Origin of the sequence: Nonomuraea sp. NPDC050394 (genome assembly GCF_044459065.1) — a bacterium.
Lineage (GTDB): Bacteria > Actinomycetota > Actinomycetes > Streptosporangiales > Streptosporangiaceae > Nonomuraea.
Window position 1 is genome coordinate 54,884 of sequence record NZ_JBITIO010000004.1, and the last position, 55,865, is coordinate 110,748.

52 protein-coding genes (2 of these 52 running past the window's edge) are annotated in these 55,865 nt (G+C 72.2%); 21 read left to right on the forward strand and 31 right to left on the reverse strand.

Annotated features, from left to right (window positions below; genetic code table 11):
- The 4 genes in view from ACIBKY_RS17815 to ACIBKY_RS17830 are tightly spaced (at most 6 nt apart) and all read left to right on the forward strand, a layout consistent with a single transcriptional unit that may run on beyond the window.
- Nucleotides 1–761: the 3' portion of an extracellular solute-binding protein gene (locus ACIBKY_RS17815; protein ID WP_397097746.1), read on the forward strand. The gene continues 547 nt to the left of window position 1, outside the view; only the last 761 of its 1,308 coding nucleotides appear in the window; its start codon lies beyond the left edge, outside the window; its stop codon occupies nt 759–761.
- Complete coding sequence (locus tag ACIBKY_RS17820; protein ID WP_397097747.1) at nt 758–1,699, forward strand: carbohydrate ABC transporter permease; 942 nt, start codon at nt 758–760, stop codon at nt 1,697–1,699. The genes ACIBKY_RS17815 and ACIBKY_RS17820 overlap by 4 nt, the downstream gene beginning before the upstream one ends.
- Nucleotides 1,696–2,553 (forward strand): carbohydrate ABC transporter permease, encoded by an 858-nt coding sequence (locus tag ACIBKY_RS17825; protein WP_184973813.1) that lies wholly within the window; start codon nt 1,696–1,698, stop codon nt 2,551–2,553. Before ACIBKY_RS17820 ends, ACIBKY_RS17825 begins: the two co-directional genes overlap by 4 nt.
- A 6-nt stretch (nt 2,554–2,559) precedes the next feature.
- Nucleotides 2,560–3,792, forward strand: coding sequence for an alpha-L-fucosidase (locus ACIBKY_RS17830; RefSeq protein ID WP_397097748.1), 1,233 nt, complete (start codon nt 2,560–2,562; stop codon nt 3,790–3,792).
- Between the two features lie 4 nt (nt 3,793–3,796).
- Here the strand turns inward: ACIBKY_RS17830 and ACIBKY_RS17835 are convergent, their stop codons facing one another.
- A complete protein-coding gene (locus ACIBKY_RS17835; protein ID WP_397097749.1) occupies nt 3,797–5,230 on the reverse strand; it encodes a polysaccharide lyase 6 family protein in 1,434 nt (477 codons plus the stop codon).
- Nucleotides 5,231–5,462: 232 nt separating this feature from the next.
- Here ACIBKY_RS17835 and ACIBKY_RS17840 point away from each other — a divergent pair, with 232 nt between their 5' ends.
- The 6 genes from ACIBKY_RS17840 (at nt 5,463) to ACIBKY_RS17865 (ending at nt 10,613) form a co-directional block, all read left to right on the forward strand.
- Nucleotides 5,463–6,413 (forward strand): hypothetical protein, encoded by a 951-nt coding sequence (locus tag ACIBKY_RS17840; protein WP_397097750.1) that lies wholly within the window; start codon nt 5,463–5,465, stop codon nt 6,411–6,413.
- Nucleotides 6,414–6,512: 99 nt separating this feature from the next.
- Nucleotides 6,513–6,923 (forward strand): molybdopterin-binding protein, encoded by a 411-nt coding sequence (locus ACIBKY_RS17845; RefSeq protein ID WP_397097751.1) that lies wholly within the window; start codon nt 6,513–6,515, stop codon nt 6,921–6,923.
- A gap of 11 nt (nt 6,924–6,934) precedes the next feature.
- Nucleotides 6,935–7,711 (forward strand): molybdate ABC transporter substrate-binding protein, encoded by a 777-nt coding sequence (gene modA, locus ACIBKY_RS17850; protein WP_397097752.1) that lies wholly within the window; start codon nt 6,935–6,937, stop codon nt 7,709–7,711.
- A 5-nt stretch (nt 7,712–7,716) separates the two neighbouring features.
- The gene (locus ACIBKY_RS17855; protein ID WP_397097753.1) at nt 7,717–8,520 is read left to right on the forward strand and encodes an ABC transporter permease; all 804 of its coding nucleotides are present in this window, start codon (nt 7,717–7,719) and stop codon (nt 8,518–8,520) included.
- Between the two features lie 128 nt (nt 8,521–8,648).
- Nucleotides 8,649–9,683: an ABC transporter ATP-binding protein gene (locus tag ACIBKY_RS17860; RefSeq protein WP_397098404.1), complete on the forward strand. Its 1,035-nt coding sequence runs from the start codon at nt 8,649–8,651 to the stop codon at nt 9,681–9,683.
- A 78-nt stretch (nt 9,684–9,761) separates the two neighbouring features.
- The gene (locus ACIBKY_RS17865; RefSeq protein WP_397097754.1) at nt 9,762–10,613 is read left to right on the forward strand and encodes a universal stress protein; all 852 of its coding nucleotides are present in this window, start codon (nt 9,762–9,764) and stop codon (nt 10,611–10,613) included.
- Here ACIBKY_RS17865 and ACIBKY_RS17870 read toward each other — a convergent pair.
- Nucleotides 10,610–11,677: a serine hydrolase domain-containing protein gene (locus ACIBKY_RS17870; RefSeq protein ID WP_397097755.1), complete on the reverse strand. Its 1,068-nt coding sequence runs from the start codon at nt 11,675–11,677 to the stop codon at nt 10,610–10,612. The genes ACIBKY_RS17865 and ACIBKY_RS17870 overlap by 4 nt on opposite strands.
- Before the next feature lie 93 nt (nt 11,678–11,770).
- Between ACIBKY_RS17870 and ACIBKY_RS17875 the strand changes: the two genes are divergently transcribed.
- Nucleotides 11,771–12,310: a hypothetical protein gene (locus ACIBKY_RS17875; protein WP_397097756.1), complete on the forward strand. Its 540-nt coding sequence runs from the start codon at nt 11,771–11,773 to the stop codon at nt 12,308–12,310.
- On the opposite strand, the gene ACIBKY_RS17880 is transcribed toward ACIBKY_RS17875, so the two are convergent.
- Nucleotides 12,292–13,755: an IclR family transcriptional regulator C-terminal domain-containing protein gene (locus tag ACIBKY_RS17880; protein WP_397097757.1), complete on the reverse strand. Its 1,464-nt coding sequence runs from the start codon at nt 13,753–13,755 to the stop codon at nt 12,292–12,294. The genes ACIBKY_RS17875 and ACIBKY_RS17880 overlap by 19 nt on opposite strands.
- Nucleotides 13,756–13,848: 93 nt before the next feature.
- Between ACIBKY_RS17880 and ACIBKY_RS17885 the strand changes: the two genes are divergently transcribed.
- Genes ACIBKY_RS17885 through pcaC form a run of 7 tightly spaced genes read left to right on the forward strand, consistent with a single transcriptional unit; the run spans nt 13,849 to nt 19,769 of the window.
- Nucleotides 13,849–14,595, forward strand: coding sequence for a CoA transferase subunit A (locus ACIBKY_RS17885; protein ID WP_397097758.1), 747 nt, complete (start codon nt 13,849–13,851; stop codon nt 14,593–14,595).
- Complete coding sequence (locus ACIBKY_RS17890) at nt 14,592–15,218, forward strand: CoA transferase subunit B (protein WP_379619500.1); 627 nt, start codon at nt 14,592–14,594, stop codon at nt 15,216–15,218. Before ACIBKY_RS17885 ends, ACIBKY_RS17890 begins: the two co-directional genes overlap by 4 nt.
- On the forward strand, nt 15,215–16,360 hold the full coding sequence (locus ACIBKY_RS17895) for a thiolase family protein (protein ID WP_397097759.1): 1,146 nt from the start codon (nt 15,215–15,217) through the stop codon (nt 16,358–16,360). Before ACIBKY_RS17890 ends, ACIBKY_RS17895 begins: the two co-directional genes overlap by 4 nt.
- Nucleotides 16,361–16,365: 5 nt before the next feature.
- A complete protein-coding gene (gene pcaH, locus ACIBKY_RS17900) occupies nt 16,366–17,097 on the forward strand; it encodes a protocatechuate 3,4-dioxygenase subunit beta (RefSeq protein WP_397097760.1) in 732 nt (243 codons plus the stop codon).
- Nucleotides 17,094–17,618: a protocatechuate 3,4-dioxygenase subunit alpha gene (locus ACIBKY_RS17905; RefSeq protein WP_397097761.1), complete on the forward strand. Its 525-nt coding sequence runs from the start codon at nt 17,094–17,096 to the stop codon at nt 17,616–17,618. Before pcaH ends, ACIBKY_RS17905 begins: the two co-directional genes overlap by 4 nt.
- Complete coding sequence (locus tag ACIBKY_RS17910) at nt 17,605–18,681, forward strand: lyase family protein (RefSeq protein ID WP_397097762.1); 1,077 nt, start codon at nt 17,605–17,607, stop codon at nt 18,679–18,681. Before ACIBKY_RS17905 ends, ACIBKY_RS17910 begins: the two co-directional genes overlap by 14 nt.
- Nucleotides 18,678–19,769 carry a 4-carboxymuconolactone decarboxylase gene (pcaC, locus tag ACIBKY_RS17915; protein WP_397097763.1) on the forward strand — a complete coding sequence of 364 codons (1,092 nt, stop codon included), beginning with the start codon at nt 18,678–18,680 and terminating at the stop codon, nt 19,767–19,769. The genes ACIBKY_RS17910 and pcaC overlap by 4 nt, the downstream gene beginning before the upstream one ends.
- On the opposite strand, the gene ACIBKY_RS17920 is transcribed toward pcaC, so the two are convergent.
- Nucleotides 19,758–21,476: a serine hydrolase domain-containing protein gene (locus ACIBKY_RS17920; RefSeq protein ID WP_397097764.1), complete on the reverse strand. Its 1,719-nt coding sequence runs from the start codon at nt 21,474–21,476 to the stop codon at nt 19,758–19,760. The genes pcaC and ACIBKY_RS17920 overlap by 12 nt on opposite strands.
- A complete protein-coding gene (locus ACIBKY_RS17925; protein WP_397097765.1) occupies nt 21,455–21,715 on the reverse strand; it encodes a hypothetical protein in 261 nt (86 codons plus the stop codon). The genes ACIBKY_RS17920 and ACIBKY_RS17925 overlap by 22 nt, the downstream gene beginning before the upstream one ends.
- Before the next feature lie 145 nt (nt 21,716–21,860).
- Here ACIBKY_RS17925 and ACIBKY_RS17930 point away from each other — a divergent pair, with 145 nt between their 5' ends.
- A complete protein-coding gene (locus ACIBKY_RS17930; RefSeq protein ID WP_397097766.1) occupies nt 21,861–22,904 on the forward strand; it encodes an exo-alpha-sialidase in 1,044 nt (347 codons plus the stop codon).
- A gap of 16 nt (nt 22,905–22,920) precedes the next feature.
- Here ACIBKY_RS17930 and ACIBKY_RS17935 read toward each other — a convergent pair whose 3' ends face one another.
- The 11 genes from ACIBKY_RS17935 to ACIBKY_RS17985 all read right to left on the reverse strand — a co-directional run bounded on the left by ACIBKY_RS17935 (nt 22,921) and on the right by ACIBKY_RS17985 (nt 37,253).
- Nucleotides 22,921–25,368 carry a GH116 family glycosyl-hydrolase gene (locus tag ACIBKY_RS17935; protein ID WP_397097767.1) on the reverse strand — a complete coding sequence of 816 codons (2,448 nt, stop codon included), beginning with the start codon at nt 25,366–25,368 and terminating at the stop codon, nt 22,921–22,923.
- Entirely contained in the window at nt 25,365–26,174 is an 810-nt protein-coding gene (locus ACIBKY_RS17940; protein ID WP_397097768.1) for a carbohydrate ABC transporter permease, read from the reverse strand. Before ACIBKY_RS17940 ends, ACIBKY_RS17935 begins: the two co-directional genes overlap by 4 nt.
- Nucleotides 26,171–27,055: a carbohydrate ABC transporter permease gene (locus tag ACIBKY_RS17945; protein WP_397097769.1), complete on the reverse strand. Its 885-nt coding sequence runs from the start codon at nt 27,053–27,055 to the stop codon at nt 26,171–26,173. Before ACIBKY_RS17945 ends, ACIBKY_RS17940 begins: the two co-directional genes overlap by 4 nt.
- Nucleotides 27,052–28,362, reverse strand: coding sequence for an ABC transporter substrate-binding protein (locus ACIBKY_RS17950; RefSeq protein WP_397097770.1), 1,311 nt, complete (start codon nt 28,360–28,362; stop codon nt 27,052–27,054). The genes ACIBKY_RS17945 and ACIBKY_RS17950 overlap by 4 nt, the downstream gene beginning before the upstream one ends.
- A gap of 19 nt (nt 28,363–28,381) precedes the next feature.
- Entirely contained in the window at nt 28,382–29,455 is a 1,074-nt protein-coding gene (locus ACIBKY_RS17955) for a glycoside hydrolase family 172 protein (RefSeq protein WP_397097771.1), read from the reverse strand.
- Between the two features lie 123 nt (nt 29,456–29,578).
- Nucleotides 29,579–31,711, reverse strand: a complete 2,133-nt coding sequence (locus ACIBKY_RS17960) for a DUF4185 domain-containing protein (protein WP_397097772.1) — start codon at nt 31,709–31,711, stop codon at nt 29,579–29,581.
- Nucleotides 31,614–32,594 (reverse strand): LacI family DNA-binding transcriptional regulator, encoded by a 981-nt coding sequence (locus ACIBKY_RS17965; protein ID WP_397097773.1) that lies wholly within the window; start codon nt 32,592–32,594, stop codon nt 31,614–31,616. The genes ACIBKY_RS17960 and ACIBKY_RS17965 overlap by 98 nt, the downstream gene beginning before the upstream one ends.
- Nucleotides 32,595–32,869: 275 nt before the next feature.
- Nucleotides 32,870–34,798 (reverse strand): ABC transporter ATP-binding protein, encoded by a 1,929-nt coding sequence (locus ACIBKY_RS17970; RefSeq protein WP_397097774.1) that lies wholly within the window; start codon nt 34,796–34,798, stop codon nt 32,870–32,872.
- Nucleotides 34,795–36,519, reverse strand: coding sequence for an ABC transporter ATP-binding protein (locus tag ACIBKY_RS17975; protein WP_397097775.1), 1,725 nt, complete (start codon nt 36,517–36,519; stop codon nt 34,795–34,797). The genes ACIBKY_RS17970 and ACIBKY_RS17975 overlap by 4 nt, the downstream gene beginning before the upstream one ends.
- Nucleotides 36,520–36,600: 81 nt before the next feature.
- Nucleotides 36,601–36,963 carry an RNHCP domain-containing protein gene (locus tag ACIBKY_RS17980; protein WP_397097776.1) on the reverse strand — a complete coding sequence of 121 codons (363 nt, stop codon included), beginning with the start codon at nt 36,961–36,963 and terminating at the stop codon, nt 36,601–36,603.
- On the reverse strand, nt 36,963–37,253 hold the full coding sequence (locus ACIBKY_RS17985) for an RNHCP domain-containing protein (protein WP_397097777.1): 291 nt from the start codon (nt 37,251–37,253) through the stop codon (nt 36,963–36,965). The genes ACIBKY_RS17980 and ACIBKY_RS17985 overlap by 1 nt, the downstream gene beginning before the upstream one ends.
- A 393-nt stretch (nt 37,254–37,646) precedes the next feature.
- Between ACIBKY_RS17985 and ACIBKY_RS17990 the strand changes: the two genes are divergently transcribed.
- Nucleotides 37,647–37,919 (forward strand): hypothetical protein, encoded by a 273-nt coding sequence (locus tag ACIBKY_RS17990; protein WP_397097778.1) that lies wholly within the window; start codon nt 37,647–37,649, stop codon nt 37,917–37,919.
- On the opposite strand, the gene ACIBKY_RS17995 is transcribed toward ACIBKY_RS17990, so the two are convergent.
- The 8 genes from ACIBKY_RS17995 to ACIBKY_RS18030 are packed head-to-tail and all read right to left on the reverse strand — an operon-like array spanning nt 37,916 to nt 47,438.
- Nucleotides 37,916–38,074, reverse strand: coding sequence for a hypothetical protein (locus ACIBKY_RS17995; protein ID WP_379619543.1), 159 nt, complete (start codon nt 38,072–38,074; stop codon nt 37,916–37,918). The two genes, ACIBKY_RS17990 and ACIBKY_RS17995, sit on opposite strands and share 4 nt — an antisense overlap.
- A gap of 7 nt (nt 38,075–38,081) precedes the next feature.
- A complete protein-coding gene (locus tag ACIBKY_RS18000) occupies nt 38,082–39,695 on the reverse strand; it encodes a GMC family oxidoreductase N-terminal domain-containing protein (RefSeq protein ID WP_397097779.1) in 1,614 nt (537 codons plus the stop codon).
- Complete coding sequence (locus tag ACIBKY_RS18005; RefSeq protein WP_397097780.1) at nt 39,692–40,432, reverse strand: SDR family NAD(P)-dependent oxidoreductase; 741 nt, start codon at nt 40,430–40,432, stop codon at nt 39,692–39,694. The genes ACIBKY_RS18000 and ACIBKY_RS18005 overlap by 4 nt, the downstream gene beginning before the upstream one ends.
- Nucleotides 40,425–41,939, reverse strand: coding sequence for a sugar ABC transporter ATP-binding protein (locus tag ACIBKY_RS18010; RefSeq protein ID WP_397097781.1), 1,515 nt, complete (start codon nt 41,937–41,939; stop codon nt 40,425–40,427). Before ACIBKY_RS18010 ends, ACIBKY_RS18005 begins: the two co-directional genes overlap by 8 nt.
- Nucleotides 41,940–41,942: 3 nt before the next feature.
- Nucleotides 41,943–42,989 carry a sugar ABC transporter substrate-binding protein gene (locus ACIBKY_RS18015; RefSeq protein ID WP_397097782.1) on the reverse strand — a complete coding sequence of 349 codons (1,047 nt, stop codon included), beginning with the start codon at nt 42,987–42,989 and terminating at the stop codon, nt 41,943–41,945.
- On the reverse strand, nt 42,986–43,948 hold the full coding sequence (locus tag ACIBKY_RS18020; protein ID WP_397097783.1) for an ABC transporter permease: 963 nt from the start codon (nt 43,946–43,948) through the stop codon (nt 42,986–42,988). Before ACIBKY_RS18020 ends, ACIBKY_RS18015 begins: the two co-directional genes overlap by 4 nt.
- Before the next feature lie 9 nt (nt 43,949–43,957).
- Nucleotides 43,958–45,403 (reverse strand): benzaldehyde dehydrogenase, encoded by a 1,446-nt coding sequence (locus ACIBKY_RS18025; RefSeq protein WP_397097784.1) that lies wholly within the window; start codon nt 45,401–45,403, stop codon nt 43,958–43,960.
- Nucleotides 45,404–45,446: 43 nt separating this feature from the next.
- Complete coding sequence (locus ACIBKY_RS18030; protein WP_397097785.1) at nt 45,447–47,438, reverse strand: thiamine pyrophosphate-dependent enzyme; 1,992 nt, start codon at nt 47,436–47,438, stop codon at nt 45,447–45,449.
- 142 nt (nt 47,439–47,580) lie between these two features.
- Here ACIBKY_RS18030 and ACIBKY_RS18035 point away from each other — a divergent pair, with 142 nt between their 5' ends.
- Entirely contained in the window at nt 47,581–48,399 is an 819-nt protein-coding gene (locus tag ACIBKY_RS18035) for an IclR family transcriptional regulator (RefSeq protein ID WP_397097786.1), read from the forward strand.
- Between the two features lie 150 nt (nt 48,400–48,549).
- Here ACIBKY_RS18035 and ACIBKY_RS18040 read toward each other — a convergent pair whose 3' ends face one another.
- The 7 genes from ACIBKY_RS18040 to ACIBKY_RS18070 form a co-directional block, all read right to left on the reverse strand.
- Nucleotides 48,550–49,347 (reverse strand): alpha/beta fold hydrolase, encoded by a 798-nt coding sequence (locus ACIBKY_RS18040; protein ID WP_397097787.1) that lies wholly within the window; start codon nt 49,345–49,347, stop codon nt 48,550–48,552.
- 247 nt (nt 49,348–49,594) lie between these two features.
- Complete coding sequence (locus ACIBKY_RS18045) at nt 49,595–50,290, reverse strand: B3/4 domain-containing protein (protein ID WP_397097788.1); 696 nt, start codon at nt 50,288–50,290, stop codon at nt 49,595–49,597.
- 75 nt (nt 50,291–50,365) lie between these two features.
- Nucleotides 50,366–51,271, reverse strand: a complete 906-nt coding sequence (locus ACIBKY_RS18050) for a dihydrodipicolinate synthase family protein (RefSeq protein ID WP_397097789.1) — start codon at nt 51,269–51,271, stop codon at nt 50,366–50,368.
- Complete coding sequence (locus ACIBKY_RS18055; RefSeq protein WP_397097790.1) at nt 51,268–52,284, reverse strand: oligopeptide/dipeptide ABC transporter ATP-binding protein; 1,017 nt, start codon at nt 52,282–52,284, stop codon at nt 51,268–51,270. Before ACIBKY_RS18055 ends, ACIBKY_RS18050 begins: the two co-directional genes overlap by 4 nt.
- Complete coding sequence (locus ACIBKY_RS18060; protein ID WP_397097791.1) at nt 52,277–54,229, reverse strand: dipeptide/oligopeptide/nickel ABC transporter permease/ATP-binding protein; 1,953 nt, start codon at nt 54,227–54,229, stop codon at nt 52,277–52,279. The genes ACIBKY_RS18055 and ACIBKY_RS18060 overlap by 8 nt, the downstream gene beginning before the upstream one ends.
- Nucleotides 54,226–55,185, reverse strand: a complete 960-nt coding sequence (locus ACIBKY_RS18065) for an ABC transporter permease (protein ID WP_397097792.1) — start codon at nt 55,183–55,185, stop codon at nt 54,226–54,228. The genes ACIBKY_RS18060 and ACIBKY_RS18065 overlap by 4 nt, the downstream gene beginning before the upstream one ends.
- On the reverse strand, nt 55,182–55,865 hold the 3' end of the coding sequence (locus ACIBKY_RS18070) for an ABC transporter substrate-binding protein (RefSeq protein WP_397097793.1). Its footprint extends 915 nt past the window's final position; the window shows 684 of its 1,599 coding nt (coding positions 916–1,599); the start codon falls outside the window, past its right edge — the gene reads right to left on this strand; the stop codon is at nt 55,182–55,184. The genes ACIBKY_RS18065 and ACIBKY_RS18070 overlap by 4 nt, the downstream gene beginning before the upstream one ends.

Sequence of the window (55,865 nt, forward strand, 5' to 3'; positions counted from 1 at the left end):
AGGCCGACACCTACGGGCTGGCGGCGCCGCTGTCGACCAAGCGCGGGTACGCGTCCTGGTACTTCTCGAACTTCCTCTGGGCCGCGGGCGGCGACTTCGTGGCCGACGCGGGCGGCGGCAAGTACAAGCCGGCCATGTCCACCGCCGAGTCGGTCGCCGCGATGCAGTGGTTCCGCGACCTGGGCTGCAAGGACAAGGTGATCCAGCCGGGCGCGGTCACGATGGACACGCCGCCGACGAACGAGACGTTCGAGGCGGGCAAGGCCGGTCTCTACGTCGTCGGCCCCTACCTGCTGCCCCGCTTCGACAAGGCACTGGGCAAGGACAAGTACGAGGTCATGGCCATGCCCAAGGGCGCCAAGAGCGCCGAGGTGCTGGCCGAGGGCGGCGCGGTCTACCTGATGGCCGGCTCGCCCAACCAGGCCGCGCAGGACGCCTTCGCCGCCTTCGCCATCTCGGCCGAGGGCCAGAAGATCGGCATGGAGGGCGAAGCGGCGTACATCGTGCAGTTGCCCGTCAACACCACCGTCGACATCGCCCAGGTGCGGCCCGACCCGCGCTGGAAGACCTTCGCCGAGGCCTACCAGACCTCCGGCCGGTACGCGCCGTCGCTGCCGAACTGGACCCCGGTGCGCCAGGCGTCGGCCGAGACCGTCAACGCGCTCGTGGCGGACTGTTCACTCGACCTCAAGGCCGAACTCGGCAAGCTCGACACCAAGCTCGCCGCCATCCTCACCGAACAGGGCATCGCCGCCTCATGAGCGTCGAGCAACTGAGTCCCGTCGCCGCGCGAGCGACGACCGGCGCCCCCGCTCCCCGTTCCAAGAACGGGGGGCGGGACGGCCGCTGGTGGATCCCGTGGCTGTTCCTGGCCCCGGCGATCATCCTGTTCGCGCTCTTCAAGTTCATCCCGATGGGCAACGCGCTGGTCATGTCCTTCCAGGACGTCCAGCCGTTCCTCGGCAACAAGTGGGTCGGGACCGGCAACTACGCCACGATGCTCGCCTCGGAGGGTTTCCATCGGGCGGCGTGGCACACGATCGTGCTGGCCGTGGGGCAGACGGCCGGCTCGATGGCGCTCGGGTTCGCGCTGGCGCTGCTGATGGAGGGGCAGAGCCGCAAGCTCGGCTTCATCAGGTCCGCCGCGTTCCTGCCGGTCGTGGTGCCGATGGCGGTGGTCGCCGAGCTCTGGCGGATCATGTACCACCCGACGGCCGACGGCATGATCAACTCGATCATCGGGCTGGCCGGGCTCGGGCCGTCCGGGTTCATCAACGACCCGGACGCCTCCATGGCTTCGGTGATCATGACCGGGATCTGGCGCGGCGCGCCGTACGACATGATGATCTTCATGGCGGGCCTGGCCGGCGTCAACCGGGACCTCTACGAGGCCGCCACCGTCGACGGCGCCTCCCGGTGGCGGCGGATCCTGCATGTCACACTGCCCGGCCTGCGCTCGGTCTTCACGATCCTGTTCGTGCTGGCCGCCATCCGCGGGCTGCGGGTCTTCACCGAGGTGTTCCTGCTGACGAACGGCGGGCCGAACGGCTCCACCGAGGTGGTCATGACCCTCATCTACAAGCTCGGCCTGGAGCAGAACCGGCTGGGCGTCGGCGCGGCGGGGGCGGTTCTGCTGTTCGTCGCGACACTCGTGCTGACGGTCTTCGTCTACCTGCTCAGAAGGAAGGAGAACCGATGAGCGAGACGGCTCTCGGTCTCAAGGAGAACGCGACCCCCGCGGGCCGCGCGACGAAGCTGGTGATCTATTCGCTGGTGCTGGTCGTGTTCGCGGGGCCGCTGCTGGCCCTGCTGGTCAGCGCCTTCAACCACGTCTCCGACCCGACCCAGCTGAGCCTGGTGCCGACCAGCCCCACGCTGGACAACTTCACGGTCGCCGTCGATCAGGGCGTGCTGAAGTATCTGCTCAACTCCTTCCTCGTCGTGGGCTTCGGGCTGCTGCTCCAGGTGACGGTCTCGGTGCTGGCCTCGTACGCGCTGGCGCGCAAGCGGTTCCGGTTCATGTCGCTGGTGTTCGTGGCCATTCTCGCGACGCTCATGCTGCCCGAGGAGATCCTGGCCATCCCGCTGTCGATCATCCTGGCCGACGTGCCGGTGATCCACGTGAACCTCATCGGGACGCTGGCCGGCATGATCGTGCCGCTCGGCGCCTGGGCGTTCTCCATCCTGGTGATGACCGAGTTCATGAAGGACGTGCCGCGCGAGCTGGAGGAGGCGGCGCGGATCGACGGGGCGGGCGAGCTGCGGATCTTCGCGCAGATCATCCTGCCGATGTGCAAGCCCGCGCTCGGGGTCATCGGCGTGTTCGGCTTCACCATGATCTGGGACCAGTACCTGCTGCCGCTGCTCGTGGCGCAGGACTCCTCGTCCTACACGCTGCCGCTGGCGCTGCGGACCCTGCGCATCGACCCGATCGTGACGCCGGGCGTGGTCATGGCCGCCTCACTGCTGGCCCTGCTGCCTTCGGTGATCGTGTTCCTGTTCTTCCAGCGTTCGTTCGTCCATGGCCTGTCCTCCGGCGCCCTCAAGGGATGATTTTTCATGACGTGGTTCACCCATGACAGATTCGGGATGTTCGTCCACTGGGGCCTGTACGCCCTGCCGGCCCGGCACGAGTGGGTCAAGACCCGGGAGAAGATGACCGACGAGCAGTACCAGGTCTACTTCGACCACTTCTCCCCCGACCGCTACGACCCGGCCGGCTGGGCCCGCGCGGCCAAGGCCGCCGGGATGCGCTACGTGGTGCTGACGACCAAGCACCACGACGGGTTCTGCCTGTGGGACAGCGATCTGACCGACTACAAGGCGACCCGCACGCCGTACGGGAAGGACCTGGTGGGGCCCTTCGCCGAGGCTTGCAGAGCCGAGGGGCTGAAGGTCGGCTTCTACCACTCGCTGATCGACTGGCACCACCCGTCCTTCCCCGTCGACGGCACCCACCCCCGCCGGGACGAGGTGGACGGCGAGGGCGGCGGCGACATCGCCGAGTACCGGCGCTACCTGCACGGGCAGGTCCGCGAGCTGCTCACCCGCTACGGGAAGATCGACTACCTGTTCTTCGACTTCTCCTACGCCGGCAGGAGCGAGTGGTGGGGCGGCAAGGGCGCCGAGGACTGGGGCTCGGCCGCACTGCTGGAGATGGTCCGCGAGCTGCAGCCCGGCATCCTGGTCAACGACCGCACCGGCCTGCCGGGCGACTTCGTCACGCCCGAGCAGTACCAGCCCTCCGGCCCGCTCGCCGAGGTGTGGGAGGCCTGCCAGACGCTCAACGGCAGCTGGGGCTACGACCGCGACAACCTCGACTACAAGAGCCCGGACCTGCTCATCCGCATGCTGGTCGACGGCGTCGCCAAGGGCGGCAACCTGCTGCTCAACGTGGGCCCGACCGGCAGGGGCGAGATCGACCCCAGGGCGCTGGCCGTCCTGGCCGAGATCAGCGCCTGGATGGACCGGCACGAGCGCTCGATCCGCGGCTGCGGGCCGGCGTCGTTCACCCCGCCGGCCGACTGCCGCTACACCCAGAACGGCGACCGCCTCTACCTGCACCTGTTCGGCTGGCCACTGCGCCACGTCCACCTGCCGGGGCTGGCGGGCAAGGTCCGCTACGCGCAACTGCTCGACGACGCCTCGGAGATCAGGATGGTCGTCACCAAGCCCGGCGAGGTCGCGCAGAACACCAAGATGGGCGGGCAGCCGGAGGGCACCTTGACCCTTCAGCTGCCCGTTCAGCGTCCCCCGGTCGCCGTCCCGGTGATCGAACTCTTCCTTGCCTGACCGCTCACTCGCGCCAGGCAGGCCCGGTGTCCGACGTGCTCGCGCTCCGCGGAATCCGCGGGGCGGCCTTCCCCGCGAGGGGCACGACCGTGATGCCGTCGGCGGTGTTGGGCGCGTTGACGTCGAGCGTGCCGCCGACGACGAGGTTGCCGCGGAAGGTGTTGGGCTCGAAGACGAACTTCTCCAGCGGCGGCGCGGTGTCCTGCTTGCTGGTCTGCACCGAGACGCCGCCCGCCGGGCGGTAGGCGAGGTTGCCGGTGAAGGTGTTGCGCGTGGGCAGGAGGACCATCTGGTAGCCCGGCCAGTGGTTCTTGTAGAACCAGCCGAGGTGCATGTCGCTCTTGGCGTTGTCGACGAACATGTTGCCGGTGAACCTGCTGTCGGTCACCTGGCCGTAGTGGAAGAGGTAGCCATAGGGGGCGAGCGGGTTCTTCTGCGGCACGAAGCCGGGCGTCAGGTAGTCGAGCTGGTTGTTCGCGTCGAACATGTGCTCGCCACTGGTGACCTTGAGACCGTAACCGGAGACTCCGGCCACGTAGTTGCCGCGTACGGTGTGGTGGTCGCCGCTGACCCGGATGCCCTCGCTGGCCGGGTACCGGTCGCCCAGGATGACGTTGTTCTCGACCGTGTTGTAGTTGCCGTAGCGCAGGACGAGGCCACCGCTCGACTGCTTGATCGTGTTGTGGCGCACGGTGTTGTGGTTGGACTTCAGCGAGATGATCTCGTCGTCGCCGTCGACGTGCTCGAAGAGGTTGTTCTCGATGGTGAAGTACGCCCCCTCCGTCGTCCCGAGATCGCCCCACTGCCCGTAACCCCAGATGCGCAGCGCCTCCATGCCGTTGCGCCCGATGTTGGGGACGTTGGCGAAGCGGCTGTGATCGACCTTGTTGTACGTGGCCCGCGGCCCCCGGTCGTTGCCCACCACCGGCTCCTGGTGGTTCTTGCCCTCCAGCAGGACGTGGTCGAGCCGGTTGGCGCCGCCGCGGAAGTAGACCCAGTAGTAGGCGGTCTGCGGCTCGGCTGGGTTGAAGTTCACCACGGCCGTGTCGGTGACCCGGCCCCGGTCGCTGTTGAACGTGATGACCGACCCCTTGCCGTCGGGCACGGTGCCGTCGGTGAAGGTCAGGCCGCTGACCACGAGGTCGGGGCTGTTCAGCGAGATCCCCGACCGGCCGGTGAGGACGACCTTGCCGGGCGTCTGGGCCCGCAGCGTCACCGGCCTGCCGGGCGCGGTGGCGGCGCTGAGGTCGAGGAAGGCGTTCTCCCACGTGCCGTCGGCCATGACGATCGTGTCGCCGGGGGCCGCGTCCGCCATGGCCTTGGTGAGCTCGGCCGGGTTCGCCACAAGCACCTCGGACGCGGACTCGGCCACGGCCGGGCTCTGGGCCAGGCCTAAGGCGAGGACGGCCGCGGCGAGCAGGCGCGGTGCGGTTGCCATGAAACCTCCTACTAATCAAGGGAAATATCCCGAGAAACTGACAGAAAGACGGCGAGATGCTCAAATTCATCGGAGCACTGGAAGAACCGTAGCCTTCGGGCAAGCGTTTTCCAAGAGCCTTGGCACACGATGACTTGCGCGACGTTTGCACGCGCTGACGCGCTGTCAGCCATGCCGTCATGGCCCGCGGCCACGCCCCGAACCGACAGTGAGTGACATGAGCCCATCTGGCATGACCGCGGACCTTCTGCGGCAGGAGATCGACCTCAATGCGCTCGTCGACGCGCTCGGCGAGCGCGCCCCCCAGCTACGGTCGGCCATCGAGACACGCGTTTCCGCCGCGATCACCGCGCGCACGACCTCGGAGCTGCTCACGCTGACCGTCACCGAAGGCGGCCACACCCGGACGGTGAGCCCCTCCCCCACCCCCGACTACGCCAAGTCGCTCTTCCACTACGTCAAGGGCACCGGCGGCGCGACGATCTCCTGCCGGATCGAGGACGTCGTCGAGGCCGCCGTCGTCGCGGCCACCACGGAGTTCTACCAGTCGGAGGAGACGATGTCGGACCTGGCGGAGGTCCTCGGCCGCCAGCTCGTGGAGAACGCCGCCATCCACCGCATCCTGGAGGAGGAGTTCCGCGACCTCGCCGCGCACGTGCAGCGGGAGGTGAAGGACTCCATCACGCTCTCGACGCACACCACCGTCGGCGAGCAGGCGGCCGGCATGGCCCTCGCGAGCGCCACGCACGCCATGCACACCACGCTCGGCGCCACCGTCGCCGCCCTGCTGGCCAAGGCGCTCGCGCTGCCCATCGTGAAGGTCGCGGTGGCCAAGGCCGTGGGCGCGGTGCTGGCCAGCGCGGCGTTCCAGAAGGTCCTGATCATCCTGCTCAAGAAGATCGGGGTCGCGCTGGTCCTGAAGATGCTGCTGGTCAAGCTGTTCGGCGCGGGCGCCGGCGCGCTCGTCGGCTTCATCGTCATCCCGCTGATCGTCGCCTTCCTGGTGTACGAATGGAACACCTTCCCCCAGAAGATCGCGGCCAAGATGTCGGGGCAGGTGGCGGAGAAGCTCGTCGGCCAGAGCGCCGACCTCAACCGGCAGGTCGCCGCCTCCTTCGTGGCCGCCGCCCTCGACGAGGTGCTCGGCAAGCTGCACGACGACCTGCTCTCGCCGGCGAGCTGACCTCCCGCGCATGCCAGGACGAAACGGTAGCCCTGTCCGCTGATGCGTAGGGCCACCGATATGCGGGCTCGAATCTGCGAGGGGGTAACCTAGGCGTTCGTGACGACGTTTCGTATCAGTGAAGCCGCCGCGCTGCTCGGGGTCAGCTCCGACACGATCCGCCGATGGGTGGACGCGGGCCGCCTCGGCGCCGAGCGCGACGAGCACGGCCACCGGCAGGTCGACGGCGCCGAGCTGGCCGCGTTCGCCCGCGCCCAGGTCGAGGAGGTCGAGGGTGGGCGTTCCTCGGCGCGCAATCGTTTCCGCGGCATCGTGACCGAGGTGCTCCGCGACGCGGTGATGGCCCAGGTGGAGATCGCCGCGGGGCCGTTCCGTGTGGTGTCGCTGATGAGCCGGCAGGCCGCCGACGAGCTGGGCCTGGAGGTGGGGGTGGTGGCGGTCGCCGTGATCAAGTCCACCAACGTCGTCGTCGAGATCCCCGGTCACGAGCGCGTGGCCGGTGCCGCGTGAGGAGCCCCTCGATGTTCAGGCGTCTTTCCCCATGGGTCATCGCGCTGGCGGTGTTGTCCGGGTGCGGTTCCGGACAGCCCGCCGCGACGAGCGCCCCGGCCTCCCCCGCGGGCGGGGTCAAGCAGCTGACGGTGTTCGCGGCGGCCTCGCTGACCGGGACGTTCACCGAGCTCGGCAAGACCTTCGAGGCCGCGCATCCGGGCACGACGGTGACGTTCAACTTCGGCTCCAGCGCGACGCTGGCCCAGCAGATCGTCCAGGGCGCCCCGGCCGACGTGTTCGCCGCCGCGAGCCCGGCCACGATGAAGACGGTCACCGACGCCTCGCTGGCCGGCGCGCCGGCCACGTTCGTGCGCAACAAGCTGCAGATCGCGGTCCCGGCCGACAACCCGGCCAAGGTGGACGACCTGAAGGACCTCACCGACGCCAAGGTGAAGGTGGCGCTGTGCGCCGAGCAGGTGCCGTGCGGGGCCGCCGCGGTCAAGGCGCTGGACGCCGCCGGGCTCAAGGTCACGCCGGTCACCCTGGAGCAGGACGTCAAGGCCACGCTGACCAAGGTGGAACTGGGCGAGGTGGACGCGGCGCTGGTCTACACGACCGACGTGCTCGCCGCCAAGGGCAAGGTGACCGGAATCGCCTTCCCCGAGGCGGACAAGGCGATCAACGACTACCCGATCGCCACATTGACCAAGGCTCCCGCCGGTGACCTGGCCAAGCGGTTCGTGGACCTGGTGCTGTCGCAGCAGGGCAAGGACGTGCTGACCAAGGCCGGCTTCGAGGCCCCCTGACCCCGATGAGTTCTTCCACGCGGGAGCGGGCGGGGCGGCTGCCATGGATGCTGGTGGTGCCCGCGGTCGCCGGCCTGCTGTTCCTGGTGCTGCCGCTGGCCGGGCTGCTGATCCGCGCGCCCTGGTCCACGCTCGGCCCGCGGCTGGCCGAGCCGCACGTGCTGGAGGCGTTGCGGCTGTCGGTGGTGTGCGCTTCCGTGGCCACGCTGATCTGCCTGGTGCTCGGCGTGCCGCTGGCCTGGCTGCTTGCCCGGGTGAGCTTTCCCGGGCGGCGGCTGGTGCGGGCGCTGGTGACCGTACCGCTGGTGCTGCCGCCGGTGGTCGGCGGCGTCGCGCTGCTGCTCGTGCTGGGGCGGCGGGGGCTCGTCGGGCAGTGGCTGGAGTCGGCGTTCGGGATCACGCTGCCGTTCACCACGGCGGGAGTGGTCATCGCGGAGGCGTTCGTGGCGATGCCGTTCCTGGTGATCAGTGTGGAGGGGGCGCTGCGCGGTGCCGACCAGCGCTTCGAGGAGGCGGCGGCCACGCTCGGCGCCTCCCGGTGGATCGTGTTCCGGCGGGTCACGCTGCCGATGATCATGCCGGGGGTGGTGGCGGGGGCGGTGTTGTGCTGGGCTCGGGCCCTGGGTGAGTTCGGGGCGACGATCACGTTCGCCGGGAACTTCCCCGGCACCACCCGCACGATGCCGCTGGCGGTCTACCTGGCGCTGGAGACCGAACCGGAGGCGGCGATCGTGCTCAGCCTGGTGCTGCTCGCGGTCTCGGTGATCATCCTGGCCAGCCTGCGCGACCGGTGGGTGAACAGCCCATGAGCATGCGTGACGCGGCGGGTGAGGAGCGTGCGGGTGTGCATGACGCGGCGGGTGAGGAGCGTGCGGGTGTGCGTGACGCGGCGGATGGGGAGCGTGTGGGTGTGCGTGACGCGGCGGGTGGGGAGCCGGTGGGCCTGTGTGCCCGGCTGCGGGTGACGCGGCCCGCGTTCACGCTCGACATCGCGCTCGACGTGGCCCCCGGCGAGGTGGTGGCGCTGCTCGGGCCCAACGGGGCGGGCAAGACCACCGCGCTGCGTGCCCTGGCCGGGCTCACCCGGATGACCGGCGGCCGGATCAGCCTGCGCGGCCGGGACCTGGACGCCCTGCCCGCCGAGAGCCGCCCGATCGGCATGGTCTTCCAGGACTATCTGCTCTTCCCGCACCTGTCCGCGCTGGAGAACGTCGCGTTCGGCCCGCGCTGCCGAGGGGTCGCCAAGGCCGAGGCGCGCCGTACGGCCGCCGCCCTGCTGGAGCGGGTCGGGCTGACCGGCAAGGCCGCCGCCAAGCCGCGGCAGTTGTCCGGCGGGCAGGCGCAGCGGGTCGCGCTGGCGCGGGCGCTGGCCGTACGGCCCGAGCTGCTGCTGCTCGACGAGCCGCTGGCCGCGCTCGACGCCCACACCCGGCTTGAGGTCCGCTCGCAGCTGCGCCGCCACCTCAACGACTTCGACGGCGCCACCGTCCTGGTCACCCACGACCCGCTCGACGCCATGGTGCTGGCCGACCGGCTGATCGTGATCGAGGACGGGGCCATCGTGCAGCAGGGCGCCCCCGCCGAGGTCGCCCGCCGCCCCCGGACCGACTACGTGGCCCGCCTGGTCGGGCTCAACCTGTACCGCGGCGTGGCCACCGAGTCGGGGGTCGAGGTGGGCGAGCTGCTGCTGCTGCACGCCAGCGAGCACTTCGACGGGCCGGCGTTCGTGGCCTTCCCGCCCGCCGCCGTGGCCCTGTACCGCTCCCGGCCGGACGGCAGCCCGCGCAACCTGTGGCAGGCCCGCATCGACGGCATCGAACGGCACGGCGACAACGTCCGCGTGCACCTCGGCGGCCCCGTCTCGGCGTTCGCCGACATCACCCCCGCAGCGGTGGCCGAACTCGACCTGTCGCCCGGTCAGCGGATCTGGGCTTCGGTCAAGGCCACCGAGACCCACGCGTACCCGGCCTGACCTGCCCACCCGCCGCGGACCCGCGGCGGACCCGCGGCGGGCGATGGGTAGGAAGAGGGTGGAACGGGGTGATGTGTCGTGATCGTTGTCGGCGTGGATGGTTCGCGGGCAGGGCTGGAGGCCGTCGGCTGGGCGGCCAGGGAGGCGGCGCTGCGCGGGCGGACCCTGCTGGTCGTGCACGCGATGCCCGCCTGGGCGCACGCCGCCGTTCCCGGCGAGCGGTATGCCGGGGTGGCGGAGTGGATGCGGGACGGCGCCGCGACCGTGCTCGCCGCCGCCGTCGAGCGGGCCGCGCAGGAGGCGCCCGGCCTGGACGTCGAGCGGCGGGCCGTACCGGGTGACGCCCGTGCGGCGCTGCTGGAGCTGTCCGCCGGCGCCGGCCTGCTCGTGATGGGCAGCCACGGGATGGGCGGCTTCCGCGGGCTGCTGCTCGGATCGGTGGCGGCAGGGGTGACCGGGCGCGCCGCGTGTGACGTGGTCATCGTCAGGGAACCGCCCGCGACCGCGCCGCGCGGCGAGGTGGTCGTGGGGGTGGATGGCTCCGAGGCCGGTCAGCGCGTGCTCGCGTACGCCTTCGAGCATGCCGACCGGCACGGGCTGGCGCTGCGGGCGGTGCACGCCTGGAACCGGCTCGACCTCGACGGCGTCCTGGCGTCGGCCTCCGCGGAGGAGGACGAGCTGCGGCTGCTGAAGGAGGCGGTCGCGGGCTATCGCGACCGCCATCCCGACGTGCGGGTCGTGTGGGAGGTCGTGCACGACCATCCGGCGCAGGCGCTCAGGAACGCCTCCGGCGGCGCCGATCTGCTGGTCGTGGGGACGCATGGGCAGAGCGCGCTCACCGGGCTGATCCTGGGGTCGGTCAGTCAGGCGATGCTGCACTACGCCACGTGCCCGCTCGCGGTGGTCCGCAACGCGCCGGGGGCGCGTTAGGCGCGTTCGGCCAGGCCCAGGGTGAGCTCGCCATTGAGGTCCTCCAGGTTCCATCCGCCGGTGCCGTAGGCCTGGTTGGTGATCCAGAAGACCATCACGCGCCTGCCGGTGAAGCGGGCGTACTCGCCGAAGGACCAGTCGTTGCCGCCGTCGTGCTCGGCGACCCGGCCGAGACGGGTGCGGGGGACGATGCCCCAGCCGTAGCCGTAGAAGTGGCGTTCGCGCCGGTCGGTGAGCACGCGCGGGGTGAACATCTCGGCCTTGGCGCGGCGCGACAGGACGGTGCCGCCCTCCAGCGCGCGGTGCCAGCGGTACATGTCGGCGGCGGTGGAGAGCATGCCGCCGTTGCCGCGCAGGTACCAGTACGGGCCGTCCTTGGCCCAGGGGTGGTCGGTGGGACGGCCCTGCCGCCTGCCGCGCCTGTCGTACTCGACGGCCAGGTCGGCGGGTGACCAGCGCGGCAGCACGTACCCGGTGCGGGTCATTCCGGCGGGCGCGAACAGGTGCGTGGCCAGGAACTCCTCGTAGCCGAGACCGGAGGCGCGCTCGACGACGGCGGCCAGCAGGCTGTAGCCGAGGTTGGAGTAGCGGAACCCGGCGCCGGGGGCCTGGCGCAGGGGCGCGGCCAAGGCGCGCCGGATCATGGTGTCTCTTGAGACGGGTACGTAGTCGTCACCGAGGTCGCCCAGGCCGGAGGTGTGCGTGAGCAGGTGGCGCAGGGTGATCGCGCGCTTGTCCGAGGGGACGCGGCCGAGATGGACGCTGATCCGGTCGGTGGTGCGGAGTCTGCCCATCATCTGCAGCTTCATGATGGCCGCGGCGGTGAACTGCTTGGTGATCGACATGATGTCGTAGACGGTCTCGCAGCCGGCGGGCGTCCCGCGTTCGCGGTCGGCCAGGCCGAAACCGGCGCAGTGCACCAGCCGGCCGTCACGCGCGACGGCGACGGTGCCGCCGGGACCGTCCGGCAGCGTCCGGGCGAGGAAGGACACGATCCCCTTGTCGACGGGAGCCGGCGCCAGGAGCGTGCCGGCGAGGGCGGCGTGGATCCACATGGAAGTCATGCCTTCGACGCTGGCCCGCCGAGCGGCCTGGAGGTGGCGGGATGGCTGTTCCGGGTTGTGCGGGTCTGTGCGAGTCGGCTGTACTGCCAGGCTATGAGCGACACAACTGATCCTTCGGACGTGCGGACCGGTGCCGAGTTCATGAGCGGGTTGCGCCGGCTCAAGGCGTGGTCGGGGCGGAGCTACCGGGAGATCCAGGCGCAGGCGCGGCGGGCCGGGCACGCGCTGCCGTACTCGACGGCGGCGGGGATGCTGAAGCGTGAGACGCTGCCGCGCGAGCAGGTGGTGGAGGCGTTCGCGCGTGGGTGCGGGCTCGGGGCCGAGCAGGCGTCGGCCTGGGTGGCCGCGCGCAAGCGGGTGGCGGCGGAGGCGGCGCCACAGCCACAGCCACGGTCACAGCCGCAGTCACAGTCACAGCCGCGGTCACGGACACAGCCGCAGCCGCAGCCGCGGTCACGGACACAGTCACGGCTTCGGCCGGAGGTGGTGCCGGTGCGGGCGCGGGCGGCGGGGCGGTGGCGGTGGGTCGCGGCTGTGCTGGTGGCGGCGGGGCTGGTGGGTGTGGCCGTCACCCAGCAGGGCGGGCAGGAGGAGATCGTCGTGGTGTCGGATGTTCAGGAGATCGAGCCGTAGCTCGGCAGGTGGGAGAGGTCCGCGGTCATCCGGGCCGCGGCCGAGGCGAGTTCGGGCAGGATGCGCTCCACGAGGGTCTGGGCGGTGGCGCGGCTGGCGTGGGTGGCGACGTTGACCGCGGCGACCACGGTGCCGTCGCCGTCGTGCAGGGGCACCGCGATCGAGCGGACGCCGTCCTCCAGTTCCTGGTCGACCAGCGCGTAGCCGTCGCTGCCCGCCCGCCGTACCGCCTCGGCCAGCAGCGCGGGGTCGGTGACGGTGCGGCAGGTCAGGGGTTTGAGCTCCAGCGCGGCGAGGCGGGCGGCGGGCTCGGCGGCCAGGAGCACGCGGCCCATCGAGGTGGCGTGGGCGGGGAAGCGGGTGCCGAGGGTGATGTCCACGCTCATGATGCTGGCCGTCGGTACGCGCGCGACGTAGACGACGTCGTCCCCGGACAGCACGGCGACCGAGGCGGACTCGCGCACCCGTTCGGCGAGCGCCGCCAGGTGCGGCTGGACGACTTCGGCGAGGGTGAGCGCCGACAGGTGCGCGTACCCCAGCTCCAGGACGCGCGGCAGGGGCACGAAGCGGGCGCGGCGCGCGCTCACGTAGCCGAACCGCTCCATCGCCTGTACGGCCCGCCGCACCGTGGCCCGCGCCAGCCCCGTGACCTGGGCCGCCTCGGCCAGCGTGAGCCCGCCGGGCGCCGCGCCGAGGGCGACGAGCACGCCGAGCCCGCGGGCCAGCGACTGCAGGTAGGCGGCGCCCATCTCGTCCTTGGGCACGCGCGACAGGTCGGCGCCCGGCACGAGCCGCCGCGGCTGGTCGAGGCGTAGCGCGGCCTCCATGGCGGCGACGGCGCGCCGCAGGTGGGGCAGGGCGTGCTCACGCAGGCCGTCGGCGGTGTGCCGGCTGGTGTGGCTGATGACGCTGACCGCGCAGACGGCCTCGCCGCCGGGTTCGTGGACCGGCATGGCGACGGCGACCAGGCCGGGCTCGACGAGCTGGTCGTCAACGGCCCAGGGCACGGCGGCGCCGAGCAGCACGAACCCGGCGGCGCACCGCTCGGCGGCCAGCACGTCGCCGACGCGCAGGGCGACGGTCATCGTGCGCCGCCGGGTGTAGCGGGCGACGAAGCGCACGCTGCCGCCGTCGGGCACGGCGAGGGAGACCGACTCGTCCAGTTCTTCCGCCAGCGCCTCGGCGTGCGGGCCGAGCGTGGCGGGCAGGCCGCTCGCGGCGAGGTAGGCGGCGCCCAGTTCCAGCAGCCGGGGGGCGAGCAGCACGTCGCGGCCGTCGGCCCGGAGGTAGCCGAGGGTGACCAGCGTGGCCAGGACGCGGTCGACCGTCGCGCGGGCCAGCCCGGTGGCTTGCACCAGGTCGGTGGCGCGCCGGCGGCGTTCCGGCGCGGCGGTCACCACCCGCAGCACCGTCAGCCCGCGCTCCAGCGCTCCGTTCGGCTCCATGAGCCCTCCTTTGACAGCCCGGCGAGGTGGTCTCCATACTCGAAACCGGCTCATAGTGAACTTTAGTTCACTCTGCGAACGCTTGGAGCGACAATGGACAAGGTGGTCGGCTCCGCCGCGGAGGCGCTGAACGGCGTGCACGACGGCGCCTCCTTCGCGGTCGGCGGCTTCGGCCTGAGCGGCATCCCGGCCGTGCTGATCGAGGCCCTGCTGGACAGCGGCGTCTCCGGTATCGGCGTGGTCTCCAACAACTGCGGCACCGACGGCGGCGGCCTGGGGCTCCTGCTGGCGGCCGGGCGCATCGCCCGCGTCACCGCCTCCTACATCGGGGAGAACAAGGAGTTCGGCCGGCGGTACCTGGCGGGCGAGGTCGAGGTGGAGCTGACCCCGCAGGGCAGCCTCGCCGAGCGGCTGCGCGCCGGCGGCTGCGGCATCCCCGCCTTCTACACGCCCGCCGGGGTGGGCACGCCGGTCGCGGAGTCCGGACTGCCCCTGCGCCACCACGCCGACGGCTCGGTCGCGCTGACCGCGCCGCCCAAGGAGGTGCGGGAGTTCGACGGCGTGCCGTACGTGCTGGAACACGCGATCACCACCGACTTCGCGCTGGTACGGGCGGCGCGCGGCGACCGGCACGGAAACCTGTCCTTCCGCAAGGCGGCGCGCAACTTCAACCCGCTGGCCGCGATGGCGGGGCGGATCACGATCGCCGAGGTGGAGGAGCTGACCGACCTCGACCCCGACGAGGTGCACCTGCCGGGCGTCTTCGTGCAGCGTGTGCTGCCGCTGACCCCGGAGCAGGCCGCGGCCAAGGGCATCGAGTGGCGCACGGTGCGGGCATGAGCTGGAGCCGCGACGAGATGGCCGCAAGGGCGGCGGCCGAGCTGCGCGACGGCGACTACGTCAACCTCGGGATCGGGCTGCCCACCCGCATCCCGTCCTTCCTGCCGCGCGGGATCACGGTCACGCTGCACTCGGAGAACGGCGTGCTCGGCGTCGGCCCCTACCCCGCGGCCGACGAGGTGGACCCCGACCTGATCAACGCGGGCAAGGAGACCGTCACCGTCGTGCCCGGCGCGGCCTTCTTCGACTCGGCGCTGTCGTTCGGCATGATCCGCGGCGGGCACATCGACGTGGCGGTGCTCGGCGCCATGCAGGTGTCCGCGGGCGGCGACCTGGCCAACTGGATGGTTCCCGGACGCCTGGTCAAGGGCATGGGTGGAGCCATGGACCTGGTGCACGGCGCGCGGCGGGTGCTCGTCGTCACCGAGCACACCGCCAAGGACGGCAGCCCCAAGCTGGTGCGGGAGTGCACGCTGCCGCTCACCGGGCGGGCCTGCGTGCACCGGGTGATCACCGACCTCGGCGTCCTGGACGTCACCCCCGAGGGCTTCGCGCTGGTGGAGACCGCGCCCGGCGTGAGCGTGGACGAACTGCGCGGCCGTACAGGAGCAGTGATCGGATGAGAGCCGTCTACATCGCCGACGCCGTGCGCACCCCCATCGGCCGGTACGGCGGGGCGCTGGCCGAGACCCGTCCGGACGACCTGGCGGCGCACGTGGTCAGGGCGCTGGCCGAGCGCACCGGGCGCGAACACGTGGACGAGGTGCTGCTCGGCAACGCCAACGGAGCCGGTGAGGACAACCGCAACGTGGCCCGCATGGCGGCGTTGCTGGCCGGGCTGCCGGTGAGCACGCCGGGCGCCACCGTCAACCGGCTGTGCGGTTCGGGGATGGAGGCGGTCATCCAGGCCTACCGCGCCATCGCGATGGGCGACGCCTCGGCGATCATCGCGGGCGGCGTGGAGTCGATGACCCGCGCGCCCTGGGTGCTGCCGAAGCCTTCGCGCGCCTTCCCTGCCGGGGGCGCGGAGCTCGTGTCGACCACGCTCGGGTGGCGGCTGGTCAACCCGCGGATGCCGGCCGGGCACACGGTGCCGCTGGGCGAGGGCGCCGAGCTGATCGCCGACCGGTACGGCATCGCCCGCGAGACCCAGGACACGTTCGCCCTGGAGAGCCACCAGAAGGCCGCAAAAGCCGATTTTTCCCGAGAAGTCGTTCCAGTAGATGATTTTTCGGCAGATGAGGGCATCAGGCGGGACACCTCACTGGAGGCCCTCGCCAAACTCAAACCCGCCTTCCGCGCCGGCGGCACGGTCACCGCGGGCAACTCCTCCCCTCTCAACGACGGCGCCGCGGCCCTCCTGCTGACCGACGAGGAAGGGCTCGGCGGCCGCGAGCCCCTCGCCCGGATCGTGGCCTCCGGCGTCAGCGCCCTCGAACCCGCCTTCTTCGGGCTCGGCCCGGTCGAGGCGAGCCGCCGGGCCATGGCCAAGGCCGGCAGGAGCTTCGGCGACCTGGCCGTGGCCGAGCTGAACGAGGCCTTCGCCGCCCAGGTCCTCGGCTGCCTGGCCGAGCTGCCCGAGCTCGACCCCGGCATCGTCAACCCGCGCGGCGGCGCGATCGCCCTCGGCCACCCCCTGGGCATGTCCGGCGCCCGCCTGACCGGCGCCCTGGCCCACCAGCTCGCGGAAGCCGGATCGGGCACGGGCCTCGCCTCCCTCTGCATCGGCGTCGGCCAGGGCCTGGCCGTCGTGCTCGAAAGGTGACCCGCATGCTGACGCAGGACGACATCGACCGCGAGATCGCCGAGTGGCCGGCCCCGCCCGAGCCCTCCGGCCACCCGCGGCGCGACTACGCCCCCTACCGCAGCAGCGTGCTGCGACACCCCAAGCAACCCCTGGTGCCGGTCAAGGACCCGGACGCCGCCGAGCTGCGCGGACCCGTCTTCGGCGTCACCGACGTGACCGCCCTGGACGCCGACCTGACCAGGCAGCACGCGGGCGAGCCGCTGGGCGAGCGCATCACCGTCGAAGGCCGGATCACCGACCGGCGGGGCCGCCCGATCCGCGGCCAGCTCGTGGAGATCTGGCAGGCCAACGCCTCCGGCCGCTACCCCCACCAGCGCGACGACCACCCGGCCCCGCACGACCCCCACTTCTCCGGCGCCGGCCGCTGCCTGACCGGCGAGGACGGCGCCTACAGGTTCACCACGATCAAGCCCGGCGCCTACCCCTGGCGCAACCACCGCAACGCCTGGCGACCGGCGCACATCCACTTCTCCGTCTTCGGCAGCGCCTTCACCCAGCGCCTGGTCACGCAGATGTACTTCCCCGGCGACCCGCTCTTCCCCTACGACCCGGTCCTGCGATCGGTGACCGACGACGCCGCCAGGCAACGGCTGGTCGCCGCCTACGACCACGCGCTGTCGCAGCCGGAGTGGTCGCTCGGCTACCGCTGGGACATCGTGCTCGACGGGCCCGCCGCCACCTGGACGGAGTCATGACGCTCCCGCCGACCCCCTCTCAGACCGTCGGTCCCTTCTACGGCTACGCCCTGCCCTTCCCCGGCGGCGGCGACCTGGCGACCGGCGGGATCACCGTGCACGGCCAGGTGTTCGACGGCGCCGGCGCGCCGGTGCCCGACGCGCTGCTGGAGTTCTGGCAGGCCGACGCGGCCGGTTCGCTGCGCGGCGCGCCGGGCAGCCTGCGCCGCGACCCGGTCACCGGGGCGGTCATCGGGCGGCACGGCGTGGACTTCACCGGGTTCGGCCGTGTCTCCACCGACGCCGACGGGCACTGGCTGCTGCGGACCGTGGCGCCGGGCAACGGGTACATCAGCGTGTGCGTGTTCGCGCGCGGTCTGCTGCATCACCTGTTCACGCGGATCTACCTGCGGCCCGGCCCGTTCCCCGACTCGATCGAGCGGGGCGGGACGCTGCTGGCCGTACCGGAGCGTGCGGGTGTGTACCGGTGGGACCTGTGGTTGCAGGGGGAGAAGGAGACGGTCTTCCTTGAGTTCGGCTGATCTGGGGTTGTTGTCGCCCATGCGGGGGGCGGGTGAGGCCACCGGCGACCGGGCGGTGCTGCGGGCGATGCTGGAGGCGGAGCTGGCGCTGGCCAGGATCCAAGCTCCGGCGGAGGCGGTCGCGGCGATCGAGCGGGCGGGCGCCGCGCCCCTCGACCTCCAGACGCTGGCTGATCAGGCGCGGTCCGGCGGCAACCCCGTGATCCCGCTCGTCGAGCGGCTGCGCGCGGCGGCCGGCGAGCACGCGCGGTGGGTGCACGCGGGCGCCACCAGCCAGGACATCCTCGACACCGCGCTCATGCTCGTCACACGGCGGGTGCTCGGCCCGCTTCTCGCCGACCTCGACACCGTGATCGGCGGGCTGACCCGGCTGGCCCGCGACCACCGCGACACCCCGATGGCCGCGCGCACGCTCACCCAGCAGGCCGTGCCCACCACCTTCGGGCTCAAGGCGGCCGGATGGCGCAAGCTCGCGATCGACGCGCGCCGCCGCGTGGCGGCGCTCGACCCGCCCGCCCAGCTCGGCGGCCCCGCCGGGACCCTCGATCCGGAGCTGGGCGCCGCGTTCGCCCGCGAGCTGGGGCTCGCCGCGCCGCTTCTGCCCTGGCACGTCCTGCGCGCCCCGGTCGCCGACCTGGCGGGCGCGCTGGCGTTCACCTGCGGGGCGCTCGGCAAGCTCGCCGCGGACGTGCTGGTCCTGTCACGCGGCGAGATCGGCGAGCTGTCGGAGGGTGTCGGCGGCGGCTCGTCGTCGATGCCGCACAAGCACAACCCCGTCCGCGCTGTCATGATCGCCGCCGCCGCGCGGCAGGTCCCCGCGCTGGCCTCCATCCTGTACGGCTCGCTCGCCGCCGAGGACGAACGGCCTCCTGGCGCCTGGCACGCGGAGTGGCAACCGCTGCGCGAGGCGCTGCGCCTGGCGGCCGGAGCCGCCCGCGACGCCGCCGAGCTGGTGTCCGGCCTGCGGGTGCATCCGGACCGGATGCGCGCCAACCTGGCCGTCCCCGGCTCCACCGGCGCCGCCGCCGCCCTGGTCACCCGAGCGCTGGAGGACACGCCATGAGGCACCGGATCGACGGCCCGGCGGACGGCGAGCCGCTTCTGCTGGGCCCGTCCGTGGGCACGACCGCGCGGCTGTGGGAAGCCCAGGTGCCCGGACTCGCCCGGCGCTTCCGGGTGGTCCGCTACGAGCTGCCCGCTCTCGGCTCCGTCGGCGAGCTGGCAGAGGCGGTGCTCGGGCTGGCGGACACGCTGGGGATCGGCGCGTTCCACCACGCGGGCGTCTCCCTCGGCGGGGCGATCGGCGCGCAGCTCGCGCTGACGTCTCCAGGGCGGGTGCGTTCGCTGGCGATGATCTGCTCGTCGGCGCGGTTCGGCGAGCCGGAAGGCTGGCACGAGCGGGCCCGGCAGGTGCGCGCGCGGGGCACCGCTCCGCTGCTCGACGCCGCGGCGCGGCGCTGGTTCGCCGCCGGTGCGGGCACCTCGCGGGCCAAGGAACTGCTGGACGATCTGGCCGGGTTCGACCCCGAGACGTACGCCGCCTGCTGTGACGCGCTGGCCGCGTACGACCTGAGGGGATCGCTCGCCGCGATCGCGGCGAGCACGCTGATCGTCGCCGGGCGCGAGGACCCGGCCACGCCGCCCGCGCACGCCCGGCTGCTGGCCGACGGCATCCCCGGGGCGAGCCTGGTGGAGATCTCCGGGGCCGCCCACCTGGCCACGGTGGACCGCCCCGCGCAGGTCACCGCCGCCCTGCTGGCCCATCTGCCCCCCGCGGACGGCATGCGGGTACGGCGCGAAGTCCTGGGCGACGCGCACGTGGACCGGGCCGTCGCCCGCACCACCGCCTTCACCCGCGACTTCCAGGACTTCATCACCCGCTACGCCTGGGGCGAGATCTGGACCCGCCCCGGACTCGACCGCCGTACCCGCAGCTGCGTCACGCTGACCGCGCTGGTCGCCGGAGGGCATCTGGAGGAACTGGCCATGCACGCCCGAGCCGCGCTCCGCAACGGCCTGTCCCCCGAGGAGATCGGCGAGGTGCTGTTGCAGAGCGCGGTCTACTGCGGCGTCCCGGCGGCCAACGCGGCCTTCGCCGTGGTCCAGCGCGTGCTGGAGGAGTCTGCTCCCCCGGCGGCGTCAGGAACGTGACGGAACCGGCTGCGTGTCCAGGTTCGGCAGCGTGAACGGGGCGGACTTGGCGGCGGGCTGATCGGTGCCGCACAGCGCGGTGAGCAGGTGCCGGGCGTGGGCGACCTCGCCCGGCTCGGCGGCCGGGTGCCAGGTGAGGTTGACGCCGGTCGAGACCTGGCGCTGGAGGTTCTCGGTGGTGAAGGAGTTGGTCGCCATGCCGATCACGCCGCCGTCGTGGCCCCAGGCCTTGCCGCCGCAGGGCAGGTTCAGCGAGAAGATGCCCAGGCCGTAGTCGGCCGCCGACGGCGCCCCCTCCCCCGGCAGGACCGGAACGGTCTGCTTCATCTGCGCCAGCGAGGCCTGACTGACCAGCTTGCCCCCGAGCAGCGCCCGGTAGAAGCGATTGAGATCGGACATCGTGGACACGATCGCCCCGGCGGTCGAGCCCCACGACATGTTGAACACCGTGTAGTCACGCGGCGGGTCGAAGTACCCGAACACCGAGGTGTAGGCCCTGGCGTGCGGGCGCGGCAGGTACGGCGTGCGCGGGAAGGACGTGTTCGCCAGCCCCGCCGGGCGGATCACGGACCGGGTGATGTGGTCCTCGGCCTCCTCACCGGTGACCTTGGTGATCAGCAGCGCGAGGACGATGTAGTTCGTGTTGGAGTACACGCCCGGCAGCTGCCCGGGTTCGCCGGTCTTGCCCACCCCCACTCCGAGGGTGATCAGCTCCTGCTTGGAGTACTGGCGGACCCGCATGGTCTCCAGGTCCTCCGGAACGGTGATCAGCGCCTCGTCGTAGTCGCCAAGGTGGCTGGTGTGGTTGAGCAGCATCCGCACGGTGATGCGCGGATCGGGCAGCAGGCCGGGCAGGTAGGTCTCCACCGGCGTGTCGAGCCCGACGCGGCCCCGCTCCACCAGCCGCATGACGGCGGTGGCGGTGAAGCTCTTGGTGATGCTGCCCACCCGGTGGCGCATGTCCGGCCGCATCGGCCGGCCGGTCGTCACGTCGGCGCGACCGGCGGCGCCCCGCCACTCCTGGCGCCGGTAGCGCACGTCGGAGTAGATGCCGTACACGCCGCCCTTGGGCACCTCCTCCAGCGTCTGGCGCAACGCCCGCCGGTCGAGCCCCGGATCGGCGGTGGCCGGGATGGCGGTGACGGTCGCTGTAGCGGTCACGGCGGCCAGGATCGCCGACCCTGCCACGACTGCGGTCAGCAGCTTCCTCGCGAGCATGATGAGCCCTTTCACGGAGTTACGCGGGACACCTCCGACCCTCCCAGCTCGAAGATCGTCCCGCCTCCGGCCCGATGCCGAACCCCGCCTCCTTCCCGAGGCGGATCGACAGGCGCGCGCGGAGGAGGTAAGCGCGGCTACGAGCCCGGCCTTGTCGGTCAGCGAGGCCAGCGCCCACATGCGCGCCACCGTGGTCTGGTTCTCCACCCCGTACGGCACCGCCAGCTTGGGCGCCGGCGCGGCGGCCACCCGGAGCCGGACGCACACCAGGACGACGCCGGCGACCACCGCGCCCACCCCCACGACGGGCAGCAGCGAGGCGGTCCACCAGGTCTCGTCACCCAGGAAGAGGCGGCGGCCGGGACCGTCGGCGGTGATCCCGGTGTTCATCGAGTCGGGGACCCCGAAGGAGGCGGTCCAGAACACGACCCCGAGCCCGAGCGCGTTCACGCAGGCGGTGGCGGCCATCAGCACGAACCAGCTCGCCATCCCGCCCACCGGCCGGCGCCCCGTTGGGCAACCCGTTCCGCGCCACCACCACCCCGATCGACCCGAGCGCCGGTCGGCTGCCCGCCGGGCCACCACCGCCGGTAGAACCCCGCCTCGTCGTCACCGCAGACCTGCCGCGGGTGGGGGTGGTTGAGGATGTCCGCGGGCGGAGTGCCGGAGACCCCGTGCACGCGCAGTTCGGTCACCCCGGCCGTGGTGGTGTCGTGGAAACCATCCATATCAGGCACGGTCCGGCATATCCGGGTATGGCGCACGAGTAGGCCCTACTCATGCGCTCCGTGGGCCGACCGGTCGGCGTGGACGGCGACGCCGGGACGGTTGGTCCCTAGCGGCGAGGGCGGGTCCTGCGGAATGATCGGACGCATGTCGACGGTGGTGTTCGCCTCAGGCACGGATTATCCGGTGTTCCGCATTCCCGCGATCGTCCGCGCGCAGGACGGGACACTGGTCGCGTTCGCCGAAGGACGGCAGGCGATCAGCGACACCGGCAACATCGACGTGGTGTGCCGCCGCTCCTCCGACGGCGGCCAGAGCTGGGGCCCGCTCCAGGTGGTCACCAGCCACGGAAACGACACCGCGGGCAACCCGGCCCCCGTGGTGCTGCCGTCGGGCCGCATCCTCCTGCTCACCTGCCGCAACGCGGGCGCGGCCACCGAGCACGAGATCATGCGCGGCACCGCCGCCCCCCGCCGCGTCTACCTGCAGCGCTCCGACGACGCCGGCGCGACGTGGAGCCCGCCGTCCGAGATCACCGCCGCCGTGAAACAACCGGCCTGGCGCTGGTACGCCACCGGCCCCGGCCACGGCATCGTCACCACCTCCGGCCGGATCGTCATCGGCGCCAGCCACTCACGCCCGCCCTCCGCCGGTGACACCGGATCGGAGCCCAAGCACTACGGCGGCCACTGCGTCTACTCCGACGACCAGGGCGCGAACTGGCGGATCGGCTTCACCTCCTCCAACCCCAACGGCTACGTCAACGAGAACGAGACCACCCTCGCCGAACTGCCCGACGGCCGCCTCTACTTCAACTGCCGCGACCGCGGCGGCACCGGCCCCGGCAACCGCGCCGACGCCTACAGCCGCGACGGCGGCCAGACCCTCGAGGTCTCCTACCGCGCCCAGGCCACGATCGTCACCGCCGACGTCCAGGCCAGCGTGCTGGCGCTGCCGGGCGGGAAGCTCCTGTACTCCGGTCCGTCCCACCTCACCGACCGGGCCGCGATGGGCCTGCGGGTCAGCGAGGACGCGGGTCAGACCTGGCAGTTCGTCCGGCACGTGTCCGGGGTACCGGCCGCCTACTCCGATCTGGTGCACCTTGGTGACGCGGGGGTCGGGCTGCTGTACGAGACGGGAAACTGGTCACCGTACGACCGCATCACGTTCACCACGCTGCCGGGCATCTGACCCGTGCGAGGCTCGGCTACACCGACGCCGCTTCCTCGGCCGAAGCGCCCGAGGGCAGCTCGCCGTACAGACAGGTGACGTGGACGCCCTCGGCGTCGCGGGTCAGGTGGCCCCAGCCGGTCGGCAGCAGCAGGGGCCAGCGGCCGTGTCCCCGGTCCCGCACGGTGAGCCGCCCCGTGCGCGCGTCCCACCGGGCTCCGGACATCGCGTCCAGCACCGACCATCCCGCCATGGCGCGCACGTAGTGGTCGCCGCACTCGATCTGGTTGTACGGGTTGCGCCGCCGCCCGTCATACCGGCGCCAGAGCCCGCCCAGGATGGCGTCGGCCTCCTCCGTCAGTCCCTCCCACAGGCAGTGCGCCGCGACCTGGTACTCGCTGCCCGTCCACACCTCGTCGCAATACCGGGTCGGCACCTCGGGCCGCCCGCCCCGCGGCCACGTGCACAGGAGCAGCCCGGTCTCCCCGCCGTCGGCGAAGACCCGGTACGGATGCTCGAACCCTTCGAAGCCGGTACGCAGGTTGTGCCGCACGATCGCCCGCAACGCCGAGACCACGTGCTCGCGGGGCAGGATGTGGCCGAGGCCGAGCTGGTGTGCCCACCACTGGCCGATGAGCTGGTCGGCCAGACAGCCGGTGCCCCACTGGTGGTCGGTTCCCGGTTCCGGCTCCTGGATGTAGTACTCGCCGTTGAAGAGCCGCTCGTCGTACAGGGCGCTGCCCCGGGCGAACAGCTCGGGCAGGTCGTCGCCGAGGCCCATCTCGGCGGCGGCGCGCAGCGCGGCCAGCCACAGTCCGCCCATGTACGGGTTGAGGCCGTTCAGGTCGATGTCGTGCGTGGACGGCTGCACGCCGCGCAGCACGCCGGTCGCCTCCGGGTCCCAGGTGCGGCGGATGTGGCCGAGCAGCCGCCGGAGGGCGGGGCGGTGGTCGGCGGGGTCGCCGTGCCGTACCTCGCGGAAGGTCTTGAGAATGGCGCCGAGCATGCCGTCGAGCGCGGGTTCTGCAGGGCCGCCGATGGGGACGTCCCAGAGCTGGCGCAGGTAGGTGGGGGCCAGGACGCGGTGCGGGAGGTAGCCCTGCGGCGCCTGCGCGATGCCGAACTCGGTGGCCCGCATGTCGCGCTCCAGCGTGGGGAAGAGCTTGGCGACGGCCTGGGCGTAGTTCCACACGTGGGTGCAGTTGAGCGGGCACGAGCCGCCGACGTCGCCGGACCACATCGAGGTGGAGGCGCCGAGCACGCCCTCGAAACCGTAGAAGGTGCCGTCGGCGGCCCGGAAGCAGGAGGGGCTGCGCAGGATCGCGGCCTGTGCGGCGAGGTGCTCGGCCGTCTCCACCGGCAGGCCGGCGAAGGTGCCGGTCCAGCGCAGCGAGTCGTCGCGCAGGGCGGTCCAGTGTTCCTGGGTGTAGGCGGCCACGTCGACGGCGTCGGGGAAGCGGGTGGCGTAGGCGTTGCCCAGCCAGAAGCGGGTCGGGCCCCAGGCGGGGTTCGGCGGGCCGAACTGGACGAAGTCGGCGTACCTATTAGGGAAGTGCCAGGCGAGACATATCCGGATCTGGGCGGTGGCTCCGGGTTCGAGCATGACCGGCGCCACCAGGCCGCCGTTCCAGGTGTGGCCCTCCGGCGACGGGCCCGGCCAGGCGCGGCCGATCTGGGGGTCGGGTGACCAGGACGCGTGCCGTACCCGATCGGCGTCTCCATAGACGGCGCGTCCGGCGAGGAACGACAGAAACTCCTCCGGATGCGCCCACCGCGGCAGGAAGGACGCGTGCGGCGAGTCGGCCGACAGCACCGCCTGACCCGCGCCCGGCGCGGCCGGATCCACGCGCGTGTTCTCCATCACCAGCGCGCTCCACCCGCCGTGGCGGCGCACGCGGTTGGTGTTGCCGCCGTAGCCGGCCGCGCGCACGCCCTCGACCGCGGTGGTCCCGTCGTGCCCCACCGGATTCTGTACGGCCGCCGCCAGCCACACCTGCGCCGGCACGGCCCCGTCGTTGGCCAGCGTGAACGTGAACATCGCCACCGGCAGCGAACTGCGCTCCACGTCGAGCGGGATCAGCGGGTTGAACGCCTCCAGCTCCGCCCGCACCGGCAGCCCGTGGTACTCGATCCGGGCGAACGGATACAACCCGCGAAAGGTCGTCCCCGGCACCCCCGGATGCCGCGTCAGCAGTTCCCGCTGCCACGCGGGCACGTGGTCGTCGTTGACCAGCGGCGTTCCCGCCGTCTCCGGCGCGGGGGGCGGCGCCTGCAGGATGACGGTCCTGTTCGCGGGCGGCTCCCACGTGCTCACCCGCAACGCGAAGAAGGTGTACGGCAGGCCGCCCCGATGGTTGCCCGAGTTCTGGAGCTGCCACTGGCGCAGTCCCCCGTCGGCGCAGATCGCGAGGTTGCCGGTGCCGATCCCGCCGAGCGGCATGGCCACGTGCCGCCCGCGCTCGTGCGGGATGGGCCGCGCCCTCACTTCAGCCCCGAGATGCGGATGCCGGCGATGATGTGCCGCTGGAAGCACAGGAACAGGACGATGACCGGCAGCGCGGCCAGCGTCGAGCCCGCCATGAGCAGGCTCATCTCGGAGCTCCGGTCGGAGCGGAAGGCCGCCAGGTACTGCTGCACCTGGAACAGCTCGGGATCGGTGATCGTCAGCACCGGCCAGATGTAGGCGTTCCAGTACGCCAGGAACGACGTCACCCCCACGACCACGAAGGCTCCTTTGGACAGCGGGACGAAGATGTGCAGGAAGACGCGCCACGGCCCGGCGCCGTCGAGCTGGGCGGCCTCCTCCAGCGCGACCGGCAGCCCGAGGTAGTACTGGCGCAGGAAGAAGACCTGCAGGCCGGACGCGGCACCGGGGATCACGAGGACGGCCAGCGAGTCCAGCATGCCGAGCTGGGTGACGACGACGAACGAGGTGAGCATGATCGCGATCCCCGGGACGAACATCGTGGTGATCACGACGAACCACAGCGTGCGTTTGAACGCGAAGTCCAGCCGGGCGAAGGCATAGGCGCCGAGCGCGTTGACGGCCAGGCTGAGCGCCGCGAACAGCACCGCGCCGGTGAACGTGACCGCCAGCGAGCGCAGGAACGCCGCGTCGCCGAGCAACTGGGCGTAGTTCTCCCAGCGCCACATCTCGGGAAAGAACTGGAACGGCGTCGCCACGACCTCCGTCTTGGCCTTGAACCCGGCCACCGCCATCCAGGCCAGCGGGAACAGGGCCGCCACGGTGAACAGGGCGGCGGTGCCGTACCTGATGATCCGGCCGATCATCCGTCCATCGCCTTCTCCGATCGCACGAGACGGAAGATGACCGCGGAGACCGCGCCCAGGACGGCGAAGAGCAGCAGGGCGGCGGCGATCGAGTAGCCGATGTAGAGGTCGTTGGTGAAGTGGCGGAAGATGAACAGGTTGGGCAGCGTCGTGGAGTCGACCGGGCCGCCCTGCGTCATGACCAGCGGCAGCACGAGAAACTGCAGCGACGCGGCGAACCCGGTGACCAGCAGGAACAGGATGATGTTCTTCATGAGCGGCAGCGTGATCCGGAACATCTTGGTCCACGGGCCGGCGCCGTCCAGCGCGGCGCACTCGTAGTAGGTCTCGGGGATGTCGAGCAGCCCGGCCAGCATGATCAGGGAGGCGACGCCGACGCCGAGCCAGACCGCCGGCACCGCGACCGCGGCGAGCGCGGTGCCGCTCTCGCCGAGCCAAGCCGTGTCCTCCTGCTTGCCCAGCAGGCCGAGGAACCAGTTCAGCAGGCCGCCGCGGTGGGTGTAGATGAGTGAGAAGACGATGGCGGCGATCACCTCGGAGATCACCGCGGGGATGTAGATCGTCACTTTCATGAACGCTGCCATCCGCCGGCTGAGCGACTTGACCAGGACGGCGAAGACGAAGGCCACGGCCACTTGGGCCGGCACCACCATCGCCGAGAACACCAGGCCGCGCAGCACCGCGTCGGCGAACGCCCGGTCGGTCAGCACGTCGAGGTAGTTGCCGAGGCCGACGAAGACGGGCGACTCGTAGAAGCTCCAGGTGTAGAAGCTGATGTACGCGGCGTGGACCAGCGGCCAGACGACGAAGACGCCCAGCAGGGCCAGGAGCGGCGCCAGCATGAGCAGCGCCGCCCCGGTGTCCCTTCCGCGCCTCGTCAAGATCCCTGGCCGGCGAGGTCGTTCTTCGCGATGAACTCCTTGATCTCGGCGTCGGCCGCCGTCAGCGCGGCGTCGATGTCCTTGCCCTGCAGCGCCTTCTCTATGGCCTTGCCGAAGGCCAGGCTGATGGCCCAGTCGTAGGTGGGCTCCGGCTTGGCGCGGGCGACCACCCGTTCCTCGATGATCTTGGCCCAGGGGTTCTCCGCGGCGGCCGGGTCGTTCTTGACCGCCTCGGCCACGGCCGCGCGCGGCGAGTACTTGGAGAACTTCGTGGTCCTGAAGTAGTCGACGAGCAGCTGGGTGTCTCCGGCCAGCAGCCAGCTGATGGCGTCGGCGGCGGGCCGCGCGTGCTTCGACTTGGCGTCCACGACGAGCGTCCAGCCGCCGAGGGTCGCGGTCGGCTTGGAGCCGTCGCCGTCGAAGGACGGCAGCGCGGCGGCGGCGATGTCCGGGACGAGCTTGGGGTAGTCCGACAGCAGGACGCTCGCGGCCCACGAACCGCAGACCATCATCGCCGCCTTGCCCTGGCCCATCGGGTTGGCGTCGGCGTACGGCGCGAGCGGCTGCTTCGGCATGATGCCCTGCTGGTAGAGGGCCTGGTAGACCTGCAGAAGCCGCCGGTACGCCGGGTCACTCGCCCGCGGCGCCGCCCAGTCGTCGCTGATGGGCAGATGGGAGGCGGCGTTCCACTGCAGGCCCCAGGTGGACCACGCCAGGTCGATGGCGTTGCCGGCGGTCACCACGCCCGAGACGTCCCTGGTCGTGAGCCGCTTGCCGTACGCGATGAGCTCGGCCCAGGTGGCGGGCGGCCGGTTGGGGTCGAGCCCGGCCTTGGCGAACAGGTCCTTGCGGTAGAACAGGACGGCCGACGGCTCGACCAGCATCGGATAGGCGAACTTGCGGCCCTTGTACTCCACCGAGCGCAGCACGGGCTCCTGCAGTCCGGCCCATTTGCCCGCCGGGATGAGCGGGTCGAGCGCCTGGATCTGGCCGGTACGGGCGAAACCCGGCGCCTTGCTGTAGTTCAGCGTGTAGAGGTCGGGCGCCTTGCCCGCGGCCTGGGCCGCCTTCATCTTCTGGTCCCAGGCGTCGGCCGGGACGATCTGGTGCTTGAGCACGACCTTGTCCTGCGCCTTGTTGTAGGCCGCCACGGCCTTCCTGTACCAGGCGTCCTCCTGGTCGGTGAACTTCTGCTGCCACAGTGTGATCTCGGTCCTGCCGCCGGTCCGCTCGCCCGCGCCGGATCCGCAGCCGAGTGCCAGCCCCGCCGCGCCCGCCAGGCACGCGGTCAGCCGGATGACTCGCACGTCTCCTCCTTCCCGCTCCTCAGATCAGCCGGGCGCTCACGGGCGGCAGGGTGAACGGCCGGTGCGGCAGCTCCTGGTACCAGTACGCGACCGAGGACAGGTCGTCGCTGCGCCGGTTGGCGTGCCCGTGCTCGATCGTCACGCGGATCGAGGTGGTGAAGGGCACGGGGTCCTCGATGTGGAAGCGGTACAGGGAGATCTGGCCGCTCCAGTTCTCGCCGCCCGGGAGCGTGATCCCGTGATAGGGCGCGTGGTACGGCCGGCTGGGGCACCACGCGGTGTTGAAGTAGTCCTCGGTGCCGGTGCCGTGCAGGCTCGGCGGGAAGGCCTCGCCGTCGATGAAGATCATGTCGTCGCCCTCGCCGTACCAGTTCCAGTCGGCCGTCCGGCGCAGGTTCGTCACGTTGAGCACGCAGCCGACGTAGTGGCCACGGCCCTCGGCGTCGAGGATGACGTAGTTCCCGGCGCCGTCGGTGTTGGCGCCGTCGAACAGCCACGCGGAGTTGGACAGTTCGCCCTGCTCCAGGCCGTCGGCCGGGCACTCGCGCCGCCACTGGGCGTGGAATCGCCCCAGCCCGTCACCCAGCTCGTCGAACTCGTCGTAGTCGATGTAGTAGTAGAACCACAGCACCTCCGACGCGCACTCGCTGACCAGCTCGAACCTGGCGCCGTCGGCGAAGGGCATGTGGAACCAGCAGTTGAACGCCTTGCCGTCCTGCGGACTCATCTGGAGCGGGGCGGAGACGAAGTCGGCGGTGCGCGCGTGGCCCATGCCGAAGAAGTCGCCGAGCGGGACGAACACGCTGGGGTGCTCGGAGCCGTCCCAGTAGACCTTCAGCACGAGCTTGCGCAGGAAGTCCCGGTCGGCGGTCTCCGGGGTGGCGGGGTCGCGGGGGGCGACGGTCATCCAGATGTGGTTGACCGAGCCGGCCCCGCGCAGGTCGGCCAGCGTCGCGGTCTGGCCGGGCTCGATCGTGATCCTGTCGTCGTTGCCGCCGGTGCGGTCCCAGCTCGACGCCCGGCGGCGGCGGTGCGCGCGTAACCTCGGCAGGTCGCGGAGGCTGCTGCCGTGCTGGCCGTAGGTCACGGTCATCCTCCTTGAGAAATCGATTGCTGACGTCGTACCTCGGTTGGCGGGGCGCGTCAAGGGTCTCACTCAGGCCGTGAGCGGCTGATTGCTGGCTTGTCCTGGTGTTTTATCGGGGGAATCGATTTCTCACTCGCGGACGAGCGAGACGTCGTCGAGCTGGAGCCACATGTCGCCGTTGTCGGTCCAGATCCCGGCGAACAGCTCCACCGAGGTACGCGGGCCACTGTCGAACGCGACCCGGTATCGGGTCCACGAACCCACCGCCCGGAAGTTGGTCTCGCTGAACGGCGCGCCGCCCGGATCCCTGACGCCGAAGAAGCCGTTGTCGTTGTTGCCCGAGGTGCGCAGCCAGCCGGTCAGGACATAGCGGGTGTTCGGCGCGACCGGCACCACCTGGTACAGGTCATGCCAGCCCCGGTTGTAGCGGGCGAAGGCATTGCGGTCGGCGGTGAAGGACCAGGTCCCGTTGTCGATGCCGCAGTTGCCGTGGCAGGCCCACGGGGTGGCGACCGCCCCGGTGGTCTGGCGCTCGAAGCTCGGGTCGCGGACCAGGTTGGCGTTGGTGATGGCGGCGTCCGGGGTCAGGGTGATCCGGATGAGGTAGACGTTGTACGGCGTCCACTCCGACAGCGTGAGGTACAGGTCGGGGCCCTGCGACCAGGGGTGCATGAAGCCGCCGTACAGGCCGGGGTGGTCGGCGGAGCTCGCGACGACCGCCGGGGCGCTCCACGGTCCCGTCGGGGCGGCGGCCGAGCGCAGGACCACGTCGCTGCCCTGGAGGTAGGTCATCAGCCACTTGCCGGTGTACGCGTTGTACTGCACCGACAACTCGGCCACGGGGGCGTTCACCACCGGGGCGGCCAGAGTGTCCTGGCCCTGCCGCCATTGGGCGCCGGTCCAGTACTGGTAGGCGGTCTTGTCGAGGATCTGGTGCTCGGGGACCCGGGCCAGGTAGGCGGCGCCGCTCCGGCCGTTGGGGGTGGCGAACAGGTGGACGTAGCCGCCCCGGCGGACCATCGCGGCCATCTGGAAGTGGTTGCCGCCGTCCAGGTTGTCCCAGCGGGGGGTGGCCGGGGTGGCCGCCGTCCAGTTCTGGCCGTTGTCGTCGGAGTAGGCGATGCCGGCGTAGTTGGTGGCCCATTGGCCGGGCGGGCCCCAATGGCGTACTGACATGTACCCCATGTACTGCCGCGTCCCCACCGACACCCCGGCCGTGGGGATGACGGTGATCTCGTCGCCGTCGACCTTCCTGCTGGGGATCAGCTCCTTGGCATGGCCCGCCCGATCGGTGGCCGCTCCACTGAAGGTCATCCCGTCGGCCAGGTCCCTGTCGCTGCTCCGCAGGAGCACCTGACTCCGCCAGTCGCCCCCGTTCGCGCCCGGCGGCGCCCACCCGTCCCCGAAGGTGTCCCCGAACGCGGCCAGCACCTCCCCGGCCCCGTTGTCCCACATGATCCCAAGATCGGTGGCATTGACCTTCCAAGCCACATCCGTCCCCGAAACCGACCCCGCCCCCGTAACCTTCGCCACCACCACTCCCGGCGACCGCCCCACCCCCAAGACGCCCCCATCGACCCGCCCCTCTCCCTCACCCGAACCAACCCGCGATCCCCGCCCACCCGACACCACCCCGGGCTCCCACCTTCCCCACGCCGCCTCCCGGCCGCGCCCACCCGACACCACCCCGAGCTCCCACCTACCCCGCGCAGCCTCCCGGCCGCGCCCACCTGACGCCGCCGCCTCCAGGTCTCCGCTTCCCGGCGCCGCCCCCACACGCCGGCTTCCTCGTGCCGCTTCCCCTCGCTCGGCCCGAACCCCCTCCGCGCCCGACACCACCGCCCCCGCCCCCCGCTCTCTCGCCCCGGTCTCTCCCCGCTCCCCCGGGTGTCCCGCCGGGGCGCCTTCCCGGCCCGGCGCTGCCTGCCGGGCTCCCGGCGTGGCGCCCTCCCGCGTCACCGTCGCAGCCGGGAGTGTGCCGGGAACCGCGGGCCCTCCGTGCGACGCGGCGTCGGCGGGCAGGTGGGGGGCGGTGGTGGAGATCAGGGCGAGCAGGCCGCCCGTGACCGTCCAGGTACGTAAGCGTGTGTCCATGTCCCCGGCCTCCTCGGGAAATCGATTTCCCGCATTGTCAAGCGACCCGGCGACGCCGTCAAGAACCCTGTCATACCAGTACGGCGGGCAGCACCACGTGCCGGGGCGGGAACCCCTCCCCCGACACGCGGCGCAACAGCAGCTCCACCGCGAGCCGCCCGATCTCATAGGTGGGCTGCGAGATCAGCGTCATCGCGTCGCTCAGCCCCAGCGCCCACCGCATGTCGTCGAACACCGCCAGCGTGATGTCCTCCGGATAGCGCAGGCCGTACTCCCGCAAAGCGGTCGCCGCGCCGAGCGCCATCAGGTTGTTCGACACGAACAGCGCGTCCGGCCCGGGTTTGAGACGCAGCAGTCCGGCGGCGGCGGCGCGCCCGCCCTCGATGCGGTAGTCCCCCCGCACCACCAGCTCGCGACGGTAGGCGAGGCCGGCGGCCCGCAGTCCATGCCGGTACCCGGCCAGCCGGTCCACGGCGGTCGTCACCTCGGTCGGCCCCGCGATGAACCCGATCCGCCGGCACCCCTGATCCACCAGCCGCAGGACCGCGTCCTGGGCCGCCTTGACGTTGTTGACCCCGACCCGGTCGACCTTGGCCGTCTGCAGCCGCCGATCGACGGTGACGACGGGTATGCCGCGTTCGGCGAGAAGCGAGATCGAGGTACGCGTCGCGGAGGCCGGTGACAGGATCACCCCGGCCATGTTCTCGGCGGCGGCCACCTCGATGGAGCGCTGCTCCTTCTCCAGGTCCTCGTCGGTGTTTGCCAGCATCACCGAGTACCCCGCCTTGCTCGCGGCGTCCTCCGCGCCGCGCACCATCGAGGTGAAGAACGGGTTCGTGATGTCCGAGATGATCAGCCCGAGGACGGTGGTGGCACGGGTCCGCAGGAACCTGGCCTGCGAACTCGGCCGATACCCCAGCTCCCGGACGGCCGCCAGCACCCGCTCCCGCAGTTCCTCGGCCACCGTGGGCCCATGGTTGAGCACCCGCGACACCGTGGCCGGAGAAACCCCGGCCCGACCGGCCACGTCCTTGATGGTGATCTGCGCCACCGCACCTCCAGTCCCCTGGAAATCGATTTCCCCCGAGTCTCCCACGCCCACCGGCCCACAGTTGCCCACATGCCGCAGACCCGCGTGCGCGAGAAACCCCAGGCGCACGTGCCGGCAAACCCGCGTGGCCCTGGAACACGACCCGTGCCCGGGGGATGCCGCCTCGGCACAGGTGACACGGCCGGTGGCCGCGTGCACTGCCCGGACCGGATGGGCTGGGGGTGGCCCCGCGCCGGAAGGCCGGGCCGTGCCCGGGGACTGCGCCGTGTCGTGGGTTAGGAGGTGGGGAGGGCGTGGAGGGCGGCGTAGGGGCCGTTGGCGGCGAGGAGTTCTTCGTGGGTGCCCTGTTCGGCGATGGTGCCGTGTCGCAGCATCACGATCAGGTCGGCCTGGCGGATCGTGCTCAGGCGATGGGCGATGACGAAGCTGGTGCGGTTGTGGCGAGCTCGGGTCAGCGCCCGCTGGATGAGCAGTTCGGTGCGGCTGTCGACCGAGCTCGTGGCTTCGTCCAGGACGAGGATGACCGGGTCGGCGAGGATGGCTCTGGCTATGGTGATCAGCTGGCGTTCCCCCGCGCTCAGGGCGCCGCCGTCGTGGTCGATGACGGTGTCGTAGCCGTGGGAGAGGGTGCGGATGAAGTGGTCGGCGTGGGCGGCTCGGGCGGCGGCTTCGACGTCCGCCGGGGTCGCGCCGGCGCGGCCGTAGGCGATGTTGTCGCGGATGGTGCCGCCGAACAGCCAGTTGTCCTGGGGAACCATGCCGGTGGCCGCGCGTAGCGTGTCGCGTTTCATGTCGCGGATGTCCACCCCGTCGACGGTGATACGGCCGGACGTCACGTCGTGGAACCGCATCAGGAGGTTGACCAGCGTGGTCTTGCCCGCACCCGTCGGGCCGACGACGGCCACGGTGCTGCCCGGCTCGACGACCAGCGAAAGGTCCCGGATCACCGCCCCGCCGGACACCCCCATGCCTTGGAGGGCGACCGCGCGCTCCAAAGCCGCCGCACGTTCCCAAGATGCCGTGCGCTCCACAGGTGCCGCGCGCTCCAAAGCCGCCGCGCGCTCCGTAACTGCCGCGTGCTCCGTAGCCGCCGCGTGCTCCAGGGCCGCCGCGGGTTCGGACGCCTCGGGCTCGCGGACCGCGGGGCCGTACGTGAAGGAGACCGCGTCGAAGACGACGCGGCCCCGCACCGGCGTGGCCGTCCCGGGCGGGTCCGCGGGCTCCTCCCCGGCGTCGAGCAGGTCGAGGACCCGCGCGCCCGACGCCACCCCCGACTGGATCACTCCCGCCAGGCCCGCCAGCGCCGTCAACGGCCCGCCGAACTCGCGCGAGTACTGGATGAACGCCTGCACGGCCCCCACCGTCAGCCCGCCTGAGGCCAGTTGCAGACCGCCGACGACCGCCACGAGCACGTAGCCGAGGTTCCCGGCGAGCCCGGTCGCCGGGCCGATGATGCCGCTGACGAACTGGGCGCGCACCGACGAGTGGTAGAGGCGGGCGTTGTGTTCGCGGAAGGAGTCGGCCGACTCCCGGCCGCGGCCGTAGGCGGTGATCAGGGTGTGGCCGGTGTAGGCCTCCTCGACGTGCGCGTTCAGCTCGCCCGTGGCCTGCCACTGCCGCGCGAACTCCACCTGCGCCCGCCGCCCCGCCACCCGCGCGAACTGGACCGACAGCGGTACGGTCACCAACGCCACCACCGCCAGCAGCGGCGAGATCCAGACCATCATCCCCAGCGTCCCCACGATCAGGAACGCGGAGTTGGTGATCTGGCCGATGCTCTGCTGCATGCTCTGCGCGAGGTTGTCGATGTCGTTGGTGGTACGGCTCAGCACCTCCCCCCGAGGCTGCCGGTCGAAGTAGGGGACGGGCAGCCGCCCGAGCTTCTCCTCGACCTCCCGCCGCAGGTGGAAGATGGCGCCCTGGACAAGCCGGGTGGTGTGGCGCCGCTGGAGTATCCAGAACATCGCGGAACCGGCGTACACCGCGAGCGCGCCCAGTAGCGTCAGGGACAGCGCGCGGCCGTCGATCCCCCGCTCCGGCCGGATGATGGCGCCGGTGACGACGAGGTCGGTGGCGCGGCCGAGCAGCAGGGGGCCGGTGACGTTGAGGACGATGCTGGCCAGGCCAAGCGCCGCCACCCCCCACAACCGGCGCAACGGCCGCAGAAGCGTCAGCAGGCGCCAGGCCGTACGCCCGAAGCTCATCCGACCAGTTCCTCGCCGAGCTGGGAACGGACGATCTCCCGGTAGACGGGGCTGTCGCGGACGAGCTCGTCGTGGGTGCCCGCGCCCGCGACCCGGCCCTCGTCGAGGACGACGATGTGGTCGGCGTCGAGGACGGCCCGCACGCGCTGGGCCACGACGATGACGGTGGCGTCGGCGGTCTCGGCGGCGAGGGCCTGCCGTACCCGCGACTCCGTGGTGTGGTCGAGGGCGGAGAAGGGGTCGTCGAGAAGGTAGACCGGAGGGCGGCGGACCAGCGCGCGGGCCAGGGACAGCCGCTGGCGCTGGCCGCCGGAGAGGTTGGCGCCGCCCTGGGCGACGGGCGCGTCGAGGCCGGGCACGAAGTCGCGGGCCTGGGCGATGCCGAGCGCGTGCCAGAGCTCGTCGTCGGTGGCGCGCGGGCGAGCGTGGCGGAGGTTGGTGGCCACGGTGCCGGAGAACAGGTGCGGGCGCTGCTCGACCAGGCTCGCCGACCGGGCGAGAAGGCCGGGGTCGAGGGTGGTGGCGTCTTCGCCGCCGAAGAGCACCGTGCCTTCCGTGGGGTCGGACAGGCGGCGGATCAGGCTGAGCAGCGTACTCTTGCCGCTGCCCGTGGAGCCGACGATCGCCGTCGTCGTGCCGGGGCGGGCCACCAGGTCGACGCCGTGGAGCACGTCGTCCTCGGCGCCCGGGTAACGGAAGCGCACGCCGCGCAGCTCGACGCGGCCGGGGGCGCGCATCCGGCGGACCGGGCTCGCGGGCGGCGCCAGGCCGGGCTCGGTGTCCAGCACCTCGGTGACGCGGGCGGCGCAGACCTCGGCTCTGGGCAGGTTCATGATGACGAAGGCGGCGGTGAGCACGGCGGTCTGGATCATGGCCAGGTAGGTGAGGAACGCGGTGAGCTCGCCGGCGCCCAGACCGCCGCCGCCGACCCGCTGCGCGCCCGCCCAGATCACGAAGACGCCGCAGACGTTGACCAGGTTGACGACCAGCGGCATCAGCGCGGCCGACGTGTAGCCCAGACGGGTCGAGACGCCGGTCAGCTCCTCGTTCGCCCGCGCGAAGCGCGCGCGCTCGGCGTCCTGCCTGACGAACGCGCGGGTCACCCGGACGCCCGCGATCTGCTCCCTGAGCACCCGGTTCACGGCGTCGACGCGCTCCTGTACGGCCCGCGACAACGGCCGCATCCTGCCGACCAGCACCGCCGTGACGGCACCGAGAACCAGCGCGAGCGCGGCCGGCAGCCACGACAGCGCGACGTCCTGGAGGACGGCCATCACGATCCCGCCCACGGCCATGACCGGGGCCGCGACGATCACCGTCAGCAGCGACAGCGCGAGCGTCTGGATCTGCTGGACGTCGTTGGTGGTACGGGTGATCAGCGAAGGTACGCCGAGCGCGCCCACCTCTCGCGTGGACAGGCGCTGGACGTGCAGGTACACCGCCTCCCGCAGGTCACGGCCCACCCCCATGGCCGTACGCGCGCTCAGGTGGACGGCGGCGAGCGTGGCGCCGCCCTGCACGAGGGACACGCCGGCCATGACCGCGCCCAGGCGCAGGATCAGCCCGGTGTCGCCGGTGAACACGCCGTCGTCGATGATCACGGCGTTGAGCGTGGGCAGGTAGAGCAGGGCGGCCGTCTGCGCCACCTGCAGGAGGACGACGGCGGCGACCGCGCGGCGACGCGGGCGCAGATGCCTGGCCAGCAGCCGCCAGAGTGCCACGTCGCGCCTCCCTTCACGATCGACTGTAGGGAGGCGCACGTGGGGTGAGGAAGCGGTTCCGCCCCGGGCGTAGCGGCCCGCTCAGATGCTCAGCCGGCTCCCCGACAGCGGCCGCATGGCCAGCCGCATGAGAGCCAGCGCGTTGTCGTCGCCCGCGATCCGGTTGGCGCTGAGCACGCCGCACCGGCGGCATTCGTGGATCAGCAGCCACTCGCCGTCGTCGCGTACGGTCACGCCCAGCGCCTCCATCCGCCCGCCGCACCCGGCGGCCCGGTCGCCCGGCACCCGCCGGTCGAGGTGGAGGCTGCCGAGACAGGACGGGCAGTGGTTGCGGTGCGCGGTGCCCGGCGCGCGCATGGACACGTCCATCCGGCACGAGGCGCACCGGAAGGTCGCCGCCCGCGGCTCCTTACGCCGCTGCGGCCTCCTGATCCGCCCGCGCATCACAGCCTCCCGAACAGCTCGAACGGGAACGGCGGCGACGCCAGCGGGCGTACGGCCATCCGCATGAGAATGAGGACGTTGTCATCGCCGCACGCGGGCGAGGAGACGAGCTGACCACACAGCTCGCACCGGTGCACGACCACCCAGTCGCCGTCGGACGGCACGGCGACCGCGATGGGCGCCATGCGGCTCCCGTCGGTCTCGTGTACGGCCGTCAGGCATTCGGGACAGTGACGACGCCGGTCGTCCGAGGTGACCCCGCACCCCGGACAGGAGAAGTATTCGGACACGTTGGAGGTGCTCCTTGCCGAGAAACCACGTGGAACGACAGCAAGGAAGCGCCGAGCCGCCTAGCTCAGCATGCGATGCGGCAGCCCCGGGACAGCATGAAAGCCCGAGACACGGTAGGCGCGCTCGGCGCGGACCGGGGCATACATCACTGCTTCCTGGGGCTCGGCGGCCCGGTTGATTCACCTTCACGGACATCGCGACGCTACCAGCGCCCCGGCCCACCCGACCACGGGTTTTTCTCCCCATGCCAACCGAACCCGCCTCTCCCCCGTCCCACCCACCCCGAGCGGGGCCAGCATGCGTGTCCACCTGCTCGTCCCCGCCGTCGCGCTGCTCGCCGTCTCGTCCGGCGTCCCCCTGGGCGGCGAGAGCGCCGGGGTGATGAGGTACACGTGCACCACGACCGCTACGGGGCGGGCGCCGGTTCGGACTACCCGCTCACCGTGGAAGGGGCGGCTCCCGCGGACGCCGAGACCGAGCAGCCCAGCGACGCCCGGACCGAGGAGCCCGTGGATGAGGTGAAGACGCCGGTCGGTGGAGCGGAGACGGGTGGGGGCGGTGGGGCCGGGCCGGATGGGCGGGTCGTGGTGCTCGCGGGGCTGGTCATGCTGGCCGGGGCCGGGGCCGGAGCGGGGCTGGCCCGCCGGGCGAGGTCGCGTGGCTAGCCCCGGCGGTTTCGGCGGTCGAGGATGAACCACCAGGCCAGGCAGACCAGACCGAGCACGCACAGGCCGGCGATCAGCAGCGGCGAGGTGACCAGGAAGGCCAGGACGATCGCGATGACCGCGATGACGATCGGCAGCGTCGGAGTGGGCGTCATGTGCTGATTATCGGGCGGATCGGATGGCGTCGGCGACTCTGGTGGCCAGGGCCATGACGGTGAGCGACGGGTTGACCGACAGGGAGACGGGGATCAGGGAGGCGTCGCCGACGTACAGGCCGGAGACGGCGGTCGCGGCGCCGTTGAGGTCGACGGCGCCGCCCATGGGGACGCTGCCCTGGACGTGCGAGGTGGTCAGGCCGGTCCACACCACGCGCCTGGCCCCGGCGGCGGCCAGTACCTCGACCGCGAAGGCCAGGCCGTCGGCCAGGCGGCGGCGTTCCACGGGGGCGAAGCGTTTGCGGAAGACGTCGCCGGGCTCGGCCGTGGCGGTGTTGAGGTCGTTGGCCATGACGAGCAGCCCGGCCCAGTGACGGTACGCGCGCAGGGTCTCGGTCAGCGGCTCGCCCCACAGGGGCAGTCCCGCGGCGTCCACCAGGCTCATGGCGAAGGCCACCGGGTCCTGGATGGTGGTGCCCTCGACGACGAAGTCCTCCTGGTAGTCGAGGCAGTGCGCGGTGATCGGGTAGACCATGTGGCAGTCCTGCGGCTCGTCGAACAAGCCGTAGACGAGCCTCGCGGGGTGCAGGCCGAGTGTGCCGGGCAGGTCGGGGAAGCCGGGGCTGCGCCGGAGGATCTGCGGGGTGTTGAGCGCCCCGGCGGCCAGGACGACGACGGGCGCGCGGGCGACGCCGCCCGCGTGCACGACGCCGGTGACCTTGCCGTTCTCGATGAGGACCCGGTCCACCTCGGCGCCGGTGGCCAGGCGGATCTCGCCGCGGGCCAGGGCGGGGGCGAGCCACGTGTTGAGGGTGTTGCGGCCGGCGTTGGTCGGGCAGCCCTGCAGGCAGGAGCCGCATCGGCTGCAGTTGTAGTCGGTGTAGGACTCGACCGGGGTCAGGTCGGTGCCGAGTGCCCGGAAGCCGGGCCGTACCCGGTGGACGCTGGGCGGCCAGTCGGCGCGGACCCGCACGCCGAGTGTGGCCTCCACCCGCTCGTAGTAGGGCGTCAGGTCGAACGGGAGCTCGCTCGCGGGCGCCCGCAGCGCGACCTTGGTGTTGATCACGGTGGTGCCGCCGACGCAGCGCCCGGACAGGAGGGCGAGGGGGCGCTCGCCCTCGACGTCCGCGAACCGCGCCGGCCACCACAGCCGGTGGTTGGCGCGCAGCTCGAAGCGGGTGTGGTCGGCCGCGCCGCGCAGCTCACCGGCCTCCAGCACCAGCACGTCCAGCCCGGCGCGGCCGAGTTCGGCCGCGATCAGCCCGCCGCCCGCGCCTGACCCGACGACGACCACGTCCGCCGTGTCGTCTCCCCGGTACGGCTCCCGCCGCTCGTCCAGAAAGTCCCAGTCCTTGCGCAGCCGCGCCCCCTGCGGCGGCAGGAACCCGATCGCCTCATGCCCGGTGGGCCCGGTGTGCCCGGGGGCGGAGTAGTCCCCGTAATAGGCCTCGATCGCGACCGCCCGCACCAGGTCGAAGGCGGGATTGCCCACCTGGCCGGCGAGGTCGGCACGGCCCAGTGACGCCAGCGCGGCGGCGAGGCCGGGCGGATCGGTTCTGGCGGCGTACTCGGTGACCCCGATGTCAGCCGATCCCGGAACAAGCCGGTCGAAGACGTTCACAGGAAGGCCGCCCCTCCGTCGACGTTGAGTGTCTGCCCGGTGAGGAACCCGCTGGCCGGATCGCACACGTACAGCAGCGTCGACACCAGGTCGCCCGGTTCCGCCACGCGCGGCACCCGCTGCATGGCCGCCACCCGCTCGAACCCGCCGTCCGCCCCGGTGCTGCGGGCGGCGGTCTCGGTCCTGGTCAGGCCGGGTGCGATGACGTTGGCGGTGATGTTCTCCGGCCCGAGCAGGCTGGCGAGTGAGCGGGTCATGCCGATGAGCGCGGCCTTGGAGGCGGTGTAGGCGACGAGGTCGGGCGGGCCGACGAAGACGGCGCCGGAGGCGATGCTGACGACGCGCCCCCAGCCGGCCTCGCGCAGGTACGGCAGCGCCGCCTGCGTCACCGTGAACGGACCTTCGACGTTGACCCGCAGGATCCGCCGCAGGTCGTCCAGCGTCGTCTTCTCGAACGGGATGGGCGGGTAGACCCCGGCGTTGTTGACCACGATGTGCGGCCCGCCCACCTCGGCGGCGACCAGTGCCATGGCCCGCGTGACCTGGGAGGGTTCGGTCACGTCGACGGTGACGGGCAGGAACGCGGCGCCGATCCGCCGTGCGGTCGCGCTCTGGGCGGCGACGTCGAACCCGGCGACCCGCGCCCCGGCGGCGGCCAGGGCGGCGGCGAACTCCCGCCCGAGCCCGCCGGCCGAGCCGGTCACCACCGCGGTACGTCCGGCGAGACGATCACTCACTGTTGGCTCCATGGGCGAGGTGGAGGATCTCGTGGTAGGTCAGCCGCTCGCCGGCCAGTTCGGCGGCGACGCGGCCTTTGCGGAAGACCAGCACCCGGTCGCAGACCTCGGCCAGCTCGGCCGGGTCGGTGGAGGTGAGCAGCACGACCCGGCCCTCCGCGGCCAGTTCCCGCACGATGGCGTGCATCTCGGCCTTCGCCGCGACGTCGACGCCGCGCGTGGGGTCGTCGAGCAGGACGACGCCTGGCGCGGCCTCCAGCCACTTGGCGAAGACGACCTTCTGCTGGTTGCCGCCGGACAGCCGGCCGGCGAGCTGGTCGGGGCCGCTCGTCCGGATCCGCAGCCGCGCGGTGGCCGCGGCCGCGCGCTCGCGCAGGTCCTTCGCGCGCACCCATGTCCCGGTACGGCCCAGCGCGACGGTCCGCACCTGGGCGATGTTCTCCCAGAGGGGCTTGTCCAGCATGAGGCCGAGGCGCTTGCGGTCGCTGGGCACCACGGCGACGCCCGCCTTGATGGCCTGGCGCAGGCCGCGCGGGCGTGGACCGCCCGCGGGGTGGGCGAGCGTGCCGGCCGAAGGGGTGCGCAGGCCGCAGACGACCTCAAGGACGGCCGTCTGGCCGGCGCCCGCGATGCCGGCCAGGCCGACGATCTCGCCCTGCCGTGCCTCCAGGTCGACGCCGTCGAGGTGGCCTGGCACGTGGACGCCGCGCAGGCGGAGGCCGGCCGTACCGGCGCCGATGCCATTGCCGGTGCTGACGGAAGGTGCGGCACGCGCGGCTGGGGCGGTGGGGCGGTCGCCGACCATCGCGCGCACGATCTTCTCGAGCGTCAGCTCCGCCATCGGGACGGCGCTCAGCGCGTTGCGGCCGTCACGCAGGACCGTGACCTCGTCGCACAGTCGCACCACCTCCTCCAGCACGTGCGAGACGTAGGCGACGGCGACCTGCCGCGAGCGCAGCGCGGCGAGGATGCGCAGCAGCCGGGCGGCGGCGTCGGCCTGGAGTGCCGAGGTGGGCTCGTCGAGGATGAGCACCGCGGGGTCCTCCAGCAGTGCCCGCGCGATCTCGACGAGCTGGCGTTCCGCGAGGGTGAGCTCGCCGACCCGGGTGGTGGGCGGGCGGGTGAGCTCCAGCTCGTCCAGGACCGGTCCGGCCTTGCGCGCCATGGCTTTCCTGTCCAGCAGGAGGCCGCCGCGGCGCAGGTCGCAGGCGGGGAACAGGTTGGCGAGCACGTCCATGTCGGGGAAGAGGCTGGGCTCCTGGGAGACGACGGCGACGCCCCGCCGTACCGCGTCGCGGGTGGTGGAGAAGCGCACGGGCGCGCCGTTCAGCAGGAGCTCGCCCTCGTCGGGCGGGAGGGCGCCGGCCAGGATCTTGACCAGCGTGGACTTGCCGGCGCCGTTCTCGCCGAGGAGGGCGTGGACGCTGCCGGGGCGCAGCTCGATGCGGGCGCCGTCGAGGGCGCGCACGCCGCCGAAGCGTTTGCCGATGCCCGAGGCGAGGTACATGGGCTATTTCGCCTCGCTCATCGGCCGCAGCCTGCCCTGGATGCCGCTGAAGAACTCGTCGGCGCGGCTCTTCAGCCATTCCCGTTTGGCCTGGTCGGAGGCCTGTCTGGCGGTGATCTCGCCGACGTTGGCCTTGGTGACGAGCAGGTGGCCGGGGTCCACCCAGCCCTCGGGCAGCGGCTTGCCCGCCTTGGCGGCCTCGGCCAGCATGCGGATCGCGACGTAGCCCTTGAAGTAGTGCTCGGGGGACATGGCGGCGAAGCTGGTGCCGTCCTTGACCGCGGCCAGCGTCTTGGGGTCGAGGTCGAAGGCGCCCACCAGGTACGAACCCCCGGCGGTCTGCTTGGCCTTGGCCAGGTTGTAGGCGTCCTGGTCCCCGGTGCCGAGGAAGGCCAGCGCCGTCGGATGGGCCTTGACCAGCCCGTTCCAGATCTCGAAGTTGGCGGCGGGGTCGTTCTTGGTCTCGAAGGGGCCGAGCACCTTCACCCCGGGCAGCTTCTCGGCGAAGGCCTCCTTCATGCCGTTGGCCCGCTCGTCCAGCACGGGAACGCCCGGGTTCGGCGTGCCGATCACCACGTCGCCGGAGGCGTCCGGCGGCAGGAGCTTGATGGCTTCGAGCGCGAGCTGCTTGCCCGCGCCCCGGTTGTCGTTGCCGACGTAGAGGCCGACGTTGCTGCCGGGGGCGGGCACCGTGTCCACGCCGACCAGCCGGATCTTCCGCGCCGCCAGGTCGGCCAGCGGCCGCACGAACAACTCCGGCGCCAGGTCCTCGATCGCGATGCCGTCGGGCGCGGTGCGGCCGAGGTCGCCGAAGAGCTTGACCTGGGCCGGCGGATCCACCGAGTTGGGGGCGCTGATCTGCAGCTCGACCCCGCCGACCGCGTCGGCGCCGAACTGCCCGCCGGCCGCCATCTCCTGCGCGAAGTCGGCGTCGGTGGTGGCCAGCGAGAACCCGATCTTCGGGGCGCCGGAGGAGGTGGGGCCGCCACCGGAGCAGGCGGCGGTCAGGACGAGGACGGCGATCAGGGCGCGTTTCACAGTGATTCTCACAGTGCTTCCCTAGAGCTGGCGGAGCCGCGGCGGCGCAACAGGGCGTCGAGCGCGACGGCGAGGAGGATGACGATGCCCGTGGCGAACAGGCTCCAGTTGATGGGGACGCCGAAGTACACCAGGCCGCTGGCGACCGTCCCGAGGATCACGGTGCCGAGCACGGAGCCCCACACGGTGCCGGAACCGCCGCGCAGCGGGGTGCCGCCGATGATCGCGGCGGCGATGGCCTGCAGCTCGTAGCCCTGGCCGATGGTCGGCTGGCCGGAGGCGAAGAAGCCGAGCGTCAGCACGCCCGCCACCCCCGCCAGCGCGCCGGACAGCACCAGCACCTGGAGGCGGACGCGCGGGATCGAGATGCCGGAGAAACGCGCGGCATCGGGGTTCGAGCCGATCGCGCGCACCCGGTAGCCGAACGGCGTGGCCTTGAAGACCACGGTCAGCGCCACCGCGACCGCCGCCAGGACCCAGATCGAGGTGGGCAGCCCCAGCAGGTCGCCGCCCACCACGGTGAAGAAGGCGTCCTCGCGTGGCAGCCCGGCCACCTGGCGGCCCTCGCTCAGCGCCAGGGCCAGGCCGCGGAAGACCGACAGGGTGCCCAGCGTCGCGATGATCGACGGGATGCCGAGCGTGTTGCACAGCGCCCCGTTGACCAGGCCGAGCACGGCGCCCACGGCCACGCCGGCCGCCGCGGCCAGCCACGGGTTCACGCCCGAGCGCATCATCATGCTGCCCGCGATGAGGCTGAGCGCGTAGGTGGATCCGACCGAGAGGTCCAGCTCGCGCATGGCGAGCAGGTACGTCATGCCGCAGGCCAGCACGCCGATGAAGGAGGCCTGCCGTACCACGTCGATGAGCTGCGCGCGGTCGAGGAAGGCGGGGTGGAACAGCCCGATCGCCACCACGAGCACGACGAGCACCACGACGACGCCGAACTCGTCCACACCGAAGACACGCTTCACGCCGTCTCCCTAGAACGGGTAGGTCTCGATCGCGCCCTGGACGGTGATCCAGCGCGTCTCGGTGAACGCCTCGACGTTGGCGGCGGCGCCGCCGAAGCGGGATCCGGTGCCCGAGTGGGCCACGCCGCCGAACGGGGCGACCGCCTCGTCGTCCACGGTCTGGTCGTTGACGTGCGCGATCCCGGTCGGGATGCGCTCGGCCAGGTCGAGGCCGCGCATGGCGTCGCGGGTGAGGATGGACAGCGACAGCCCGTACTCGCTGCCGGTGGCCAGCGCCACGGCCTCGTCCTCGTCGCGGAAGGTGAGCACGGGCGCCACCGGGCCGAAGACCTCCTGGGCGTAGGCGGGGCTGCCGGGGGTGAGGCCGGTCAGCACGGTCGGGCGGTAGAACAGGCCGTCGTAGGTGCCGCCGGTGACCACCTCGCCGCCGGCGCCGACGAGCGCGTGGACCTTGTCGCGCTGACCGGCGTCGATGAGCGGGCCGAGCGCCACGTCCTGGGTAAAGGGGTCGCCGACCGGCAGCGCGGCGGCTTTGGCGGCCAGCTTCCCGACGTACTCGGCGGCGACGGACGCGTGGACGAGGTGACGGCCGGCGGTCATGCAGATCTGACCCTGGTGGAAGTAGGAGCCCCAGGCACCGGCGGAGACGGCCCGGTCGAGGTCGGCGTCGTCCAGCACGATCAGCGCGGAGTTGCCGCCGAGCTCCAGGTGAGCCCGCTTGAGGTGGCGGGCCGCCGCCTCGCCCACCTTTCTGCCGGCGGCCGTGGAGCCGGTGAAGGAGATCACCCTGACGTCCGGGTCGGCGACCAGGGCCTGCCCCACGTCGGGGCCGCCGGGCAGGACGTGCAGCAGTCCCTCGGGCAGGCCCGCGTCCTCGAAGACGCGGGCGATCGCGACGCCGCCGCACACGGCGGTGCGCGGGTCCGGCTTGAGCACGACCGCGTTGCCCAGGGCCAGGGCGGGCGCGACGGAGCGGATGGCCAGGATGAGCGGGGCGTTGAACGGCGCGATCACCCCGACCACGCCCGACGGCACCCTCCTGGCCAGGCTGAGCCGCCGCTTGGCCGAGGGCAGGATCTCGCCGATCGGCCGGGAGGCCAGCGCGGCGGCCTCGTGGCACTCCTGGGCGGCGATGTGGGTCTCGAAGCCCGCCTTGCCGCGGATGGAGCCGGACTCGCGCATGATCCACTCGTGGAGTTCGGCCGCGTGCTGCTCGAAGGCCAGGCCCGCGCGACGCAGCACGGCCGCGCGTTCCTCGAAGTTCGTGCGAGCCCATTCCGGCTGTACGGCCCGGCCGCGCCGGGCGGCGGCCGCGACGTCGTCCGGGGTGGCCAGGCCGATGGTGCCGAGGCGGGCGCCGGTGGCGGGCTCGGTGACGGGGGCGGTGGCGGCGGCCCGCGTCCAGGTGCCGCCGAACAGGCGTCCCGTCCACGTGGACGGGTCGAGCAGGGTCATGGGGGTGGGCCTCCTGCTGTTGTGGCCTTGCGGGGGGTCGGCGTCAGGGGGTGACGGCGATATCGAGGAGGAGGGGCTGGGTGCGGTCCAGGAGGCTGGGGATGACGCCGTCGAGGACGTCCAGCAGTTCGTCGTGGCCGGTGATGCGGCGGGCCGGGCAGCCGAACGCGGTGGCCAGGCCGCTCAGGCTGACCTCCTCGAACGGGGGCCATGGGGGCTTGCCCGCGTCCGCCGCCTCGGCCAGCTGGTCCATGACCGCGTACCTGCCGTTGGCCAGCACCACGAACAGGGCGCCCACCCGGTAGCGTGCGGCGCTCCAGAGTGCCTGGATGCCGTAGATCGCCGACCCGTCGCCGACCACCGCCACCACCGGGCGGTCGGGCAGCGCCATGCGCAGCCCCACCGCGGCGGGCAGCGCGAAGCCCAGGCCGCCCATGGCCGCCGACACGAAACCCAGGGGGCGCCTGGCCGGGAGTAGCCGGTGGAGTTCCGGCCTGGACGACGGGGTCTCCTCGACCACGATCGTCTCGGGCGCCAGCCGTACCGCCAGGGCCGCCAGGACGTGCGCGGCCCGCAGCGGCTCGCCGACGCCCGGGTCCACCAGGCCGTGCGCGTCGGCGCGATCGTGCTGGGCGGGCACGACCCAGCGGGGCTCCCACGTTCCTTCCGCGGGCTCGTCCGTCGCCCACCGGCCCCCTCGCTGCACGGGCCCGCCGTCGCCGGCGCCTTGTGCGGGCCCGATGTCGCTCGTGCCTTGTGCGAGTCCGATGTCGCTCGTGCCTTGTGCGAGTCCGATGTCGCTCGTGCCTTGTGCGAGTCCGATGTCGCTCGTGCCTTGTGCGGGACCGATGTCGCTCGTGCCTTGTGCGGGACCGATGTCACCCCTGCCTTGTGCGGGTCCGCCGTCGACCGTGCTTTGGGCGGGTCGTTCACCGGTGGCCCATCGCGGGTTCACGGGCGCGGGCGGCTCAAGCCCGGGGTCCCGCTCGGCCTGGTGGTACGCGGTCACCGGGTTCGTGGCCGCCGTCCGTGGCGGGGTGGGTCGGGGGTGGAGGTGGGTGGGCAGGTGTTCGCAGACGGTGGCGGGCGAGGCGAGGATGGCGAGGTCGGCGGGGGCACGGTGGGCCTCGGACGGGTCGTCGGTGACCACCGCGATCCGCGTGCCGGGGGTGACGAGGTGGCCCGGCTGGTAGGGGTTGTGGCGGAAGACGGGGGCGCCGACCGCGAGCACGAAGTCGTGGCCCGACAGGATCGTGCGCTGCTGGGCCCGGCCCGAGGGCAGGACTCCGGCGTACTGCGGGTGGTGCTGGGGGAAACCGGCCCTGGCGCCGAACGACTCCTGCCAGACCGGGCAGGCCAGCCGTTCGGCCAGGGCGACCAGGGCGGCCCAGGTGCGCGGATGGTCGGCGCCGGCGCCGGCGACGATCACCGGGGAGGCGGACTCGTTCAGGAGCGCGGCCAGTTCGATGGCGGCGTCGAGGGCAGTCGCGCTGGGCCGCAGCAGCGTACGGGGAGCGGCGACGACCTGGTCGGGCGGCATGACGCTGAGCCAGTCGTCCATGGGTACCACCACCAGGGCGGGTCCGCGGGCGGTCTGCGCCTCGTGCCACGCGCGGGCCACCGCGCCGGGCACGTCCTGGGCCCGCGCGGGCATCGCCCGCCACACGGGGTAGTCGCCGGCGAGGCCGTCGAGCCGGCCGGTCAGGAACGGCTCCAGCGCCAGGTGGCGGCGGTCCTGCTGGCCGGCGATCACGACCAGCGGCGCGCGGTTGACCCGGGCGGTGGCCAGGGCGCCGACGGCGTTGCCGAGCCCGGCGGTGGTGTGGACGATCGCCAGCGCCGGGCGGTCGGTGGCGATGGCGTGGCCGGTCGCCATCCCCACCACGGAACCCTCGTGCAACGCGAGAACGAACGTCAGGTCGTCGGGCAGCCCGGTGAGCAGGGACACCTCGCTGGAGCCCGGGTTGGCGAAAAGGGTGGTCATGGCATAGCGCCGAAGCACGTCAAAGGTGGCGTCTCGGACCGTCTGCATCATCGCCTCGATGTTCGTATGCCGCACAGTCGTTCGCACAGTGTGCGTTTCCGTGACGGTAGGCGGTGATCGGGGTCACGTCAATGGATAGATGTTCGCTGTCCATACGAATGTACGGATGGCGAACACGTTCTATAGTTACTTCATGGTAAGTAGGGACACTTCCGAAAACCGGGCGCCGGAACACGTACAGTCGCTGGCCAGAGGCCTGTCGGTGATCCGCGCGTTCGACTCCGAGCACCCCGCGCTGACGCTCGCCGAGGTGGCCAGGGCCACCGGACTGACCCGGGCGGCGGCCCGCAGGTTCCTGCTGACGCTGGCCGACCTCGGCTACGTGCGGACCGACGGGCGGTTCTTCACGCTCACGCCGCGGGTACTGGAGCTCGGGTACGCGTATCTGTCGAGCATGTCGCTGCCCGAGGTCGCACAGCCGCACCTGGAACGGCTGGTGGCCGAGGTGCACGAATCGGCGTCCGTGGCGGTGCTCGACCAGGAGGACGTGGTCTACGTGGCCAGGGTCGCCACCTCGCGGATCATGCGGGTGACCATCAACATCGGCACCCGCTTCCCCGCGCACGTCACCTCGATGGGCCGGGTCCTGCTGGCCTGGCTGCCCCCCGCCGAACTCGACGCCTACTTCACCCGGGCGGAGCTGCGGCGTCACACCTCACGCACGATCACCTCGCCGATCCAGTTGCGCGCCGAGCTCGATCGGGTACGCGCGCAGTCCTGGGCCATGGTGGACCAGGAGCTGGAGGAGGGCCTGCGGTCGCTGGCCGCCCCCATCCGCGACTCGACCGGCCAGGTGGTGGCCGCGGTCAACGTCTCCACGCACGCCAGCCGTACCACCCCGGAGTCGGCCCGCCGCGACCTCCTGCCTTCCTTGCTCGCGACGGCGGCCCGCATCGAAACCGACCTCCACGCCACCGGCACCCCCCGCTTCCACGGCCGCCTCCCCTCCTAGCCCACTCCCCACCACCACCCGGCACCCCTCCCCGGCAGGCCGACCCCCGGCTGCGAGGCCCAGGCCCGACGCGCGGAAAGCGCCAGTGACATCCCACCTCGGGCACGGCGGGAGAAAACGGGAAGAGGGCGTTGGGACCGTGACCAGAGTTCAGACGCCCACGCGGCTGGTGTGCCGGAGGATCTCCGAGGCGATACGGGGCAGTGCCGGGGCGGGCAGGGTGTGCCCCATGCCTTCGATCGGCACCAGGACGCTGCCGGGAATCGCGGCGGCGAGCGCCCTGCCCTGCTCGAAGGGCGCCATGAGATCTTCCGTGCCATGGATCACCAGAGTGGGAGAGGTGATCGAGCCGACCAGCTCCGAACGGTCGCGGGAGGCCATCACCGCACGAACGTGATTCTGCATCGTGTGCGTCACGTCGCCGGCCCGGGTGAAATCGCGTGCGATGATCTCGCGCGTCGCCGCCTCGTCGAACGGTGCCAGCGAGCCGGACAGGATGCGGGCCAGGTCGAGCCGGGCCTGGATGAGCTGTTCGTCGGTGGCGGGTGGTTCGCTGAGCTGCCTGGTGTCCCATTCGACCAGTCGCGGGTGCCGCTCGGAGCCGCGGAACGTGCCGGTCTGGGGATCGAGCGCGGCGGCCGTGGACATGATGGCCGTCAGGGTGAGCACCCGCCCGGGGTGTCGCAGGGCGATCTCTTGAGCGATCATGCCGCCCATCGAGGCGCCGACCACGTGCGCGGCACCGACGCCCAGCCCGTCAAGCAGGCCGACCGCGTCATCGGCCAGGTCGGTCAGCGTGTACGGCCGCGCCGCGTAGTCGACCCGGCCGGACAGGCCGGTGTCCCGGTTGTCGTAGCGGACGACGTAGCGCCCGCCGTCCCGGAGCTTCCCGCACAGGTCGTCCGGCCAAGCCGTCCCCTGGGCTCCGAGCCCCATCACCAGCAGCACCGCCGGATCGGCCGGATCTCCCAGCGTCTCGCACCACAGGCGGAGATGCGGAGCCCGGGAGATGCGGAGGCGAGGAGGTCAGGGCAAGGGCTCTCCCCCGGGTGCAGGGGGCCTCGGGCGGGAGGAGCCCTGGGAGGGGCGTTCTCCGCGCGTGGCGGAGCGCGGGGGGTGGGGTGGGCGGGAGGTGGGGTGAGCGGGAGGTGGGGTGGGCGGGAGGTGGGGAGGGCGGGAGGTGGGGTGCGGGCGGTCAGGTGAGGGGGAAGCGGGGGGTGGTCGCGGTGAGGGTGGCCGAGGTGGGGGTGATGTGCCAGATGGCCGTCAGTTCGTCGGACACCGTCTGGGCGAGCTTGGTGACGTCCGTGGCCGCCGTGGCGTGCAGCGCCTCCGCCACGATCAGCACCGACGACGTCTCGGTCCGCACCGCCGAATACCCGCTCTGCCGGTTGGTCCACCGCCGGGCGTGCGCCCGCCCGGCCGCGTCGGCGAAGATGACCTCGCCGGCCTCCGGGTTCTCCACCTCACGGGAGAACGTCTCGTAGGTCTCGTCTCCGGCAGCGGGCCGTACGGTCAGGTCGCCCGTCACCCGCGCGAGGTCGATCGCGGCCACCGGCACCGCGAAGGCCAGCGAGATCGCGTTGCACAGATCGATCAGCGGGTGGATGCGCGGTAGTTCGCCCTCTTTCCTGAAGCGCCGCAGCAACGCCTCCGAAGCGCACCGGTACTGGGTGGGCTTGAGGCCCATCGCGGCGAACGTCCGCCGCCAGGCCTGGATCTCCGGCAGGTCGGACTCGGTACGGCCGGCCAGCCGTTCGGCGGCGATAGCGCTGAACCTGGCCACCTGCTCGCCGACCTCGGCCGTGGCGGTGACGCCGTCCGCGCGGACGACGCCGGCGGCCAGATCGGGGTGGGCCGACCACAGGGCGGTGGAGTGCTGGAAGTACATGGCCCACCAGCCTGCCGCGATTCCCACCCGATCGGCAAGACCAATCGCGGTCGCGCGGGCCGTACCATCACGCGGTCACATCAGGCCCGCGGCGGCGAGGAGTTTGCCGATACGGGCGGTCTCGTCGGCGTTGAGCGGGGTCTGGGGCGGGGCGGTGGCGGGGTGGTCGATGATGCCGCGCAGCCACAGGGCGGCCTTGAAGGAGCCGAGCCCGGCCGAGCTGCCGCCCATGCGCGACCCTCCGACGCGCACGATCTGGAAGAGGCGCACCAGCCGCTCCTGCTCCTCCCTGGCCGCTGCCGCGTCGCCGCGCGCCGCGGCGGCGGTCAGGCGGACGTAGCCGTGCGGGTCGACGTTCCCCAGCCCGGGTACGACGCCGTCGGCCCCCATGGCCAGGGCGGAGTCCACGGTGATCTCCGAACCGGTCAGCACGCTGAAGCCCGCGGGGCGGCCGAGGATGACCTGGCGCATGGCGCCGTCGTCGCCGCTGGAGTCCTTGAGCCCGGCGAGCGCGCCGTCCGCGGCCAGGTCGAGCAGCAGGTCGGCGGTGAGCTTGGTGTGGACGGACACGGGCAGGTCGTAGGCGTAGAGGGGCAGGCCGGCCCGGTCGGCGAGGATCCGGAAGTGGGTGCGGATCTCGGCGGGGTGGGTGCGGGTGTAGAAGGGCGCGGTGGCGACGAGGGCGTCGGCTCCGGCGGCGCGGGCGGCACGGGCGTGTTCCAGGACGCGTGGCGTGGTCATGTCGATCACCCCGGCCAGCACCGGCACCCGCCCGCCCACGTGGCCCACGACCGTCTCCAGTACGAGCGCGCGCTGCGCGTCGGTCAGGTAGGCCACCTCCGAGGAGGAGCCGAGCACGAACAACCCGTCCACGCCCCCCTCCAGCAGATGGTCGATCAGCCGGACGAGCGAGGGGACGTCCACCTCGTGCTCCGGCGTCATCGGGGTACATACCGGCGGAATCACACCGGTCAACATCATGCGCGCTCCTGGATCAGGTCGAGGTCTGTCGCCCCCGCGGTCACGGGGTGGTGGCAGTGGAAGAGGTGACCGCCCTCACGCAGTACGGCCGGCATCTCCGCGGCACAGGCGTCGTCGGCCCGCCAGCACCGGGTGCGGAAAGGGCAGCCGCTCGGCGGCCTGGTCGCCGACGGCACCGCGCCGACCAGCGGGATCGGGTTGATCGGCGAGATGAGCCCGGGGGTGGCGGAGAACAGCGCCCGCGTGTACGGGTGCCGCGCCCCGCCGGGCACGCCGGCGGCGGGAGCCTGCTCGACGATCCTGCCGAGGTACATGGTGACCACCCGGTCGCTCATCCGCCGCACGGTCTGAATGTCATGCGAAACGAACACGAGCGCCAGACCCAGCCGGGCCTTGAGGTCGAGCAGCAGGTTGAGTATCTGGGCCCGTACCGACACGTCGAGCGCGCTGGTCGGCTCGTCGGCGACGACGAGGCCGGGCTCCAGCGCGAGCGCCCTGGCCACGGCGACCCGCTGCCGCTGCCCGCCGGACAGCTGGCCGGGCAGCGCGTCGGCGGTGCTCTGGGGCAGGCCGACGAGGTCGAGCAGTTCGCGTACCCGCTCGTCGCGCCGGCGCGGGGTGCCACGGCGGTGCACGTTGAGCGGGTCGCGCAGCACCTGGGCGACGGGCAGTCGGCGGTTGAGCGCGGTGGACGGGTCCTGGAAGATCATGCCGACGCCGGTGCCGATCAGCTCGCGGCGTTCCGGCTCCTTCGTGGCCCACAGGTCGCGGCCCTGGACGCGTACGGTCCCCTCGGTGGGCCGCTGCAGCCCCACCAGCACTCTGGCCAGCGTGGACTTGCCGCATCCCGACTCGCCCACGACGCCGACGGTCTCGCCGGGCGCGACGGCCAGGTCGGCGGCGGTCAGCGCGTAGACGCGGTCGCGGGAGAACAGTCCGCCGGAGCGGGCCTTGTGCACGACGTGGACGCCGCTGACCTCGGCGATCGGTACGGGGGCGGCGGGTTCAGACATGCTCTTCTCCTCGGACTCCCGCCGGGGTGAGCGCGGGGTGGTGGCAGGCCACGGCGTGCACGTGCGCGTCGCCCTCCAGCGACGGCCGCGAGGTGTGGCAGAGCCCGCCGGCCATCGGGCAGCGGTCGGCGAAGCGGCATCCGGCGGGGAAGCCGGCCGGTGAGGGGACCACGCCGGGGATCTGGGTGAGCCGTTCCGCCCCCGACTCCAGTGACAGCACCGATCCGAGCAGGCCGCGGGCGTAGTGGTGCGCGGGCGCCCCGACCAGCGAGGCGGTGACGCCGGTCTCGACGATCTGCCCGCCGTACATGACGACCACGCGGTCGGTGACGTCGGCGACCAGCGCGAGGTCGTGCGAGACGAGCACGAGCGCGAACCCGAGCTCCTCCCGCAGCCGCAGCAGCAGCTCGATGACCTGCGCCTGCACGGTGACGTCGAGCGCGGTGGTGGGCTCGTCGGCGACGATCAGCTTGGGCTCGCGCGAGAGCGCCATGGCGATGAGCACCCGCTGCCGCTGCCCGCCCGACAGCTCGTGCGGGTAGGCGGAGAGCGTGCGACCGGCGTCGAGTCCGACCAGGGCCAGAAGGTCGGCGGGCCTGCGCCGGCCGCCGCGCCGGGTGAGCTGTTTGAGCTGGGCGCGGATGGTCATGGCGGGGTTCAGCGAGGAGAGGGCGTCCTGGTAGATCATCGCCATCTCGTGGCCGAGCAGCCGCCTGCGGGCGCGGCGCGGCAGGGCGATCAGTTCGCGCTGGCCGAAGCGGATGTGCCCCCGAACCCTGGCCTCGCGCGGCTGCAGGCCCATGATGGTCAGCGCGGTCAGCGACTTGCCGCAGCCGGACTCGCCGACCAGGCCGAGAACCTCGCCGGGCCGCACGTCGAAGGAGATGCCGTCGACGATGTCCACGCCGCCGTGCCGGTGCTCGAAGCCGATCGCGAGGTTCTCCACGGCGAGGATCGGCGGCCCCGTGGGCAGTGGGCGGGCGCGCTCGGCCAGGCGGCGCGCCGCCTCCTCCAGTCCGGGCAGCTCGGTGACCTGGCCGGAGCCGGGCACTGCCCGCTCGAAGGCGTCCTCGTCGCGGGCGGGCGGCGCGGTGCGGGCGGCGGGCGCGGCCCAGGCGTCGGAGATGCCCTCGGACAGGATGTTGAGCGCGAGCACCGTGAGCAGGATCAGCAGGCCGGGAAAGACCGTGGCCCACCAGCCGCCGAGCAGCACCATGTTCTTGCCGTCGGCGATGACGCTGCCCCAGGAGGGATCCGGCGGGCGTACCCCGGCGCCGATGAACGACAGCGACGCCTCGAACACGATCGCGTCGGCGACCATCACCGTGCAGAAGACCAGCACGGGCGCGGCGGTGTTCACCGCGACGTGCCTGATCACGATGTACGGCGTGCGCGCCCCGATGACCCGTTCCGCGGCGACGTAGTCCTCCCCGTACTGGGCCAGCACGTTGGCGCGCACGACGCGGGCGACCGACGGCATGTACAGGAAGGCCATGGCCATGACGAGCACCGGGACGCTGCCGCCGAAGACGGCCACGAGCACGGCGGCCAGCGCGATGCCGGGGAAGGCCATGACCACGTCGAGCAGGCGCATCAGCGTCTCGTCCACGGCCTTGCGGGAGGTGGCGGCGATCGCGCCCACGAGCGCGCCGGCCAGCAGGGCCAGGCCGGTGGCGCCGAGGCCGATGAGCAGGGAGAAGCGCGCGCCGTACAGGAGCCTCGACAGGATGTCGCGGTTGGCGCTGTCGAGTCCCATCCAGTGCGCGGCCGACGGGCCGCCGCCGGCGGCCTCCTGGAAGTACGGCGAGTGCGGCGCCAGCAGCGGCGCGAGCAACGCGGCGAGCACGACCAGCGCGATCATCACGACGGCCGCCCACGACAGCGGCGGCAGGCGGCGGAAGCCGATGCCCGGCCGGGCCAGCCGATCGGCGAGTCCTCGTCTCATGCGGCGCTCCTGAGGCGGGGGTTGACCAGCAGGTACAGGATGTCGACGACCAGGTTGACCAGCATGAACCCGACCGCGATGGTCAGCACCACGCCCTGCACCACGGCGGGGTCGCCGTCGCGCACCGCGTTGATCATGAGCTGGCCCATGCCGGGCAGGCCGTAGATCTGCTCGATCACGACCGCGCCGCCGATGAGGTAGCCGATGCGCAGGCCGAGCACGGTCAGCGGGTTGATGAGGGCGTTGCGCAGCACGTTGCGGCCGACCACGACGACCGGCGGCAGGCCGCTGCCGATGGCGGTGCGGACGTAGTCGCGGTCGAGCTCCTCGACCATCGAGGTGCGCACGATGCGGATCAGCTGGGCGGCGACGGGCAGCGACAGCGACAGGGCGGGCAGCGTCATCGAGCGCAGCCAGCCGGCGGTGGAGTCGGCGGGGTTGATGTAGCCGCCGGTCGGGAACAGCCCCTCCCCCACGGCCAGCCATTGGATCATCAGCAGGGCCAGCCAGAACGCCGGGGCGGCCACGCCGACCAGCGACACCAGGCGGATCACCTGGTCGGGCCAGCGGTCGCGGAACAGCGCCGCGGTGACGCCGAACACCAGCGCCAGCACCGTCGCGACGGCCAGCCCGAGCAGGGTGAGCTGGAGCGTCAGCGGCAGCGCGGTGAGCACGGACTCCAGCACCGGCTTCTTCGTGAGCACGCTGGTGCCCATGTCGCCGGTGGCCAGTTCGCCGACGAAGCGCAGGTAGCGCACGGGCAGCGGGTCGAGCAGGCCGTTCTCGAGCTGGAACTGGCGGATCTGCTCGGCGGTCGGGTTGGCGCCCTGGAAGTAGGCGTACTCGGGCTTGCTGGAGGAGAAGCGCATCACGACGAAGACGAACGCGATGACGCCGAGCAGCAGCGGGACGAGGATCAGGACGCGGCGGACCAGCATCCGGGCGACGAGGATCATGTCCTCTTGGCCTGCAGGAGGTTGATGCCCGGGTAGGCCTGGGCGCGTACGCCGGACAGCTTCTTCGGGTCCCAGGCGGTCATGAGCTCGGTGTGGACGACCGGGTAGAGGACGGCCTGCTCAGCGATCACATCCAGATATTTCTGGACCAGGGCGGTCTTCTGGGCTTTATCCGGCTCGCGGGTGGCCTCGTCCATCATGCGGAACAGATTCTTGGCGTCTTTGCTCGCCTCCCAGTGGGAGTACTTCATCCACAGGCCGTCGGGCACGTAGTTGTAGTGCAGGATCAGGTCGGCGTCCATGCCGAACTGGTTGGGGTTCGATGCCGCCGCCACCACCTGGTAGTCCTGCATCTGGTCCATCTTCGCGAACAGCGCCGCGGTGTCCTGCGGCTCGAGCGTGGTCTTGACGCCGATCGCCTCCCAGGAGGCGGCGATCGTGGGCAGGCAGTCGGCCAGCCAGCTCACGTTGACCGCCATGAGATTGACCGTCAGGTTGGTGACGCCCGCCTCCTTGAGCAGCGCCTTGGCCTTGTCCGGGTCGTGGTCGTAGACGACCGCGGCGCGCTTGTGGTCGGGGTGGCCCTCGTTGAGGAACGAGCTGGAGGGCGTGCCGTGGCCCTTGAGCGCCACGTCGATCATCTTCTTGCGGTCGATGGCGTAGTGGAGCGCCTGCCGTAC

Excerpts from the sequence above, each read along its gene's own strand:
- ACIBKY_RS18025 (WP_397097784.1), bottom strand. The coding sequence starts at position 45,403 with ATGACCCTGCTCGACCCGTCCACGTGGACGGGACGCCTGTTCGGCGGC.
- ACIBKY_RS17835 (WP_397097749.1), bottom strand. The coding sequence starts at position 5,230 with ATGGCAACCGCACCGCGCCTGCTCGCCGCGGCCGTCCTCGCCTTAGGC.
- ACIBKY_RS17920 (WP_397097764.1), bottom strand. The coding sequence starts at position 21,476 with ATGGCGAGCTGGTTCGTGCTGATGGCCGCCACCGCCTGCGTGAACGCG.
- ACIBKY_RS17880 (WP_397097757.1), bottom strand. The coding sequence starts at position 13,755 with ATGGAGCCGAACGGAGCGCTGGAGCGCGGGCTGACGGTGCTGCGGGTG.
- ACIBKY_RS17840 (WP_397097750.1), top strand. The coding sequence starts at position 5,463 with ATGACCGCGGACCTTCTGCGGCAGGAGATCGACCTCAATGCGCTCGTC.
- pcaH (WP_397097760.1), top strand. The coding sequence starts at position 16,366 with ATGCTGACGCAGGACGACATCGACCGCGAGATCGCCGAGTGGCCGGCC.
- ACIBKY_RS17955 (WP_397097771.1), bottom strand. The coding sequence starts at position 29,455 with ATGACCGTGACCTACGGCCAGCACGGCAGCAGCCTCCGCGACCTGCCG.
- ACIBKY_RS17980 (WP_397097776.1), bottom strand. The coding sequence starts at position 36,963 with ATGCGCGGGCGGATCAGGAGGCCGCAGCGGCGTAAGGAGCCGCGGGCG.
- pcaC (WP_397097763.1), top strand. The coding sequence starts at position 18,678 with ATGAGGCACCGGATCGACGGCCCGGCGGACGGCGAGCCGCTTCTGCTG.
- ACIBKY_RS17885 (WP_397097758.1), top strand. The coding sequence starts at position 13,849 with ATGGACAAGGTGGTCGGCTCCGCCGCGGAGGCGCTGAACGGCGTGCAC.
- ACIBKY_RS17960 (WP_397097772.1), bottom strand. The coding sequence starts at position 31,711 with ATGAGATCGGGCGGCTCGCGGTGGAGCTGCTGTTGCGCCGCGTGTCGG.
- ACIBKY_RS17875 (WP_397097756.1), top strand. The coding sequence starts at position 11,771 with ATGAGCGACACAACTGATCCTTCGGACGTGCGGACCGGTGCCGAGTTC.
- ACIBKY_RS18010 (WP_397097781.1), bottom strand. The coding sequence starts at position 41,939 with ATGTACCTCGCCTCGGGCATCGGCAAACGCTTCGGCGGCGTGCGCGCC.
- ACIBKY_RS18030 (WP_397097785.1), bottom strand. The coding sequence starts at position 47,438 with ATGATGCAGACGGTCCGAGACGCCACCTTTGACGTGCTTCGGCGCTAT.
- ACIBKY_RS17905 (WP_397097761.1), top strand. The coding sequence starts at position 17,094 with ATGACGCTCCCGCCGACCCCCTCTCAGACCGTCGGTCCCTTCTACGGC.
- ACIBKY_RS17825 (WP_184973813.1), top strand. The coding sequence starts at position 1,696 with ATGAGCGAGACGGCTCTCGGTCTCAAGGAGAACGCGACCCCCGCGGGC.
- ACIBKY_RS18035 (WP_397097786.1), top strand. The coding sequence starts at position 47,581 with ATGGTAAGTAGGGACACTTCCGAAAACCGGGCGCCGGAACACGTACAG.
- ACIBKY_RS17895 (WP_397097759.1), top strand. The coding sequence starts at position 15,215 with ATGAGAGCCGTCTACATCGCCGACGCCGTGCGCACCCCCATCGGCCGG.
- ACIBKY_RS17940 (WP_397097768.1), bottom strand. The coding sequence starts at position 26,174 with ATGATCGGCCGGATCATCAGGTACGGCACCGCCGCCCTGTTCACCGTG.
- ACIBKY_RS18065 (WP_397097792.1), bottom strand. The coding sequence starts at position 55,185 with ATGATCCTCGTCGCCCGGATGCTGGTCCGCCGCGTCCTGATCCTCGTC.
- ACIBKY_RS18060 (WP_397097791.1), bottom strand. The coding sequence starts at position 54,229 with ATGAGACGAGGACTCGCCGATCGGCTGGCCCGGCCGGGCATCGGCTTC.
- ACIBKY_RS17970 (WP_397097774.1), bottom strand. The coding sequence starts at position 34,798 with ATGAGCTTCGGGCGTACGGCCTGGCGCCTGCTGACGCTTCTGCGGCCG.
- ACIBKY_RS18045 (WP_397097788.1), bottom strand. The coding sequence starts at position 50,290 with ATGTACTTCCAGCACTCCACCGCCCTGTGGTCGGCCCACCCCGATCTG.
- modA (WP_397097752.1), top strand. The coding sequence starts at position 6,935 with ATGTTCAGGCGTCTTTCCCCATGGGTCATCGCGCTGGCGGTGTTGTCC.
- ACIBKY_RS17890 (WP_379619500.1), top strand. The coding sequence starts at position 14,592 with ATGAGCTGGAGCCGCGACGAGATGGCCGCAAGGGCGGCGGCCGAGCTG.
- ACIBKY_RS17870 (WP_397097755.1), bottom strand. The coding sequence starts at position 11,677 with ATGACTTCCATGTGGATCCACGCCGCCCTCGCCGGCACGCTCCTGGCG.
- ACIBKY_RS17925 (WP_397097765.1), bottom strand. The coding sequence starts at position 21,715 with ATGGATGGTTTCCACGACACCACCACGGCCGGGGTGACCGAACTGCGC.
- ACIBKY_RS17820 (WP_397097747.1), top strand. The coding sequence starts at position 758 with ATGAGCGTCGAGCAACTGAGTCCCGTCGCCGCGCGAGCGACGACCGGC.
- ACIBKY_RS17995 (WP_379619543.1), bottom strand. The coding sequence starts at position 38,074 with ATGACGCCCACTCCGACGCTGCCGATCGTCATCGCGGTCATCGCGATC.
- ACIBKY_RS17830 (WP_397097748.1), top strand. The coding sequence starts at position 2,560 with ATGACGTGGTTCACCCATGACAGATTCGGGATGTTCGTCCACTGGGGC.
- ACIBKY_RS17855 (WP_397097753.1), top strand. The coding sequence starts at position 7,717 with ATGAGTTCTTCCACGCGGGAGCGGGCGGGGCGGCTGCCATGGATGCTG.
- ACIBKY_RS18050 (WP_397097789.1), bottom strand. The coding sequence starts at position 51,271 with ATGATGTTGACCGGTGTGATTCCGCCGGTATGTACCCCGATGACGCCG.
- ACIBKY_RS17930 (WP_397097766.1), top strand. The coding sequence starts at position 21,861 with ATGTCGACGGTGGTGTTCGCCTCAGGCACGGATTATCCGGTGTTCCGC.
- ACIBKY_RS18055 (WP_397097790.1), bottom strand. The coding sequence starts at position 52,284 with ATGTCTGAACCCGCCGCCCCCGTACCGATCGCCGAGGTCAGCGGCGTC.